This window comes from Bdellovibrio bacteriovorus (genome assembly GCF_001592735.1).
GTDB lineage: Bacteria > Bdellovibrionota > Bdellovibrionia > Bdellovibrionales > Bdellovibrionaceae > Bdellovibrio > Bdellovibrio bacteriovorus_D.
On record NZ_LUKE01000001.1, the window covers coordinates 1,496,135 to 1,553,805 of the forward strand.

The 57,671-nt window shown below is 44.2% G+C and carries 56 protein-coding genes (2 of these 56 running past the window's edge); 22 read left to right on the top strand and 34 right to left on the bottom strand.

Translation table 11 applies throughout. From position 1 onward, the window contains the following. From AZI86_RS07275 to AZI86_RS07340, 13 genes are all read right to left on the bottom strand, one after another. Window positions 1-1,413: the 5' portion of an ATPase, T2SS/T4P/T4SS family gene (locus AZI86_RS07275; RefSeq protein WP_061834407.1), read on the bottom strand. Its footprint begins 798 nt before the window's first position; 1,413 of the gene's 2,211 nt are visible here — the first part of the coding sequence; the start codon lies at window positions 1,411-1,413; its stop codon lies beyond the left edge, outside the window. A 53-nt stretch (window positions 1,414-1,466) separates the two neighbouring features. Next, the gene (locus AZI86_RS07280; RefSeq protein WP_061834408.1) at window positions 1,467-2,999 is read right to left on the bottom strand and encodes a BON domain-containing protein; all 1,533 of its coding nucleotides are present in this window, start codon (window positions 2,997-2,999) and stop codon (window positions 1,467-1,469) included. Window positions 3,000-3,032: 33 nt separating this feature from the next. Beyond that, window positions 3,033-3,929 (bottom strand): Flp pilus assembly protein CpaB, encoded by an 897-nt coding sequence (gene cpaB / locus AZI86_RS07285; RefSeq protein ID WP_061834409.1) that lies wholly within the window; start codon window positions 3,927-3,929, stop codon window positions 3,033-3,035. Between the two features lie 9 nt (window positions 3,930-3,938). After that, window positions 3,939-4,433, bottom strand: coding sequence for a hypothetical protein (locus AZI86_RS07290; RefSeq protein ID WP_061834410.1), 495 nt, complete (start codon window positions 4,431-4,433; stop codon window positions 3,939-3,941). After that, the gene (locus tag AZI86_RS07295) at window positions 4,427-5,083 is read right to left on the bottom strand and encodes a hypothetical protein (RefSeq protein ID WP_096000877.1); all 657 of its coding nucleotides are present in this window, start codon (window positions 5,081-5,083) and stop codon (window positions 4,427-4,429) included. The genes AZI86_RS07290 and AZI86_RS07295 overlap by 7 nt, the downstream gene beginning before the upstream one ends. Further along, a complete protein-coding gene (locus tag AZI86_RS07300; protein ID WP_061834411.1) occupies window positions 5,080-5,337 on the bottom strand; it encodes a hypothetical protein in 258 nt (85 codons plus the stop codon). The genes AZI86_RS07295 and AZI86_RS07300 overlap by 4 nt, the downstream gene beginning before the upstream one ends. 192 nt (window positions 5,338-5,529) lie before the next feature. Then, window positions 5,530-5,718, bottom strand: a complete 189-nt coding sequence (locus tag AZI86_RS07310; RefSeq protein WP_061834413.1) for a Flp1 family type IVb pilin — start codon at window positions 5,716-5,718, stop codon at window positions 5,530-5,532. 231 nt (window positions 5,719-5,949) lie between these two features. Beyond that, complete coding sequence (locus AZI86_RS07315) at window positions 5,950-6,255, bottom strand: hypothetical protein (protein ID WP_061834414.1); 306 nt, start codon at window positions 6,253-6,255, stop codon at window positions 5,950-5,952. A gap of 13 nt (window positions 6,256-6,268) precedes the next feature. After that, on the bottom strand, window positions 6,269-7,741 hold the full coding sequence (locus AZI86_RS07320; protein WP_061834415.1) for a HAMP domain-containing methyl-accepting chemotaxis protein: 1,473 nt from the start codon (window positions 7,739-7,741) through the stop codon (window positions 6,269-6,271). A gap of 296 nt (window positions 7,742-8,037) precedes the next feature. After that, a complete protein-coding gene (gene hpt, locus AZI86_RS07325) occupies window positions 8,038-8,556 on the bottom strand; it encodes a hypoxanthine phosphoribosyltransferase (protein ID WP_061834416.1) in 519 nt (172 codons plus the stop codon). Window positions 8,557-8,567: 11 nt separating this feature from the next. Beyond that, window positions 8,568-9,290, bottom strand: coding sequence for a tetratricopeptide repeat protein (locus tag AZI86_RS07330; RefSeq protein ID WP_061834417.1), 723 nt, complete (start codon window positions 9,288-9,290; stop codon window positions 8,568-8,570). Beyond that, the gene (locus AZI86_RS07335; protein WP_253715811.1) at window positions 9,290-10,000 is read right to left on the bottom strand and encodes an outer membrane protein assembly factor BamD; all 711 of its coding nucleotides are present in this window, start codon (window positions 9,998-10,000) and stop codon (window positions 9,290-9,292) included. The genes AZI86_RS07330 and AZI86_RS07335 overlap by 1 nt, the downstream gene beginning before the upstream one ends. Window positions 10,001-10,061: 61 nt before the next feature. Then, on the bottom strand, window positions 10,062-10,811 hold the full coding sequence (locus AZI86_RS07340) for a tetratricopeptide repeat protein (protein ID WP_253715812.1): 750 nt from the start codon (window positions 10,809-10,811) through the stop codon (window positions 10,062-10,064). Between the two features lie 142 nt (window positions 10,812-10,953). Between AZI86_RS07340 and AZI86_RS07345 the strand changes: the two genes are divergently transcribed. From AZI86_RS07345 to AZI86_RS07370, 6 genes are all read left to right on the top strand, one after another. Next, window positions 10,954-12,330 (top strand): aminotransferase class III-fold pyridoxal phosphate-dependent enzyme, encoded by a 1,377-nt coding sequence (locus AZI86_RS07345; protein WP_061834420.1) that lies wholly within the window; start codon window positions 10,954-10,956, stop codon window positions 12,328-12,330. Next, on the top strand, window positions 12,331-13,677 hold the full coding sequence (locus AZI86_RS07350) for a M20 family metallopeptidase (protein WP_061834421.1): 1,347 nt from the start codon (window positions 12,331-12,333) through the stop codon (window positions 13,675-13,677). Further along, complete coding sequence (locus tag AZI86_RS07355) at window positions 13,674-14,702, top strand: arginine N-succinyltransferase (protein WP_061834422.1); 1,029 nt, start codon at window positions 13,674-13,676, stop codon at window positions 14,700-14,702. The genes AZI86_RS07350 and AZI86_RS07355 overlap by 4 nt, the downstream gene beginning before the upstream one ends. Before the next feature lie 5 nt (window positions 14,703-14,707). After that, complete coding sequence (locus tag AZI86_RS07360; protein WP_061834423.1) at window positions 14,708-16,225, top strand: succinylglutamate-semialdehyde dehydrogenase; 1,518 nt, start codon at window positions 14,708-14,710, stop codon at window positions 16,223-16,225. Further along, a complete protein-coding gene (mltG, locus tag AZI86_RS07365) occupies window positions 16,225-17,313 on the top strand; it encodes an endolytic transglycosylase MltG (protein ID WP_061834424.1) in 1,089 nt (362 codons plus the stop codon). The genes AZI86_RS07360 and mltG overlap by 1 nt, the downstream gene beginning before the upstream one ends. A gap of 61 nt (window positions 17,314-17,374) precedes the next feature. Continuing rightward, a complete protein-coding gene (locus AZI86_RS07370; protein ID WP_061834425.1) occupies window positions 17,375-19,480 on the top strand; it encodes an ATP-binding response regulator in 2,106 nt (701 codons plus the stop codon). On the opposite strand, the gene AZI86_RS07375 is transcribed toward AZI86_RS07370, so the two are convergent. Next, on the bottom strand, window positions 19,477-19,965 hold the full coding sequence (locus AZI86_RS07375) for a hypothetical protein (protein WP_061834426.1): 489 nt from the start codon (window positions 19,963-19,965) through the stop codon (window positions 19,477-19,479). The genes AZI86_RS07370 and AZI86_RS07375 overlap by 4 nt on opposite strands. Window positions 19,966-20,053: 88 nt before the next feature. Between AZI86_RS07375 and lysC the strand changes: the two genes are divergently transcribed. After that, on the top strand, window positions 20,054-21,415 hold the full coding sequence (lysC, locus tag AZI86_RS07380) for a lysine-sensitive aspartokinase 3 (RefSeq protein WP_061834427.1): 1,362 nt from the start codon (window positions 20,054-20,056) through the stop codon (window positions 21,413-21,415). Between the two features lie 201 nt (window positions 21,416-21,616). Next, window positions 21,617-22,213, top strand: coding sequence for a nitroreductase family protein (locus AZI86_RS07385; RefSeq protein ID WP_061834428.1), 597 nt, complete (start codon window positions 21,617-21,619; stop codon window positions 22,211-22,213). Between the two features lie 9 nt (window positions 22,214-22,222). On the opposite strand, the gene AZI86_RS07390 is transcribed toward AZI86_RS07385, so the two are convergent. Then, entirely contained in the window at window positions 22,223-22,978 is a 756-nt protein-coding gene (locus tag AZI86_RS07390) for a hypothetical protein (RefSeq protein WP_061834429.1), read from the bottom strand. A 342-nt stretch (window positions 22,979-23,320) separates the two neighbouring features. On the opposite strand from AZI86_RS07390, the gene dusB reads away from it, so the two are divergent. The 4 genes from dusB to AZI86_RS07410 all read left to right on the top strand — a co-directional run bounded on the left by dusB (window position 23,321) and on the right by AZI86_RS07410 (window position 27,976). After that, on the top strand, window positions 23,321-24,334 hold the full coding sequence (dusB, locus tag AZI86_RS07395; protein ID WP_061834430.1) for a tRNA dihydrouridine synthase DusB: 1,014 nt from the start codon (window positions 23,321-23,323) through the stop codon (window positions 24,332-24,334). A gap of 80 nt (window positions 24,335-24,414) precedes the next feature. Next, window positions 24,415-26,226, top strand: a complete 1,812-nt coding sequence (gene typA, locus AZI86_RS07400) for a translational GTPase TypA (RefSeq protein ID WP_061834431.1) — start codon at window positions 24,415-24,417, stop codon at window positions 26,224-26,226. A 33-nt stretch (window positions 26,227-26,259) separates the two neighbouring features. Then, window positions 26,260-27,186, top strand: coding sequence for an ABC transporter ATP-binding protein (locus tag AZI86_RS07405; RefSeq protein WP_061834432.1), 927 nt, complete (start codon window positions 26,260-26,262; stop codon window positions 27,184-27,186). 1 nt (window position 27,187) lies between these two features. After that, window positions 27,188-27,976: an ABC transporter permease gene (locus AZI86_RS07410; protein WP_061834433.1), complete on the top strand. Its 789-nt coding sequence runs from the start codon at window positions 27,188-27,190 to the stop codon at window positions 27,974-27,976. Here the strand turns inward: AZI86_RS07410 and AZI86_RS07415 are convergent, their stop codons facing one another. Genes AZI86_RS07415 through AZI86_RS07425 form a run of 3 tightly spaced genes read right to left on the bottom strand, consistent with a single transcriptional unit; the run spans window position 27,977 to window position 30,381 of the window. Then, a complete protein-coding gene (locus AZI86_RS07415; RefSeq protein ID WP_253715813.1) occupies window positions 27,977-28,807 on the bottom strand; it encodes a biosynthetic peptidoglycan transglycosylase in 831 nt (276 codons plus the stop codon). It abuts the gene before it with no gap. A gap of 6 nt (window positions 28,808-28,813) precedes the next feature. Then, the gene (locus AZI86_RS07420) at window positions 28,814-29,800 is read right to left on the bottom strand and encodes an NAD-dependent epimerase/dehydratase family protein (RefSeq protein ID WP_061834435.1); all 987 of its coding nucleotides are present in this window, start codon (window positions 29,798-29,800) and stop codon (window positions 28,814-28,816) included. After that, on the bottom strand, window positions 29,797-30,381 hold the full coding sequence (locus tag AZI86_RS07425; RefSeq protein ID WP_253715814.1) for a phosphatase PAP2 family protein: 585 nt from the start codon (window positions 30,379-30,381) through the stop codon (window positions 29,797-29,799). The genes AZI86_RS07420 and AZI86_RS07425 overlap by 4 nt, the downstream gene beginning before the upstream one ends. A gap of 91 nt (window positions 30,382-30,472) precedes the next feature. Here AZI86_RS07425 and AZI86_RS07430 point away from each other — a divergent pair, with 91 nt between their 5' ends. Together AZI86_RS07430 and AZI86_RS07435 are read left to right on the top strand one after the other, a co-directional pair. After that, entirely contained in the window at window positions 30,473-31,225 is a 753-nt protein-coding gene (locus AZI86_RS07430; RefSeq protein ID WP_061835094.1) for a flagellar motor protein, read from the top strand. An 11-nt stretch (window positions 31,226-31,236) separates the two neighbouring features. Further along, entirely contained in the window at window positions 31,237-31,983 is a 747-nt protein-coding gene (locus AZI86_RS07435; protein WP_061834436.1) for a flagellar motor protein MotB, read from the top strand. Between the two features lie 98 nt (window positions 31,984-32,081). Here AZI86_RS07435 and AZI86_RS07440 read toward each other — a convergent pair whose 3' ends face one another. From AZI86_RS07440 to AZI86_RS07465, 6 genes are all read right to left on the bottom strand, one after another. Then, the gene (locus AZI86_RS07440; protein WP_061834437.1) at window positions 32,082-32,777 is read right to left on the bottom strand and encodes a hypothetical protein; all 696 of its coding nucleotides are present in this window, start codon (window positions 32,775-32,777) and stop codon (window positions 32,082-32,084) included. A gap of 134 nt (window positions 32,778-32,911) precedes the next feature. Continuing rightward, window positions 32,912-35,707, bottom strand: a complete 2,796-nt coding sequence (locus AZI86_RS07445) for a hypothetical protein (RefSeq protein WP_061834438.1) — start codon at window positions 35,705-35,707, stop codon at window positions 32,912-32,914. A 130-nt stretch (window positions 35,708-35,837) separates the two neighbouring features. Then, a complete protein-coding gene (locus AZI86_RS07450; protein WP_061834439.1) occupies window positions 35,838-37,079 on the bottom strand; it encodes a DUF1501 domain-containing protein in 1,242 nt (413 codons plus the stop codon). Window positions 37,080-37,090: 11 nt separating this feature from the next. Continuing rightward, entirely contained in the window at window positions 37,091-37,735 is a 645-nt protein-coding gene (locus AZI86_RS07455; RefSeq protein WP_061834440.1) for a hypothetical protein, read from the bottom strand. Further along, complete coding sequence (locus tag AZI86_RS07460) at window positions 37,732-39,270, bottom strand: DUF1588 domain-containing protein (protein ID WP_061834441.1); 1,539 nt, start codon at window positions 39,268-39,270, stop codon at window positions 37,732-37,734. The genes AZI86_RS07455 and AZI86_RS07460 overlap by 4 nt, the downstream gene beginning before the upstream one ends. Beyond that, on the bottom strand, window positions 39,267-40,145 hold the full coding sequence (locus tag AZI86_RS07465) for a hypothetical protein (protein ID WP_061834442.1): 879 nt from the start codon (window positions 40,143-40,145) through the stop codon (window positions 39,267-39,269). The genes AZI86_RS07460 and AZI86_RS07465 overlap by 4 nt, the downstream gene beginning before the upstream one ends. A 202-nt stretch (window positions 40,146-40,347) precedes the next feature. Here AZI86_RS07465 and trxA point away from each other — a divergent pair, with 202 nt between their 5' ends. After that, window positions 40,348-40,698, top strand: coding sequence for a thioredoxin (gene trxA / locus AZI86_RS07470; RefSeq protein ID WP_061834443.1), 351 nt, complete (start codon window positions 40,348-40,350; stop codon window positions 40,696-40,698). Here trxA and AZI86_RS07475 read toward each other — a convergent pair. Beyond that, entirely contained in the window at window positions 40,695-41,426 is a 732-nt protein-coding gene (locus tag AZI86_RS07475) for a helix-turn-helix domain-containing protein (RefSeq protein ID WP_061834444.1), read from the bottom strand. The genes trxA and AZI86_RS07475 overlap by 4 nt on opposite strands. 155 nt (window positions 41,427-41,581) lie before the next feature. Here AZI86_RS07475 and AZI86_RS07480 point away from each other — a divergent pair, with 155 nt between their 5' ends. Further along, window positions 41,582-42,043 carry a hypothetical protein gene (locus AZI86_RS07480; protein WP_061834445.1) on the top strand — a complete coding sequence of 154 codons (462 nt, stop codon included), beginning with the start codon at window positions 41,582-41,584 and terminating at the stop codon, window positions 42,041-42,043. A 111-nt stretch (window positions 42,044-42,154) separates the two neighbouring features. Here the strand turns inward: AZI86_RS07480 and AZI86_RS07485 are convergent, their stop codons facing one another. Genes AZI86_RS07485 through AZI86_RS07515 form a run of 7 tightly spaced genes read right to left on the bottom strand, consistent with a single transcriptional unit; the run spans window position 42,155 to window position 49,511 of the window. Then, window positions 42,155-42,871, bottom strand: coding sequence for a peptidylprolyl isomerase (locus AZI86_RS07485; RefSeq protein ID WP_253715815.1), 717 nt, complete (start codon window positions 42,869-42,871; stop codon window positions 42,155-42,157). A gap of 36 nt (window positions 42,872-42,907) precedes the next feature. Next, window positions 42,908-45,211 carry a hypothetical protein gene (locus AZI86_RS07490; RefSeq protein ID WP_061834446.1) on the bottom strand — a complete coding sequence of 768 codons (2,304 nt, stop codon included), beginning with the start codon at window positions 45,209-45,211 and terminating at the stop codon, window positions 42,908-42,910. Beyond that, entirely contained in the window at window positions 45,204-46,586 is a 1,383-nt protein-coding gene (locus tag AZI86_RS07495) for a PD40 domain-containing protein (protein WP_061834447.1), read from the bottom strand. The genes AZI86_RS07490 and AZI86_RS07495 overlap by 8 nt, the downstream gene beginning before the upstream one ends. 19 nt (window positions 46,587-46,605) lie before the next feature. Continuing rightward, window positions 46,606-47,415, bottom strand: coding sequence for a cell envelope integrity protein TolA (locus AZI86_RS07500; protein ID WP_061834448.1), 810 nt, complete (start codon window positions 47,413-47,415; stop codon window positions 46,606-46,608). A gap of 4 nt (window positions 47,416-47,419) precedes the next feature. After that, a complete protein-coding gene (locus AZI86_RS07505) occupies window positions 47,420-47,842 on the bottom strand; it encodes an ExbD/TolR family protein (protein WP_253715816.1) in 423 nt (140 codons plus the stop codon). A gap of 2 nt (window positions 47,843-47,844) precedes the next feature. Then, entirely contained in the window at window positions 47,845-48,585 is a 741-nt protein-coding gene (gene tolQ / locus AZI86_RS07510; RefSeq protein ID WP_061834449.1) for a protein TolQ, read from the bottom strand. A gap of 59 nt (window positions 48,586-48,644) precedes the next feature. Beyond that, on the bottom strand, window positions 48,645-49,511 hold the full coding sequence (locus AZI86_RS07515) for a hypothetical protein (protein ID WP_253715817.1): 867 nt from the start codon (window positions 49,509-49,511) through the stop codon (window positions 48,645-48,647). A 146-nt stretch (window positions 49,512-49,657) separates the two neighbouring features. On the opposite strand from AZI86_RS07515, the gene AZI86_RS07520 reads away from it, so the two are divergent. Genes AZI86_RS07520 through AZI86_RS07545 form a run of 6 tightly spaced genes read left to right on the top strand, consistent with a single transcriptional unit; the run spans window position 49,658 to window position 55,395 of the window. Next, the gene (locus AZI86_RS07520) at window positions 49,658-50,104 is read left to right on the top strand and encodes an RrF2 family transcriptional regulator (RefSeq protein ID WP_061834450.1); all 447 of its coding nucleotides are present in this window, start codon (window positions 49,658-49,660) and stop codon (window positions 50,102-50,104) included. Then, the gene (sufB, locus tag AZI86_RS07525) at window positions 50,097-51,554 is read left to right on the top strand and encodes a Fe-S cluster assembly protein SufB (RefSeq protein WP_061834451.1); all 1,458 of its coding nucleotides are present in this window, start codon (window positions 50,097-50,099) and stop codon (window positions 51,552-51,554) included. Before AZI86_RS07520 ends, sufB begins: the two co-directional genes overlap by 8 nt. Before the next feature lie 2 nt (window positions 51,555-51,556). Continuing rightward, the gene (sufC, locus tag AZI86_RS07530; protein WP_061834452.1) at window positions 51,557-52,309 is read left to right on the top strand and encodes a Fe-S cluster assembly ATPase SufC; all 753 of its coding nucleotides are present in this window, start codon (window positions 51,557-51,559) and stop codon (window positions 52,307-52,309) included. A gap of 15 nt (window positions 52,310-52,324) precedes the next feature. After that, window positions 52,325-53,593: a Fe-S cluster assembly protein SufD gene (gene sufD, locus AZI86_RS07535; RefSeq protein ID WP_061834453.1), complete on the top strand. Its 1,269-nt coding sequence runs from the start codon at window positions 52,325-52,327 to the stop codon at window positions 53,591-53,593. Window positions 53,594-53,608: 15 nt separating this feature from the next. Beyond that, window positions 53,609-54,838 (top strand): aminotransferase class V-fold PLP-dependent enzyme, encoded by a 1,230-nt coding sequence (locus AZI86_RS07540; RefSeq protein WP_061834454.1) that lies wholly within the window; start codon window positions 53,609-53,611, stop codon window positions 54,836-54,838. After that, the gene (locus AZI86_RS07545; protein WP_061834455.1) at window positions 54,835-55,395 is read left to right on the top strand and encodes a NifU family protein; all 561 of its coding nucleotides are present in this window, start codon (window positions 54,835-54,837) and stop codon (window positions 55,393-55,395) included. The genes AZI86_RS07540 and AZI86_RS07545 overlap by 4 nt, the downstream gene beginning before the upstream one ends. Before the next feature lie 4 nt (window positions 55,396-55,399). Here AZI86_RS07545 and AZI86_RS07550 read toward each other — a convergent pair whose 3' ends face one another. Then, window positions 55,400-55,966, bottom strand: a complete 567-nt coding sequence (locus AZI86_RS07550; RefSeq protein ID WP_061834456.1) for a hypothetical protein — start codon at window positions 55,964-55,966, stop codon at window positions 55,400-55,402. After that, a protein-coding gene (locus AZI86_RS07555; protein ID WP_061834457.1) for a hypothetical protein crosses the window boundary here: on the bottom strand, window positions 55,945-57,671 show its 3' portion. 259 nt of this gene lie beyond the right edge of the window; the window shows 1,727 of its 1,986 coding nt (coding positions 260-1,986); the start codon falls outside the window, past its right edge; its stop codon occupies window positions 55,945-55,947. The genes AZI86_RS07550 and AZI86_RS07555 overlap by 22 nt, the downstream gene beginning before the upstream one ends.

The window sequence follows — 57,671 nt, forward strand, 5'->3', positions numbered from 1 at the left end:
GATCATGTTTTTTGTGATACTGCCATAACCGATATATTTTTCGGCGGTGATACCACCTTTTTTAAATTTACGAATTGTTAAGGCGGGTCCATCAATCGCCAAAGGCTCAATCACCGCATTCACACGCGATCCATCTTTAAGACGGGCATCGACAGTGGGTGTGGATTCATTGATCTGACGCCCTAAGGGAGTCACGATACGTTCAATAATACGACGTAAGTGGTCATTTGAAGTAAAGGTGGACGGGCTTAGCTGCACCTTGCCACTTTTCTCGACAAAGATTTTTTTATGACCATTCACCATAATCTCGGTGACGTCGTTATCTGCCAAAAGATCTTCCAAGGGGCCTAGTCCCAAAGCTTCTTCCAGAATTTCTTTGATAAGCTTTGAGCGCTCATCCCGAGAAACATCAGAAGCTTCGCGGTCGACAATCAACGTGATTTCACGTTTTGTTTTTTCGCGAACTTCTTTTTCTTTGTTTTCATCTTGTTTAGTATCAAGCAAAAGCTTTTTCAAATCCACGGTGCGGATTAATTCGTTGTGAATACGAATTTTAAGCATCGTACGGGCATCAAGGCCATGTCCGGAAACAGGCGCACTTCCCGCAGCGGCTTCTGTCGGTGGGGCTGCCAGTGGTTTAGGACGGGTCAGGGTTTTAAGTCTTTGTAAAGTTCCGCCTGTAAGTTTACGAGCGACATCATAATACGCGGCTGTCACCGGAGCTTTAGGTGAAGAAATAACGAATGGCGTGTATTTCTGTAAAGCCATCATTGTTGTCGCTTCATCTTGAGGAATGATTCCCAAATACGGAAGCTGTAACTGATTTGAAATTGTTTGTGGTGAAAGACCTGTTGGTGAAGCTTTGTTGATCACCAATTGGAACATTTCTTTCGGGAACGTCGCTGATAAAAGCTCATTGATCAGACGCTGTGTTTGCGTCACAACCAAAACTTCGGGGCTTGTTACGATCATGATCGCGGTGGCTTCTTGTAAGATCGCCATTTGCGCTGGGCCTAAATCGGTTCCGACGTCGACGACGATAAATTTAAAAGCGCGACTGAAAAACTCTGTCAGTTTTCCTAAAAGATCTGGCGCAATAGAAAGCGTTTCTTCAGGTCCACGAACCGCACCTAAGTAAGCTAAACCCGATGGGTGCATTGTTACTAAAGTATTCATGGGTTGGGCATTTAAAGAACCTTGGAAGTTCGCAAGTTCCTTAAGAGTCTTTTGAGGTTTAATTCCCATGATAACGTTTTGATCGCCAACGCTCTTTGCGTCGCAATCAATAAGAAGGACTTGAGAGCGGAGTTCGGTCATGAGGGTGCAGGCAAAGTTTGCGGCAAATACGGATTTACCGACGCCACCTTTTCCGCCTACGACTGCGATAAGATTGCAATTCTGATTAATAGCCAATGCAGACCTCCAGTTCCTTTATCGGCTGGAATAAGAGGTCCCGTTACGAGATTTTAGTCTCGTAAACGGAACTTTTTCTTAATGGCTTCGGCCCCGGAACTCGCAGAAGTCTTCACAATAGGTGTGACGAACACAACGAATTGGCTTTGTTGCTTCATGAAGTCTTTAGAGGCATACAAGCTGATGATCGGGTTCTTTTGTCCAGAAGGGCGGTTGTAACCAGTTGAAGTCGAATTACGAATCAAACCACCCACCGCGGCACTTTGACGGTCACGGACAGTCACGGTGCTGGACATTTGGTTTTTACTCACAATCGGCGCACCGGTGGCGGAAGTACCAATCAAACTTGATACCTCAAAACTCATTTCCATGTGAACCGAACCAGATTTTTCACCCAATAACACGGGCGTAATACCCGTGACGATACCCACTTGGGCAAAGGCCGTTCCTTGAACGCCATCTTTACCGATGACCGAATAAGGTTGGTCCGTCACTTGTTTGATTTCACCTTTTTTACCGTCTTCCACGATCAAGCTAGTACTTTCAAGGACGCGCGCATGCCCGTGTTGTTTGGCCCAGTTCAATTTCGGTAATAAGTTAGAAACTGTTCCCGTGATCGAGCTGATCACACCACCTGGGGTATCGCCCCCAGTTTGGAAAGTCATCTGCGAGTTGTCACCCAACTCAGGAGTGAATTGAAATTTAAAGTTTTTAGAGTAGTCCTTGCTTAACTCTACATAGTGGACAACCATTTGGATCATTTTTGCTGGTGGTTTTGGTGCGGCTTCCTTGATTTGGATCAAGTTAATAACCCCATCATTCACCGGGCGACGTTTTTTAATGGGACCACCGTCTTCGGCGGCATCAATCACGATGTCTGGAAGATACGTCTTTGCAATGATCTCGGCACGTTTTGATTCTTCATCACTGTTCGCCCAACCTTGCAGAATGATTTTATCATTGACGGCACGAACTTCGATTTCGGGATTGTTAATATCACGCGCGATAAATTCGGCGATCTTCTTTTGCGCGAGGGGACTTAAAGTAACAAGCGATGAAGCTTGATCACCAAACTGGCGGATCACGTTAAAGATACGCGCTAAGTCTTTTGGCAATAGGATCTGACCGTCAACGACAACCTTATCGTTCACGATTTTGATGTTGATGCCTTCGATATCACCTAAAAGGGCCCGAATCTCTCGCACGACTTTATCAAGTTTAGATTTTTTAATATCGATGCGATACTCGGCCACGATCTTGCTATTACGTTTATCGTGAATCGTGAGTGTCGCAAAACCTTGAGCTTTAGGAATAAAACGAATGACATTGAGGTCCTTAGAGTATTCAGCCGTAACGATACGACGGAAGTCCCCTTTGAACTCGATGTTTGCCGGTAAGGGTGGAAGTTTTTCTTCCTGCTCAATACCCAAGGTAAGATTGATGAATTTTCGAGAGCGGAAAACTCCCAATCCTTCATCCGCAGTTTGGGAGGATGGTTCCGCGACAAGTTCTTCCTGCGCGTGAGCCAATTCGACTCCTAAGGAAAGACTCAAGATCAATCCCGTAAGAAGTAGTGTTTTTTTCATCGTATCCCCCTTCATTCCCCTAAATAAACCCAATTACAAAGTCTGGAACCCGTTACGTCGTGGTGTCTGCGGCCTTTGTTGTTGGACCGGTGGTGTAAATGCAGGTCTTGGTGGTAAAGCAATCTGAGGCGCCACGGGCATATCTGCCATGACCGGTTTTCCTAAAACAGAATCCGAAGTTGAACTTGGTAAACGTGCAGGTACGGCACGGTCGCTTGGATTTCTTAAAGCGAAGAACAAGTTACCCGGAGCTGTTGAAAGGATATAGAACAGATCTTGCGCTTCTTTTGGAGTCGCCTCGATCGTGATCGTCGTATACTTTGTATCCCCTGTTAAGGCGATCTGAGTCACGTTTTTACCCGTTGAATCGATTTCAAACATACGTGGAATGTTATTAACAACGCTGACACCTGTTGCAAGAACAACAACGTCCGACATCATCACGAACACTTCACGGCGTTGATTGACTCCTTTACCGTTATCCACGGCGGCATAGATATCCACGCGATCCCCAGGGCGGACCAGTTTTGCCACGGCGCGGACTTCATCAATAGGAATAGTTACGGCACGTTTACTTGGAGCAACTTGCAAGGCAATACCCGTGTCTGGACCTGGAGTTAAAAGGTTATTTTTAACAACCATTTGTCCCTTACGAATTGGAACTGCGGCGACATTACCTATGATTTCGTCGGGAATTGAAATCGCGTCTGGCTGGATAAAATCCGCCGGCATTTCTTTTACTTCCACCATCGTGTCATAGATCGTTTGCATTTCGGCGATATCTTCTTTAGCCACGACAATACGCTTTGTAGAGCCGAAGCGTTTATCGTATTCAGCCTTCTTTTCTTGAGAATAGCTATACAGTAGGAATGTCGCGAAGACTCCTGCCGCAATCGAAAGCCAAAGGTTTCTTGTTTCATTCGATCCCATGCGTGCTACCTAACTTCCACAAGAGGCATTCAAACAGATGCCGTAAGTTGTTTTAATCCAAATGGGATTCACTCCCACTGTGGTGTTTCTTCCGTCTGGCACCTCACGCGTTTTATTATGCGTGGATGAATCAGTTCCTGTAATTTCTGCGGCTCGGTTATCGGAATTGATAAAATCAATCATGCGAGTCGTGGCCAGCCAGTTCTGACTGTTATTTTCATTTTCTGTGGTTGAACCGTGAAGACGTAATCCTGCTTTAGAAAATTCCTTGCTAACAGCATTAGGATCCGTGTTCTTAAAGTAAGTTAAATTGGCGCGATTTCTAAAAGTTTCAAATGTATAGTTGCGTGCTGAAATGGAGTTTAAGATGCCGGTGTGAATGGCGCCAAAAAAACCTAATGAGAAGTTTACAAACAGCACGATAATCATCAGAAGCGGGATCATTTCAAAGACCGCCATGCCCTTTTGATTTCTAATTGAGGATTTACGTTGTTTTTTTAACATCCGTTATCCTCCATCGGTACATATTTATTAGCTCCGGAACTACCGAGCTCTTTAAAACGTTGGTCTAAATCTAAAATTGCAGAATAGCGGCGTTTAACTTGCAGCTCCCAACATTCTTTTTGAGTTGGCTCGCGAATCAAAAGACCCGAGATATTGGCGGAAAATCCTTGATCGGGATCTTCGGCGGTGGATCCTAAGAAAGCGATCTTAATATTTAATAAGGCCGGTGAAAAAGAGAAGCGCACTCCCACCTGAGGAATACGTTGGTCACCGTTACTATAAGCGGGATAGAAATCATCAAAGCTTTTTTGCGAAACTCCCCCGCCACGCACGTCAAGTGCGGAAAGCTTAAACCAGTTTGCTCCCCCTGGAGTAAAAAAGGTTTTTAGTACTTTGTGGTTGGTAAGTTCAGCAAACTTATCTTTAGCTAGTTGCTCTTGCTTTTCTTGGTCGACGTGACCCGCAGCGTGGGCACGGGCAGCTGAAAACGCAATGTATTGAGCGACTTCGGCCATAGACAAGCTAAAGTTCAAAGCAAACAATAAAACGCAAAGACCGGCACACAGTGTGATCGAAAAGATAAATTCCGCAGTCATTATGCCGCGGGAATTCTGAATAGGTTTTAAGATCGCACTATATTGTGCTTTCATAGTTGCTCCGGATCCAATGTCAGACTGCGTTTAATCTGATTTGGATGTTTTGTTCGAGCTTGGTCGGGGGATGCCCACACACCAGCTTCGATCATTCCAGAAACTTTTTCCCAAGGACCACCAATCATCTTTGACAAGATTTTTTTCTCGCGCAGAAAATTGGAAGCACCAATGAATAGACCAATCGTGAGTACCATCAATAAGACGGTCTCGATCAGAAACTGACCTCTGTTATTGCTAACTAAGCGTTTCATCGGCCCTCTTCCCATTTTAATGGGCTACCACCGGGTCTAAATCCGTCTCCTGTTGCAAGTTGCTGCTCTACTCGAGCGGCCAAACGAGGGCCGGACTCTTTAAATGCTTTCGCGGGAGCAGACACCATGGCCTTGATCCCGAAAAAGAAAACGCAGACTAGCAACAGGACGTATTCAATTGTCATTCAAATCTTATTCGCCCTGGAAATTAGTGATTTTTTCGCTCAACTCACCAATTTTTCCGTCCATTGTCGATTTGATTTTGTCTTTGAAAAGCATGACTAGCGCTACAACCACCACAAGCAATAGGATGTACTCCGTGGCACCTTGGCCGCGCTTATTCTTCAATAGATTCTTCGAAAAGTTCTTAAACTTTTTCATTGAGTTCCCCCTTTGGACTTTTATCGGCTAATTTTGGGATTCGCTTTAGAGGGTTCCCAGTAATTGTCCAGGTCTGGACGTGTTTCAGATTGAGAAAATAAAAGATTCTTGGTTTTACGGGTGTTGAATTTGTGGGCGTGAGGTTTTTAGAAGAAATTCAGTCGGGCCTTAAGGGAAAATGTCTAATATTTAAACGGAGCCTCCCTAAGCAGACTCCGTTTAAAAAATATTTTATTTACAGTCAGATTTGTCGGAAAAAGACTTACCTAAGTCTTTGCCGTCAAACTTAGCCGAAACTTTTTTCTCGGCTAAAGTACCCTTACGGATGATCTTTGAACTTTTCTCGGCCCATTTTTCACATGCGCCGACATCGTCTAGTTTTTTGGTTTCTTCAGTCGGGTTTTTGCCGTTGTAGGGTTTCAAAACTTCGGCTTCTTTACCCGCGCAAGCCTTACGATCCGTCGTGATCATGCAATCACCGGCAAAAGCCATTTGACCAATTAAAGTCATCGCCACGATAAGAGTGGTTTTTTTCATGATACGTGCTCCTTTAAGCTGCTGATGAATCTTTTGATTCTTCAGATTTGTTTTTATTTTCTTTCTTACCTACTAATTGATGCAGATCATGCATCATTTTGTAAAGTCCTTCTGACTGGGAACGCATCTCCTCACTGGAGCTTGACACATTTCCCATGGAAGAAGCGACACTTTGCAAACTTTGATCAATGGCAGTCAGAGCTTTATTGACCTGTTCAATACCTTGGGATTGTTCTTGGGAACCCTGGGCCACATTGGAAATCAGTTCGGTGACACGACTTGAATTTTCAACAATGACTTTTAAAGAGCCTTCGCTTTCGCCCGCAATTTTTACGCCCATCGCTGATTTGGAAGTGGCTGCTTCGATCAAAGAACCAATTTCTTTTGCGGATTCCGCACTTTTTTGCGCCAGCGCGCGAACCGCGTCTGCCACTACGGCAAAGCCTTTTCCTTGCTCGCCCGCGCGAGCGGCTTCCACGGCAGCATTAAGCGCCAAGAGATTCGTTTGAAAGGCAATATCATCGATGATCCCTAAGATCTCTCCGATTTTTTTAGAGCTTTGGGAAATTTCGCCCATCACTTTAAGAAGCTCCGAGATTTTTTCTTGCCCCTGATGGACCGCGGTTTGGGCATCTTGAGAAATATTTGCGGCCTCAGAAGAGTTTAACGAATTTTGACGGACTGTTGCGGTCAACTCTTCCATGGAAGCGACAATTTCTTCAAGTGAGGCTGCCGTGGACGTGGAGTTGTTAGAAATCACGTCACTTGATTCGACCAGCTCATTAGACCGGGTGCGAATCGTATGTGAACTTTGGTCTAAGCCATCAGCCACCGCGGTCAAAGATTTTTGGACTCGACGGATGTTCCACCAGCTCGCAAAAATACCTAGGCCAATCAAAGTCACACTGGTTCCTAACAAAGCATATAAAGTCATCTTAAAGTTTTTAGCGACTTTTTCACTTTCTGCCACGCCCGCCATGTAACTGTCGTCAGTAACTTTTTTAAGGGCGTTGTAGGCTTTTTCAAAAGTTTTCTGAGAGCTATCTTGAAGAATCTGCTCTGCTAATTGGGTATTTTCTTTTTCCACGGCCGCCTTAAACTTGTCGCTTTCTGCTTGATACTCATCCCAGGCAGAAATGAAATTTTCATAAGATTTTTTAAGATCATCAGTAATTAAAAGTGGCTCTAAGACTTTTGAATAAATGGTGATATTGCCAAGAAGGCTGTCCATTTCATCCACGATGAGTTTTCGTTCATCGGTGCTTTGTGTGGCCAATAAATTGAATTCTAGTTTTCTATAGTTGGCGAGATTGATATTCAAATCGGCCGCTTTGCTGACCGCGGGCAACCATACCTCACCGATTGTACTTGTCGCTTTGTTTTGATAACTAAGACGTTCTAAGGACAAGACATTGGTCGCGACCGATATCGCGATCAAAAGGCCGGTCACGAAAATAAAGCGGCCTTTTAGCGAGAGATTTTTCATGGATTTCCTCCATGAATTGTTTCGGTTACCGAAAAGGAAGCTTAAGGGTCATTATCAAGATTTAATCAAAAAACTGAGACTCACTTTAATTATATATTAACAATCTAGCGAAATAAGTTTAGACAAAGGTATTGCTGCTAGTTGACGTAAGTCCTAAGTGTGCTTAAATTTGAGCTCAGGAGATCCATACCATGCCAAAGCAAATAGTTTATCTTTACGCCTTTTGCGTTGTTGTACTTTTCTTAGTTAACGTAGCAGTTTCTTAACCCAGACTATGGTCTAGGTTAAAGAAACCCTTAGTTTTTCATGGTGTAGATATCAGGATAATTTCTTCCGATTTCCTCAGAGTCCATTCCGTACCCAACAACATAACGATCATCGATAGTGCGACCGATATAATCTGCTTTGATAGGCAGTTCACGACGAGCTGGTTTGTCTAAAAGAGTCACAATTTTCAAAGACGCTGGCGCCGAAGCAAACAAGCGACTGCGCAAGAAGCTGAGCGTGCGACCGGTATCGATAATTTCTTCCACGATCAACACGTGTTTGCCTGCGATATTTACCGAAATATCTTTAACGATTTTAATCGCGCCACCGCGTTCAACGGCTTGGACGTGAACGAAATCCACTTGCTGAGGCAATTCTAACTTGCGCATCAAATCTGCGGTGAAATGAATAGATCCCCGCAGTGGACAGATGAAGACAACTTCTTTTCCTTCGTAATCGGTTTGAATTTGTTCAGCGATTTCAGAAACTAGTTCTGCAATTTCATCAGCAGTTAAAAAAGGAACCGTTTGTTCACGAAGTTTTGTCATACGTTCTGCCTTTACAAATCAATTGAAGTGATGCCCGCGGCTTGCGCCATTTTCAGATTGCGAAGTGCTTCTGGATGGTGCGGGTCACGGATCAAGATATTCTCCCACTGTTCTGTGGCTTCAGCAATATTGTTTGAGTTGTAATATATTGCCCCAAGCTTTAGGCGAGCTGGAATCAGATGTGGATACTCACGAATCAGCGCTTTGATATCTTTTATGGCTCGGTCGCTTTGACCTAATTGCACATGTACTTCGGCAATTCTCAATGTGATTTCGGCTTTACGGCTAGAAAGCTTTTGTGCTTTTAAAAGCTGCTCAAGAGCCTCGTTGTGACGCTTGTATTGGTAATAAAGATCCGCAAGCTCTTCATGTTTAGAGGCGAGCTTTTCATCGACAAAGGGATCTTGTTTCCCTGTTTTCTTTTCAAGCTGCGATTGCGCCTCGACGAAAACCTTTTTGCCTTCATCATACTTACCAAGGTCATTTAAAATAATTGAAAGGCCCACACTAGCATCGGTGTAAGTAGGGTCGATTTCTAAAGCGCGCTTAAAGGTTTTAATCGCTTTGTTAAATTGACCTTTATCGTAAAAGATCGTCGCGAGCATTTGGTAAACTTCAGGATTGCGCGTATTTTGCAGCAACATCTGATTTAAAATCGGCTCGGCCATTTTGTAATTGCCGTTGATGAAATATCCACGGGCTTCAGAAAGCATATCGTCATGAAGAGCATTCATTATTCGATCTCCTTCTTGGCGTCGCGAAGTTCCCGGCTGTCGGCATAGTCTTTAGATAAAATATTTAAATATTTTTTGGCTTTAGAATCATCGCCGATTTTCTTAGCCGAAATAGCCGCGCGAGAAAGGGCCTTAGCATCAAAACCAAGGCTGCGATAATTATTGTAAAGACCTTCATAGCGCTTCAGCGCACTTTCATAGATCTCGCGTTTAAAATAAAAATCAGCAATGTATTCTTCTTTTTCCGCCATCATTTTAATCGCGGCACTGCGCTTTTCTTTGGCATCAGCGATGTGTTCAGAGTTTGGGTATCTTTTAATCAATTCACTGAGTTGAAAGATAGCATCGTTGGCTAAGGTTAAATCGCGATCAATGGTTGAGGGCAGCTGATTGTAATAACTCATGCCAATACGATATTGAACATAATCTGATTGCGGAGCTGTTGGATGAAGCTCTTTAAACATTTGATAAGCGACTTGGGCTTCGGCGTAAGATTCTTGTTTGTAGTAAACATCCGCAATGGCTAACTCAGCTTTGGTGGCATAGTTGCTGTACGGGAATTTATTTTTTACTTCGGTATAACGTCGAATCGACTCTTCATAGCGCTCGCTTTTGTCATACTCTTCAGCGATGGCAAAAGCTCCTTCAGGAGTATTCGAATTTTTATCGTTGGTCGAGCAACCGATGAGGTGGAAACCAACAACACACATGATTATGACTCGGAGCGTTTTTAGCATAGAGTTAAATCATATTTTGGTCTAGGTCCAGCTGTCAACGCGTCATCAACACTGAGGATTTTTTAATCCAGCCCGTCGCTGAACCAGGATAAGTCACCTGCACCCAATCGCCCTGATCGGCGCGAATTTGGACTTCGACTCCACCTGGCAATTCCATGATTGCGACTTGATTTTCACCCGGCGCGGTTTGCAAAGAAACGGTGTCCGTCACGATAGTTCCGCGCAAGATCGTGGAATCATAGAGTTTCAGAAGAACAAGGCCCGAAAAAACCACACACATTACGGCAAGGAGTGTCGGCACCAAAGGGAATGCCGGTAACGCCCTTTCCTCATCGAGCGCTTTTTTTCGACGCCCAACATAAGAAATCAAAGTCCACCCGGCGCATAAAAACGCCAAAGCCGATAAAACCAAATACGCCGGCAACGGTATGGGCTGAAGCAGTTGTCCTCGGAGTGTTTCATAAGTGTTTAAAGTGCGTGGAACTTCGCGAATGGGATGCTCAGAAAGAATAAAATGAAGGGTCGCCTGTGCGGTGGAAACTTCGGGATCCAAGTTTAAAGCTTTGCGTAAAAGGCCAATTGCCAGGGGTCTTTGGCCAAGTTGAAATTCCGTGAGGGCTAAATTTGTTAGAACTGTGGCGTTGTGAGGATCTTGGTCTAGCGACTTTTGAAATAGTTCCTGAGCTTTTTTGTAGTCTTTTGAGAGATAAGCTTGTGTCCCCTGAATGAAAAACTCCGTCGAGCTTTGAGCAAATGCGCCAAAGTAAGCAAGAATAAGAATCACAAATACACAGAGAGATTTTGATTTCGACATAGCTTTACTAGTCTACAGATAAAAGTCTTTCCGTGTCTACCACGTGTCTTGTCTTAGTCGGGGGCCAGGAGTAATCTAATAGGGCATTTCCATACTAAAATAATGGGGTTTTATGAGTATTCTTGCAGGTCACCAAGTGCAGCAATCCGACAAAGTTAAAAAAATGATTGAAGACTTGGTTGGTGAAGTCACAAAAATCAATTCGCAAATCACGGGCATTCGTCCCGCCCAAGATGAACACAAAGAGGCTGGAAAAAAGAAAATGGATCTTGCTGGCCAATTCCGTGGTCGTCCTTTGCATTATCAATACATGGGTACGGGGTCAGGTCGCGGCGTTTACGTTGAGCTTGAAGATGGCAGCGTGAAACTAGATTTGATCAACGGCATCGGCATTCACTTGATGGGTCACTCTCACCCACGTGTGATGGCGGCAGCGGTGCGTGGATCTTTAGCAGATATTTTAACTCAAGGGAACTTGCAGCCGAATAACGAATACCGTTTATTCACGGAAAAACTTGTGGGTCTTGCAAGTAAATCAAGTCGTTTGAAATATGCTTGGATTGCCACATGCGGAACCATGGCCAATGAAAATGCCTTGAAGCTTTCGCGCCAAAAAAATTCTCCGGCAAGATTTGTGATTGGATTTAAAGATGCTTTCGCAGGTCGTTCAACCATGATGGCGGAGGTTACCGATAATCCAGCTTACAAACAAGGTTTGCCGGAATATCACGAAGTATTACGTATTCCGTTTTATGATAAGCGAGATCCCAAGTCGGGCGAAAAAGCCCTCAACGCCCTGAAAGAACATGTCGCAAAACATGAAGGAAATATTTCTGTTTTTGGCTTTGAACCGATGTTGGGTGAAGGGGGTTATCAGGCGGCCCCTCGGGAATTCTTCGTGCCCCTTTTAGAATTTGCTAAATCTAAAAATATCGCTATATGGGCCGATGAGGTGCAAACTTTCACGCGCACGGGTGAATACTTTGCCTTTGAAACATTGGGCTTGGGTCAATACATCGATCTTTGTACCATCGCGAAGACAGCCCAAGTAGGCGCGACATTGTACACGGAAGAATACAATCCAAAGCCAGGTTTGATCGCGGGAACTTTTTCGGGCTCAACACCTTCATTGATGGCTGGCATGGAAATGTTAGACATGTTGGGCGAAGGTTACTTAGGGGCGGACGGACGTATTAATAAAATTCATCGTCGCTTTATCGACGGGCTCAACCGTTTGAATGAAACTTCATGCAAAGGGATCGCCCAAGATGCTGGTGGCATGGGTTTGATGATTGCTTTCACACCGCATGATGGGAAAAAAGAATCGGTAAATTCATTCTTAAATAAACTTTACGCCAACGGCGTTATCGCGTTTCCTTGCGGTAAAGACCCCGTGCGTGCGCGTTTCCTGGTGCCGGCCATTATTCAAGATGAAGATATCGATATCGCTCTTAAAGTGATCGAAAAGACTTTGCTTGAAGGAGTCTAATTGGACTTCATTGAGGCTTGCCGACAGTTGATCGCCATTGACAGCACACCCTCTAACGGCACTAAAGAGTTGTCGAAGTGGGTGGCGGCCTTTGCGCGCCAAAAAGGCTTCCATGTTGAAGAGCAGGAAGAAATTGTCGGCGACGTTTCTCAAGTCAATGTGATCGTTCGTCCAGTGAGCGAGCGCCCTGAAGTTGAATTTCTTTTGCAAACCCACTTAGACACGGTAGATCCTGGGCCTTACCCGCTTTGGACTGAAACTGATGCCAATCCCTTTGACGCGCACATCATTGATGGAAAGATTTATGGCTTGGGTGCCGCCGATGTGAAGCTTGATTTTTTGTGTAAGCTTGAAGCGATGGCGGCGGTGGGTAAAGACCGCGCGTGGCGCTTGCCTCCAGTCCTGGTCGGAACTTTTGGGGAAGAAAGCGGCATGCAGGGGGCCTTAAAACTGATCCGCAAGAATAAAATCTCTGCCCGCATGGCTTTAATCGGTGAACCTAGTGATTTGCATTTGATTAACGCCGCCAAAGGTTTTGCAAGTGTAGAAATTCGTGTGCCATTTTCTGAACAAGAAAAGGGTTATCGGGAAGAACACAACTTGCGTGAAAGTACATCCACGCAATCTAAACTTTTCCGTGGCAAGGCGGCGCATTCATCGACGCCTCATTTGGGTGAAAGTGCGATTTCAAAAATGTTTGAGTCCTTGCTTATGTTGCCAGATTCCGTGAACGTGATGGAGATGGATGGCGGCATCAATGGCAATACGGTCCCAAGTAATGCATTTTTAGAAATCGATATGGTGACCGGAATTGAAAAACCAATTTCTAAGCGTATCGCCAATATCTACAAACTTACGAAAGTTTTAGAACAGGAATTTTTAAAATATTCTGATCCCGAATTTATTCCGAGTTCACCGACTTTAAATATCGGGTTAGTAAGAACTAATGAATCTGAAATCCAAATTTCCGGAACTTGTCGTATTCCGCCTAATATCTCGCAAGAGATATACGAATCTTGGATGGAACGTCTGCGTCAGGTCTGCATTGAAAACGACGCCGAATTCCGCGTGAATGATTATAAAAAACCTTTTCGTACGGAAGTTCAATCCATCTTAGTGAAAGGCTGCTTAGACGAGTTGCGCGCGATGGGATTACCGGATCGTCCAATCACTCAGCCTTCAACCAATGAAGCCAGCATCTTTTCGCGTGTTGGTATTGATTGTGTCTGTTTTGGTCCCGGTAAGCGTGAGGGCAACGTACACACACCTCAAGAGCATGTCTCTTTAGAGGACTTAGAAAAAGCGAAAGAGTTTTATAAAAGAATTATCGAAAGGTTTTGCGTATGAGTTTCATCATTCGTCCGGTTCGACATGATGACTTAAGTCAGCTAGTGGATTTAGCAAAGCAGTTTAACTTGCTCAATCTGCCAGGGGATAAAAAAGTCATCGGGGATAAAATTGATCGCAGTGAACATTCTTTTGCTGGCAAGATGGAAAAAAACCAAGCCGAATATCTTTTTGTCGTTGAAGACATGGAAGAACGCGCGGTTGTTGGCAGCTCTCTGGTGATTGCAAAGCATGGATCTGAAGAAGTTCCGCACAGTTTTTTTAAAATTTTTAAGCGTGATCATTTTTCAGAAGACTTAGGCATTGGATTTATCCATCAAGTTTTGCGCTTTCAGTTGGACTTTGATGGCCCAACAGAAATCGGAGGACTTTTAGTCGATAAAGCGTATCGCCGTCGTCCGGAAAAATTGGGAAAACAGATCAGTCTTTCTAGATTTTTGTACATGGGTCTTTACCCCGAAAAATTTGAAAGTCGTGTTTTATGTGAACTAACTCCGCCCCTGACGGATGAGGGTCGCAGTGAATTTTGGGAAGCTTTGGGTCGTCGTTTCACCGGACTTCCCTATCAAGAAGCGGATTTGTTAAGCCAATCGCATAAAGAGTTCATTGAAAGTCTGTTTCCTCAAAATGATATCTACCTTGCCTTGCTTGATGCCAAAGCTCGTTTAGTATTGGGCCGAGTGGGTGAAGCCACCAAGCCGGCGCAACACCTGTTAGAAAGCATTGGTTTTACTTACCTTGATGAAGTGGATCCTTTTGATGGGGGTCCTCATTACGGGGCGAACACGGCAGATATTTTGCCGATTAAGCACGGTCGCAGATTAAAAGTCGCAGAATTTAAAGATCCGTCTTACAAGGAACAAGGTTTGATTGCGACCACCGGTGATGAATTCATGGTGTCGTTGGGATCGGCGGATATTCGCGGTGGCGAAGTCAGCATTGCGCCGAAAGTGCGTCAGCTTTTGGGCGTAGAAACGGGCGATGAAGTATTTATTTCTCCATTTAATTACAATAAAGGAATCTAACTAAGATGAGCTCACCACTATTTGATATCAGTTATAAAGGTGATTTTATTAACGGTCGCTTTGTCCCTGTTACCAAAGGGGATGGAGAGTTTAAAGACGTCAGTCCTGCAGACCTGAGTGACGTGATCATGAAGGTGGGATTTAAGCATGACCACATTGATGAGGCCTGTGCGGCGGCGAAAAAAGCATATCCTCAGTGGGCCATGCTTTCACTAGACGAAAGAAAAAAATATCTTTTGCGCGTGAAAGAACTTTTTGATGCCAATGTTGAACAAATGGCGCAATTGATTTCTCGTGATACGGGTAAGCCGCTTTGGGAAGGTATCAACGAGGCTAAGCTTTTAGGTTCTAAAATCGATATCACTTTAAATCAGTCTTTAAAGCTGGTCGCCGAAGAACGTATCACCAATGCCTTACCTCAAGTAGACGGAGTGATTCGTCATCGCTCGCGTGGGGTGATGGCTGTTGTGGGGCCATTTAATTTCCCGGCGCATTTACCAAATGGTCATATTATTCCAGCATTGATCGCTGGAAACACCGTGGTCTTTAAGCCGTCAGAACAGACGCCGGCCGTGGGACAGTTTATGGCGGAGCTTTATGAGCGCGCGCAACTTCCGCCAGGTGTTTTTAACCTTGTGCAAGGCGATGGCGCTGCCGGTGGACGTTTAGTAGCAAACGAAAACGTGGATGGGATTCTGTTCACGGGCTCTTATGAAGTCGGTTTAAAAATCAAGCAAGAGACTTTAAATCAGTATTGGAAAATTTTAGCCCTAGAAATGGGCGGTAAGAATGCCACCGTCGTTTGGGATGATGCGGATTTAGAAAAAGCGATCTATGAAACTTTGGTTGGCGCTTATATGAGTTCGGGTCAGCGTTGTTCGGGAACAAGTCGCGTGATCTTACATCCAAAAATTGCCGATGAATTTACGGAAAAATTTTATCAAGCGGCCAAAAAACTAAGCATCGGTCACTGGTCAGAAAATACCTTTATGGGTTCTTTGATTAATGCCGCGGCCGTGGAAAAATACATCCGCTTTCAAGAAATTGCCAATCGCGAAAACTGTGAAAGCCTGATGCGTGGTAAATCTTTAGATTTAAAACACAAAGGTTTTTACGTGACTCCATCTATTCACTTGGTGAAAAAATTTGATCCAAACAGTGTTTATCAGAAAAGCGAAATCTTTGGCCCGAACGTGGCGATTCATACGACTGACAATTTTGATGAGGCGATGCATATTGTGAACTCTTCAGGATATGGCTTAGTCATGGCGCTGTTTTCTAAGAATAAAGAACTTTATGAACAAGCCTTATTTAAAGCCCGCGTGGGTCTTTTAAATTGGAACCGTACAACCAATGGCGCAAGTTCACGTTTACCCTTTGGTGGGATGGGTAAGTCGGGTAATGATCGTCCGTCAGCACACTTTGCAATTCAGTATTGCACAGTTCCGGTAGCAAGCCTTGAAGATCCAACACCTTTTGATCCGACAAAAGTTTTGCCGGGAATGAATCTGGATACTAAATAATGAAGAAGACCTATGTTGTTCTATTATTGGCAGTGGTGGCATTAATCGCAGCTTTGGGGGGCGGGTTTGCCTTCTTAAGCTATCAGTTCTTAAGCTCTCGTCCTAGTGACGTGGCTCAGGATGTGGTTTATGAAGTCAGTCCTGGAAAAGGATTTAATTCCATTGCGGCAGAGCTGGAACAAAAAGGTCTGATTCGCAACGCGCTTTTCTTTACGGCGTATGCGCGCATTCGTGGCGATAGATCCAAAGTTAAAGTGGGTGAATATCTTTTGCGCACCAATATGGTGCCAAGTGAAGTTCTTAACACGATCACCTCAGGGAAAAGCATTGCTCGCAGCTTTACAGTCAGTGAGGGCTTAAGCATTTACGAAATTTCAGAGCTCTATCAAAAAGAAGGTTTTGGTACGGCAGAGGATTTCATGCGCTGGGTGCGCGACCCACAGTTTATTAAGTCTTTATTGGGTGAAAGTCAGATCAGCTTAGAGGGCTATCTTTTCCCTGAAACCTATATGCTGACAAAATACACGGATACCAAAACTTTGATCACCAACATGGTTCGTCGGTTTTTGTACGTTTATAATGAGGTGATTTCTCAGGCTGAAGTGCAAGGCTGGACTCGCCATCAGGTTGTGACCTTAGCAAGTATTATCGAAAAAGAAACCGGAGCGCCGGAAGAACGGCCGACAATTTCGTCGGTATTTCACAATCGACTGGCAAAAAGAATGCGTCTGCAAACAGATCCAACCGTGATTTATGGCAAAGCAGATTTGTCCGGAAAAATTGAAATCAACATCACCCGGGCAGATTTAACGACGCCAACTCGATATAATACGTATGTGATCTATGGGTTGCCGCCTGGACCGATTGCCAATCCAGGGAAAGAGGCTTTGCTTGCGGCCGTTAAGCCTGCGACCAGCAGCTACCTTTTCTTCGTCAGTCAAAATGACGGAACTCACATTTTTTCTGAGGACTATGCGGGACATAACAAGGCGGTGCAAAGATTTCAGTTGGACCGTAAAGCTCGCGAAGGCAAGTCCTGGAGAGATCTGCAAAACCGGAAGCAGGTACCGACCGTTCCGAAGAAGTAGTTCGGCAATTCTGCCAGAATGGTAATTTGCAGTATTGAGCCTACAGAGCTAATTTATCTCTATGAATCTGGGCACGAAAACCAGCCAGCTAGAGTTTGAAATCAAAAAAGTAGATCTTCTGTATCGTCAGAATGTCGCTGGGATGATTGCGATTTTCGTGAACACGGGCGCTTTTGTTTTTTATGCGTGGTCCTCGGCGCCCTTTATTTTCCTCATTACCTGGTTTTTGGCGCTCAACTTTTCAACGATTATTCGCTATTTTGCGTTTTATTTCTGGCGTTCCGCGCGGACCACTCTTCGTAACCAACAAGATCTAAAAAAATGGCGTTTGATCATCTATTCTTGCCTTTTAGTTTCGGGCTTGGGTTGGGGGTTTCTGGGATTTTTGACGGCGTTAGCGCCGGCTCGGGAACAGGTATTGGCCGGTCTTATTGTCGCTAGCATGTGTGCGGGGGCGATGATCACCTATGTCTCTTCGCCGATTGCAATGATGTGCGTAATAGTACCTTCCATGATGTTATGGGCCCTGGGCCACTTTTCTACGGAAAGCTCTTTAGATAAAATCATGGGGGGGTTGATTTTATTTTATTGTCTTATGATGGTGCTGATTGGTCGAAATCTATATTCAACGATCATGCGTTCCATGATGTTAGATGTACGACTTAAGGAAAATGAAGAGCGTTTAAGGATGGCTATGGAATCTTCAGGGTCCTTAACCTGGGATTGGAATTTGGTGGACCAAGATTTTTATTGGGAAGGAAATACCGAGCTATTCCCGCAGGGCCAAGGACAACTGCGCGCGATCATTGCACCTTTCGTGCAAACTCGCACCGACATTGACCACGAACACGTTATTAAAGACGAAAAAGGGCGTTATAGATATATCGCTATTCGGGGGCGATTTCATCAAGATGCATTCGGCGTGTATTCAAGATTTGTGGGAATATGTTGGGATGTCACGGCTAAAAAGAATGAAGAGTTTTTAAGACAAGAGCGAGATTTGCACGAGGCTGAAAACAGGGCAAAGTCGGTGTTACTGGCTAATGCCAGCCATGAAATGCGAACTCCGCTGGCGGCCATTATCGGTTTTGCGGAGGCAATTTTAAGAAGTCCCACATTAAGCGCTCAACATCGTCGGGACGTTCAAGGTATTTCTCGCCAAGGTCATTATATGACCTCCTTAATTAACGATCTTTTGGATTTGTCTAAGGTCGAAAGCAACCGTTTGTATTTGCAAAGCACGGCCATGAATCCCGCTTATGAGATCGAAGAATGTGTTTCGGCTTTAGGTGAGAAACTTAAAGAGAAAAATCTAAATATTGAAATCGAATATGAAACGCAAGTTCCTTTAGAAATCCAAGCAGACCCTGCTCGATTCAGACAAGTTATGATGAACGTCCTTAATAACGCCGTGAATTTTTCACAAGAAGGACCGATTCGCGTTTCGGTGTCCTTAGGTATAGATGCGACGAATCAGGCAACATTTAAAATCCAAATCGCTGATAAAGGTATTGGCATTGATCCCGAAACTCAGGCGCACCTATTTGAACCCTTTGCCCGAGGTGATGCCGAAGAGGTGCAGCGCACTCAAGGCTCAGGTTTAGGGCTGCCCCTTTCGTCAAGTTTGATGAAGATGATGAACGGAGAACTCAAGCTTCTGCACTCGGAATTGCACGAAGGGAGCACCTTTGAATTGATTTTCCATTTAGGCCCAGCAAATCGCCTTAATATTGGTATGGTACCGACAAAAAAATCTAAGAGCTCGAGTAAGTTAAAAATTATCAACGAGGGTGCATTTTTAAAGGGCCGCCGTGTTTTAGTTGTGGATGACTCTGTGGATTTACGTCTTTTGATGCGTCGATACCTTAATAAACAAGGTGCTTCAGTTGAAACTTCTGAAAACGGTAAAGAGGCTGTAGAAACCGCAATGAAAGATCCGTTTGATATCATTTTAATGGATATAAAAATGCCGGTGATGGACGGGTATGAGGCCACCGCGAAGTTAAGAGAAAGTGGCTATCGTAAACCCATCGTGGCCTTAACGGCCCAAGCCAGTGTGGATGGTCAAAAGAAATCCGTCGAAATGGGTTTTGATGGATATTTAAGTAAGCCCGTAGATATGGGCATGCTTAAAGAGATTCTAAAAGACAAGGCAGAGTTTGCCTAAGGTTCAAAGCCTTCAGGGGCTGAGGCGCGATCAAAGGCCTTCGATTCAGGATTAAAACGGAATATATTTAGTCGTGGCACCATTTGCTCATCATAAGTAGGGGCGACGATTTCAAGGTTTCCGTCTTTATCCACATCTGTCAGTGCGAGATTCGTGGCATTTCCTTGCAATAAAAAATGTCCATCGCGCGCTTCAAACAAAGGAAGCTTTGTCATTAAAGTTAAGCTCCCATTTTCATCTTCAGAGTAAACTTCAAGACCTAAATGACCGCCGCTTTTGATTTTTAAAACCGTCAGGTGGGGCCCGTTCGGTCCAATTTTTCCTGAAACCTTTGCTAAAACTTCTCGGGAAGAGCTTGAGAACGCCTCTTTCACCTTAAGACGCAGGTTGGGCACCACAGCAATCGTAACTAGAGTCATTGCTACTACTGCAAGGACCGCCATGAGGATGATTTCGGTTTTTTTAAAAGCAGAATCATTGGACATGCATATAAGTCTGCCACAAAAGTCGTTGAATTCAAAAGCGGAAAAATAATAAGATGGCTTCCTGGCCCGTCCTGCACAGGAGAAATTCGTGACAAAATTGATCGTTTCTAAATTCGGTGGAACTTCCATGGGAGATGCAGAATGCATGCTTCGCAGTGCGGAAGTCAGCCAACGCCAAGGTTCTGGTTTGATTGCTGTATCGGCGACTTCAGGTACGACGAACGAGTTGATCTTGTTAGGCAAGACCGCAGAATCAAAAACTTGGGAAGAAACAGAAAAGATTTTATCTAAGATCCGTGAAAAACACGTGAAGATCGCCCAAGATTTAAAGCTTTCGGCGGAATCATCTAAAAAAATCGAAACACTTTTCGAAGAAATGAATTCACTCGCAAAAGGAATTCATTATTTGCGCGACTGTTCCGTGAAAGCCATGGACACGTTGATGAGCTTGGGTGAAAGAATGTCTTCCGTTCTTTTTACCGAAGCAATGTCACAAGTCCTAAAAAAACACGGATCCACAAAATCAGCTGAGCTTTTTGATGTGCGCCAAGTTTTAAGGACGAACGACGACTTCGGTAAAGCAAAACCTAATACCGCAGAGGTCGCAGCCCTTTGCCAAAAGTATTTGGGATCTGTGCGCGATCAGAAGAAAGTTTTTGTCACTCAAGGTTATATCGGCATGACGGAAGATGGTTTCACCACCACACTTGGTCGTGGAGGTTCAGATTATTCTGCGGCGATTTTAGCAGAGGGCGTTGCGGCTGACGTTTTAGAAATTTGGACGGACGTGGCAGGGATTGCGACAACCGACCCGCGCATCTGCCCACAAGCAAAACCTATCAGCGAGATTTCCTTTAAAGAAGCTTCAGAGCTTGCAACTTTCGGCGCCAAGGTTCTGCATCCCGCAACCTTGTTACCGGCGATCCGCAAAAATATTCCGGTGTTCGTGGGTTCCAGCTTTGATTCTGAAGCTAAGGGCACATGGGTGCGTAAAGATGTCGACCAGCATCCACTGATCCGCGCCATGGCCTTACGAAAAAATCAAGTTCTGGTAACTTTATCGACGCCAGAGATGTTGCACGCGCATGGTTTCTTGTTTCAACTTTTTAAAGTCTTTAACGATCACAAAGTCAGTATCGATGCGATCACCACCTCGGAAATTTCGGTCAGCGTGACGTTAGATGATTCAACATTGTTAAATAAAAAATTGATCGCCGATCTTTCGCAATTTGCCGACGTGCAAGTGGAAGAAAAACTGACGTTGATTTCTTTGATCGGAAACAATATCAATCACACCGCCGGTTTAGCAAAAAAGATCTTTGATTCGATTTCAGATATCAACGTGCGTATGATTTGCCTAGGTGCAAGTAAGCACAATTTCTGCTTTCTAGTCGCCGAAGATCAAGCCACGGCCGCGATTCAAAAACTGCATAAAAGTTTTATTGAGTAGGTACCAGCTTCTTTTTGAGTAGGTACCAGCTTCTTTTAGTGGAGAATTGGTACACAAAAAATAACGCATTTAGCTGACTTCAGGACGCGGCAGCGCAGAGTGTTGATGCATGAGCCAGTGCTACTCGCAACTGCTCCGTAAGATTTTGGATGTTCTATTTATATTATTGTTCAAGCAGATTTGTTTCCCTAAACTATCTGTATGGAAAAATCAGAGTTTTACAAACTGATCGAATCACGAAAATCCATCCGTAAATACAAACCCGATGCAGTCCCTAAAGAAGTCATCGAAAGGGTTTTGACGGCCGGAATGCACGCGCCATCAGGAAAAAACCGCCAAAACTGGCGCTTCTTTGTGGTGACCGGACAAAAGCGCGATGAATATCTAAAATATTCTCAAAAATCTTGGGTTGGCATCAAAGATATTTTGCAGCAACGACTTAAACCTTCTTTATATCAATTCACCGAAAGATTTTTTTATACTCTGGGTGATGCCCCGGTCATTATTTTCGCATATTCACACAACGATTCAGAAGAGCGCTATCACACGAGTATCGGTTCTGTGTATATGGCTGTGGAAAACATGAATCTAGCCTGCATCGTCGAAGGACTTGGTTCGTGCACGATGGGTGCCCCACTAGAGATAAAAGAGGAAGTAGATAAGTTTTTGGGTGTGGATAAGTTAGCGGAATACCAGCGAGGAGAGTTAGAACTTCTGTGCGCGATGGTGTGTGGTTATCCTGATCATGAACCGCCCAAGGCGGCTCGGCAGCTTGAGGGCCGAGTCACCTGGCTTTGAAATTTGAAGTTAGTAGTAACGAGTTTGTTCTGAGAAAACTAGGCGAATAACTTCCTTGCTGATGCCGTGTTCATCTAAAGGAATTTCATAGTATGTCTGGCCTAAAAGCAGGTCACAGTATCCTATAGTGCTGCCGTGAAGATTTTCGAGATTCTCTAAACGATTAGTTCGGTCTTCAAGCTTATATGAAAGAGATTGCTTAGAAATTATTGGCAAGAATGATCCCTTGATGTCATCGGCTTTCAGAGCTCGGACAGGCAGATCTTTCAGTTTAGGATTTGTGTTATTCGCTGCAAAAATCTTTTTTGCCTCGAATAGCGATAAAAATTCTCCGGAGAGTTTGGGCTTTTCTAAACGAGTGTAATACAATCCAAAAATTTCGATCGGGCTAGTCCCTTGGTTAATTTCCGTCGCCACAAAACGTTTAAATGAAGCACAAGACGTCACGTCGTTCTTAGCTTTTGCAGGATTAACGTCATCAATCTGTTTCATTTGCGGATAAGAAACTCGGACTTTCACCTCCAGAATTTTTGGCGTCACAATTCCTTCGGTTTTTTTATTTGAAGAGTTTCGAATCACTAAATTATATCCCTCGGTAAGTGGATAAACACCCGAGGAAATTTCTTCCGGTTTAGGCTCGAGTTTCGGTTCTACAGTGGATTGCGGGGGCTGAGGTTTGGGATCCGAGGTTAAATTGGTTCCCGGCCCGCTATTGCACGCAGAGAGTGTTAAGAGAAAAGCGCCTACTATTACTCTATATTTCATATATTCTCCTTATTTAAACGCCCGGGTTTTCGGACGCTGGTTGATAAAGGCACTGATTCGCAAGTTCGGGACCAACTAAGGCAAGGCTCAGTTCGTTTTTACGAGATAAACACGTCCGGACCTTCCACAAACTCGGAATTTTGTAGAAAAAATAAGACCGCCTAGACGGAGTGATTTGTTAAGCAGTCACAATCATCCCGAGTGATTTCAGATAGTTACAAACCGGCAAAGTTGAAGCCTTTTTTGATCTCAGCGGATCGTCCTTAAAATCCTATAAGTCATCGATTTCTTTTAATTATTCCCTATCTATTGGCAGACTGATTTGGTATATCCGTCGGACCTATGAATCCAATCGAAGCCTTAAAGACAAATCCGTTTGTCCTCGCGCCAATGGCGGGGATTACTGATCATGCTTTTCGTACATTCATGAAGCGACTTGATACTAGTGTCGTCGTCACGGAACTCGTGAGCGCTAGTGGTATCGAGTACAAATCTGAACGCACGATGAAGTTGATGAGCTTTGATGAATCTCAACGACCCGTGGGAATCCAACTTTTTGGTGAAGAGCCAGAAATCGTAGCCCGGGCAGCGCAAGTTGCCGAAGCTGATGGCTGTGACTTTGTTGATTTGAACTTTGGTTGTCCTGTTCCAAAAGTTGTAAAAAAGGGCGCGGGCTCCGCGATCTTAAAAGATCCGATAGCTTTGCAAAAGATGGTTTCTACCGTTAAGGCTGCAATTAAAATTCCTCTGACAATTAAAATCCGCACGGGATGGGATGCGAACTCTCGCAATGCGGTTGAAGTTTGTAATATCGCTTACGATGCCGGGGTGTCATGGGTGGCCATTCATGGTCGCACGCGTGCTCAAGGTTATACGGGGTTGGCGGACTGGGATTTCATCACGGACGTCAAAGCCAAAACCAAAATTCCAATTTTGGGTAACGGAGACATCCTAACGCCTCGTCAAGCAAACTTGAGACTTGCTCAAAGTGGTTGCGATGGCGTGATGATCGGTCGTGGGTGCTTAAAAAATCCATTTATTTTCATGGATGCGCTTTCATTGTGGCGTGGGGAACCCCTTAAGGACGTTCGTCGGGATTATGTCAGCCTATTTAACGACCTTCGCAACGAAATCGTGGCGCATTGTGAGGAGCACATCACGGGGATCCAGCTCAGAAAGTTTGCAGCTTGGTTCTCAACAGGGTATCCTGGTGCAGCTCAATTCCGTAAGAATCTATTTCAGTCCAAAAGCAATGACGAAGTCATGGCTCTTGCAAACGAATTTTTTGCAAGTATCGGCAATGTTGAACAGGAAGATCAGAGCTCGGATGAGTTCTTAATGGGCGGTCACGGATAGGATCTTAACCAGATCCTGTAGTGAACAAATTAATATAAAGTTTTAAAAAAGTTTTTAAGAGAAATAACAAAGGGCAAAGAATGCAAGATCCAAAGAAAATTAGAAATATCGCGATCATCGCGCACGTCGACCACGGTAAAACAACTCTCGTCGATCACTTAATCAAACAAGCCGGAACTTTCCGTGACAATGAACACGTTGAAGAGCGTCTGATGGACTCTATGGATCTTGAAAAAGAACGTGGTATCACCATTGCGGCGAAAAATGCTTCCTTCCAATACAAAGATATCAAAGTAAACATCGTAGATACACCGGGACATAGTGACTTTGGTGGTGAAGTCGAACGTATCTTGAACATGGTTGATGGTTGTATCCTTCTTTGCGACGCTTCTGAAGGTCCACTCCCACAAACTCGTTTCGTTCTTAAAAAAGCTCTTGAGGGCGGCAAAAAAGTTATCGTTTGTATCAACAAGATTGACCGTGCCGATGCTCGTATTCAAGAAGTTCATAACGAACTTTTCGATCTTTTCATCGATCTTGATGCTACGGAAGAGCAATGTGATTTCCACACGATCTATGCGATTGCGCGTGAAGGTATGGCGACTTTGGATCCGGCGGTTAACACTGGAACATTGCAACCACTTTACGATGCTATCGTTAATTTGATTCCGCCTCCGCAAATCGAAGAAAACGCACCACTTCAAGTGATGGTTTCTAACATTTCGTACAATGATTACGTAGGTCGTTTGGCAATCGGTCGTATCAAAGCCGGCTCCATCAAAGTTGGCGACGATGTTATGTGCGTTCAAGCTAACGGACAAAAGAAAGTAAAAGTATCTGCGTTGATGCAATACAAAGTGAACTCGCAAGTTCCAGTTCAAGAAGCTGGTGCGGGTGACATCGTGGTCATCGCGGGTATGGAAGATTTCACTATCGGTGACACGATCACTTCGGCGATTGATCCTCGTCCACTTCCACGTATCGCGGTTGAAGAACCGACGGTCGGGATGGTTTTCTCGGTCAATAACGGACCGTTCGCAGGTCTTGATGGTAAGAACGTAACTTCACGTAAGATCCTTGAGCGTCTAGAGCGCGAGTTGTTATACAACGTTGCGATCCGTGTAGAAAAAACTGAAAACACCGATGCCTTCAAAGTTATCGGTCGTGGTGAGTTGCAACTAGGTGTATTGATCGAACAAATGCGCCGTGAAAACTTCGAACTTCTAGTTTCTAAACCGACTGTTGTCTTTAAAGACGAAGGCGGCAAAAAAATGGAACCAATGGAGCTTGCGGTTATCGATATCGAAGACAGCTTCGTCGGTGCGGTTACTGAGAAACTTGGTAAACGTAAAGGTGTCATGACGAACATGGTTCAAAAAGGTTCAGGTCGTACTCGTTTGGAATTCCGTATTCCTTCACGTGGTTTGATCGGTTACCGTTCTGACTTCTTAACAGACACTCGCGGTACGGGTTTACTTAATACTCAATTTGATGGCTGGGATGATTACCGTGGAGAGATTGAACATCGTTTGAATGGTGCGATGATCTCTGACCGTAAAGGCCAAGCGACGGCATACGCGATCTGGAATCTTCAAGAACGCGGTGTTATGATGGTTGAGCACGGTGATGATGTTTACGAAGGTATGATTGTCGGCGAACATGCGAAGGAAAATGATCTAGAAGTTAACATCACGCGCGAGAAAAAGTTGTCAAACGTACGTGCTTCGGGTTCTGATGAAGCTATCCGTCTAGTTCCAGTGAAAAAGTTCACTTTGGAAAGAGCCATGGAATGGATTAAGGATTCAGAGTTGATCGAGGTAACGCCGAAGAACATCCGTCTTCGTTTGCGTGAACTAGATCCTCACAAACGTGCTAAGGCTTCTAAAGAGTAGTCTTTAGCTCGAAGAGTCCAAGGAAGGGATTCGATGAGTACGAACGTTGCTATTGAAATTAAGGATTTGACCAAGAAGTACGATGATCGCGTCGCGGTGAATGGGATTAATCTAGAAATTTACAAAGGTGAATGTTTCGGCCTCTTGGGTCCCAACGGGGCGGGTAAAAGTACAACCATGAAGATGATGTACTGTTCCGCCCTGGTTACTAGCGGAGAGCTCTATGTGCTAGGGCTCAACGTTAAGAAAAACTACCGCGAAATCAAATCTCGCATTGGGGTGGTTCCTCAAGAAGACGGCTTAGATCCGGACTTCACTGTCTTAGAAAATCTTTTAGTTTACGCTAGTTTTCATAATATTCCGAAATCAGACGCCGAACTTCGCTGTCAGGCCTTGCTTCGTTTAATGAAGTTAGAAGAATATCAGGATCGTTCAGTAGAAACTTTAAGCGGCGGTATGAAACGTCGTTTGGCGATTGCGCGTGGACTTATTAATTCACCAGAATTGTTATTCCTTGATGAGCCGACCACGGGTCTTGATCCGCAAGCGCGGGTTTGGATCTGGGATTTCTTTAAGCATTTAAAATCTGAAAAAAGCACGCTTGTTTTGACGACCCATTATATGGAAGAAGCCGAGCAAATGTGTGATCGCGTAGCCATTATCGACGATGGGAAAATCCTGACTGTCGGTAAGCCCCGCGATTTAATCCGCGATCTTATTGGTAAAGAGGTTGTCGAATTTGATACCAATCCCGTCGATCTTAATTATTACCTAGGCCGTTTGCGTGCGGAAGGCTTTGCTTATCAAGTGATTCAAGAAACCGTGTCTGTATTGGTAAAAGAAAATCAAGATGGTCGCCGCGTGATGGATTTAATTGCCAGCGATAAAATCTTTATTCGTAAGCCGACATTGAATGACGTGTTCTTAAAACTAGCCGGTCACCACTTGAGGGATGAATAGCATGAAAATCAAAGACTGCTTTTCCATTCCAAAGTTTTCCGAAGACGCACTTAAAGTATGGTCGCGTAATTTCTTGTATTTCAAAAAAACCTGGATGGTTTCAGTTTTCTGGATCGTCCTTGAACCCGTGATTTATTTAGGCGCAATCGGCTTTGGATTAGGTGCTTTTGTAAATAACATGGGCGGCATGTCTTATATTGAATTCTTTTATCCTGCGTTATTGTGTACGACCGCGATGATGGTTTCTTTCTTTGAAGGCACTTACGGAAATTACACTAAACTAACCCATCAAAAAACATACGCCACCATCATGTTGACTCGAATTGGACCTGAAGAAATCGTGGCGGGTGAGTTATTGTGGGCGGCCAGCAAAGGCTTCTTTGGTGTTTGCGGTGTTACTTTGGTGGCGGGCATTTTTGGTTTGATTGATACTTACCGCATTATCTTAGCCTTGCCGATGCTGTTCTTATTATGCGCGCTGTTCTCTTGTATCGGAATGATCTTTACTTCGATTGCCAGAAACTATGACTCGTTCATTTATTCAACGTCGGGCTTAATTGTGCCAATGAGTTTACTCAGCGGAACTTACTTCCCTTTAGAGCAGCTGCCTTCCGGTCTTCGTTACGTGGCTTATTTATTTCCATTAACTCACGCAGTGTCGGCGATTCGTGAAACGATCCATTCAGGTGTCTCGCTGAATGTGGCTGGGCATTTACTGATTCTTTTGATCGCAGCATGGATCTGTATGAACGTGGCGTTTTATAGAATCAGAAGAAAACTTCTGCGATAACTATTCTTGAACTTCGACTTCTTCAGCATCCATCGGTTCACCGGCTTCCAGTTCCTCTAGCGTAGGAACTTCATCCGCAGGCACATTCATTTCCGCCGGCAAAGGCTCTGCCTGGAAGAAGTAAGACAACTGATACACCGCTTCGTTGTATTCAGCTTCGTTGATTCGGTTATAGCGATACATATTGTCGATGATTTCACTTAAACGTTTCTTGGCAAAGCCGGTCAGTTCTTTACGATAATATGATTGGGAATACTTCACCGGATTAGGCAGTACCATGGCAAAAAATGCACTTTCCACGACGTTTAATTCGGCCGGTGTTTTCTTAAAGTAATATTGAGCGGCCGCTTTGATGCCGTAAATATTTTTTCCGAATTCCACCACGTTTAAGTAGCGCTCTAAAATTTCTTTCTTAGATAATGTGTGCTCAATGCGATCGGTAATGATGGCTTCCAGGGCCTTACGAATAAACGTACGGTCTTTATTTAAGTACATGTTCTTAGCAAGTTGCTGAGTGATCGTGGAGCCCCCACGTTTAAAGACCCCAGTTTCCCAGCCGGCGCGCGCATTTTTTTCAAGCGAGGCCCAATCAAAACCTTTGTGGTCGTAAAAGCTTGAATCCTCAGTGAGAACCACCACTTTTTGCAGATAAGGAGAGATCTTTTTTAACGGCACATAGTTTTTGGAAGTTGGACACAATTCCACTTGGTACATGCGCGTAATCATGCAGCCACGGATTTCTGCCGAACTGGGCAGCCAGTTTAACAAAGTGACTAACGCCACAGTGATTAAAGTAATAAAACCTAAGATAAAGAAAATGGCGTGTTTCATCAGTCCTTAAACTAGTTTGTGATCTTTCATCCACTGAACACTGTTATGAATCGCTTCGCGCGCGGGGCGAGGTTTAAATCCTAGCTCTCGTTGAGCTTTCGCGGAGTCAAACCAGTGATACATCGTTGCGGTGTAAGCATTTTCTTTGCTGACCGGGCCTTTTAAGCCCGCTTTTTCCATCATATCGCCAGCAGCTCCCAAAACATGTAAAAGTCCGTCGGGAAGTTGGAACGATGGAGGCTTCACTCCGGCTTCTGCCGCGATCATGGCAAAAAGATCTTTGATCAAGATATTTTCGCCGCACAAAATATAGCGTTCGCCACTTTTGCCGTTCTTCCAAGCCTTTAAAATGCCGTCGACGACGTCTTCAACGGCGACAACATTGACGCCACCGGAAGTATAAAATTTCAATTTTCCTTGCGCTACTTTAAGCTGCATTTTGCGACTGCCTTTTTTGGCATCGCCGGCACCATAGATTGTTGAAGGATTTAAAATAACCGCATCGATTTCATGCTTATCACAAGCTTTCTTAACGATTTTTTCAGCCTCGTGTTTGGTTTCAAAATAGCCTAAGTTTAAATCGTGTAAATTGTAGGTGGAGTCTTCATTTAAAACTTCATCGGTGCTAAACCCACCACCGATGGCGACTACAGATGAAAGATAAACCAAGCGACGAATTTTATGTTCACGACATACCGAAACTACGTTGGCGGTTCCTTGCACATTTACTTTATCCATTAACGGACGTTGCGATCTTTTATAAGCAATAACACCAGCCAAGTGAAAAACCGAATCCATGCCCTTAAAGGTTTCAAGCAAGGAATGAACATCGGTGACATCACCGTGCACATATTTACAGTTCACACCTTCAAGTTCAGAAAGATCACTTTTGGGACGAACCAAGGCATAGACGTCGTGACCTTCTTGCACTAGCGCCCGAGTCACCCAACTGCCTAAAAATCCATTTGCTCCTGTGACTAAAACTTTTTTCATGATCCTTCTACCTTTACAAATTCCATGCGCTTTAAAATCATCCGACATATCGTGGCCATCAAAAGACCACAGAATATTCCGACAATAGCGCCCCCTAGAACGTCCGTTGGAAAATGCACACCGTTATACACACGGCTATAACCAATCAAAACAGCCATGCCGTACATCGGAACGGCCGCTGGAGGAAACATCGCTGCGGTAAAGCTTGCAAAGCCAAACATATTAGCGGCGTGGTTGGAAACAAAACTGTAACCGCCATAAGGCGCACGCGGGATAACGGCTAAGCCGGCCGTTTCACCAGGTCGAGGTCGCTGAATTGTTTTTTTAAATCCGTGATTACCAATACCATCGGCGGCTAAAAGACTGAACACGGCAAAAAAGAAAATGATCAAGCCGCGTTTGGTGCCTCTTCTCCACATGAAAAGACCAAGCACTAAAGGAATCACTATAATTTTAAAAGGTTTTGTCTTATGAAGGTCTGTGACGAACGGAAAAAACTGATCCGCCCAGGGTGCGGTCCACACAGAGTTAATAAGATGAAAGAGCTTCCAATCAAGATCTAAAATATAGTCCAACATCATAGGTAATGTACCCTAGTTTTACGCCCGCAGAAAGTCTAGGTCTTCGAGGGGTCTAAGTGATATCTCTGATCCCGTGTGGCAAGATTTGATTATGGACAAAGCAACTTGGTTAGGCCTTCTAATAGGCTTCGGTGGGATCATCGCGGGAAATCTTTTAGAAGGCGGGCACATGAGTTCTCTCATGCAGCTGACAGCTTTTATTATCGTTATCGCGGGTACAGTGGGTGCCGTCATGGTTTCAAGTTCTGAAAAAGATCTTAAAACGGGTGTCGCGTTGGCCAAAACCGCATTCAAAAATGAAGATCAGCCCATCAAAGAAAAAATTGAAGAGATTGTGGATTGCGCGCGTTTAGCCAAAAAAGAATCTTTGCTAGCATTAGAGGCAAGACTGCATCGCATTCAAGATCCCATGCTTAAAGGGATTTTACGAAACGTCGTGGATGGAGTTGAAACGGAAGCCATTCGCGATATCTATGAGACCCAAATTCAAACCGAAGAAGAAGAACTCTTGGGCGGGGCAAAGATTTGGGTCGATGCCGGGGGATATGCGCCCACTATCGGGATTATCGGGGCCGTTCTTGGATTGATTCATGTGATGGGGAATCTGACGGACACGAGTAAACTGGGAGGCGGTATCGCGGTTGCTTTCGTCGCGACAGTTTATGGCGTCGCCTCTGCCAATCTTTTATTTTTACCTTTGGGAAGTAAATTAAAACGCCGAGTGCAGAGCACCTCGAGAGAAAAGCAAATGATCCTTGAAGGCGGTCTTCTTATCGCCAGCGGTATGAATCCGGTAATCTTGGAACAGAAACTTTTTGCCTTTCTTCATAAAGATCAGAAATAGGGCTATCGACGATGTCCCGCAAACACAAAAAACATGAAGAGCACGAGAACCATGAAAGATGGCTGGTTTCTTATGCCGATTTCATTACGTTGCTATTTGCGTTTTTTGTGGTGATGTATGCGACATCTTCCGCCAACGAAGAAAAACAAAAACAATTTGAAGACTCGATAAAAATGGAACTTCGTCTATCGGGGGGCGGGGGAAACACCAACCGCACCGCGATTGAAGAGACCATGCTAGAGTTAAAAATGCCATTAGGAAGCTTTCCCGCCAAGGGTGGATCTGGTGAAGCTCAAGATTATGTAGAGCGCTCTTTAAATAAATCCATGGGGAGTGACGAAAAGAAAAACTCTATCCAAGATGTCTATTCTGACGCCGTGGGAGTGCGCATCGCTTTAGCAGCATCTACTTTTTTTCCGGCGGGATCGGCCAAACTTAAAATGTCGGCATTGGGAGCCTTAGATAAGGTCGCTGAAGTTTTAAAAAGTAATAATAAACGAGTGATCGTGGAAGGTCACACCGATGATACACCGATTGAAGGTTCGATTTACCCAAGTAATTGGGAGCTAGCAGCGGGCCGATCGTCAGCGGTGATTCGCTATTTTGTAAAGTACCATAGCATAGATGCAAAAAGATTTATTTCATTATCTTATGGGGATCAAAAGCCCATTGTTCCGAACGACACGGAAGAGCATCGCTCGATGAACCGCCGTATTGAAGTCTTCATTATCACCGACGATAAAAAAGCAGAAATCTGATTCGCCTTCACTGAAGCTTCGGTGGACCTTATCTGAAATGAAAAAAGCCGAGGTCCCTGAACCTCGGCTTTAAAATTTTTTAGCTTATAAAGTTAAAACTATACGCACTCTTTAAGTTTTTTAACGATCTCAAGAGCTTTAGTACGGTCCACTTTCTTAACGTCCATGATAGCGTCTACGAAAGACTCTTCAGCTGATTTTTTACCAGCAGAGTTAGAAACGATAGAGTCATACTTTTCTAAAACTTGAGTGTATGAATCACGCTCAGCCTTAGAGAATTGGATGATGATATCTGCAGGCATTGTCTCAGCTTTGTTTAATGCATCGCGAACCAAAGAAACTTCTTCAGCTTTCATTGTCGTCTCTGGAATTTTCAAAGCGCCAACCAATGTTGAGTTCGCGATCAATTTCAAAGAAGCTTCAGCTGCGGCGTTCATTGATTGAGCTTCAGCGGCGTCAGTTTTAGCCAAGTTTTCAGTAGAACGTTTAACGGCGATAATAGTAACCAATGATTCCATACGAGCTTTACCAGCTTCGCCGCTCATTGCTGCATTTAAATCAGCCGCACGTGAAGAGTTTAACTCTTTAGTGATGCGTGATTTTGCGTTTTGCAATTCAGCGTCTTTAAGGTTTTTAGCGCTGCCACCTTTACCTAAAAGAGTTTCTTTCATTGATTTTGTGTACTCCATCAAAACTTCGCGAGGAGCGCGTGCGCCACCAACACCAGCCGCAAATGAAACTTGAGCTGCCGTCATGCTAAGTACAACCATTCCTAATACAAATTTCTTTTTCACTGTCTTCTCCCTTTTTAATCTGTTTAAACTTTTTACAAAGCGCTCCAATTTTTGGAACTTTCCTTCTTTAAAAGCGCTTGGTTAATCCTTATTCTTCATAAATCTAAATAATCAATTATCGGGCCAGGACGTTTTTAGTGACGAGCACCTAGAACGCCGCGAAGTTGGTCCACCTTCTTCTGAATCTCATTTTGGAACTTGTTATTTTCCGAATTGATACGTTTCATATCGCGAATTTTTTCCCAGGTAACCGCATTCGCCATTGAGCCGTACATCATGATTTCAGAAGCTAAAGCTTCAAGTTGTTCAATAACCTGAACCGCAAGGTCGCGGCGAGCTTTGGGCATTTTTGCCGACTCAGCAGAATCCTCTTCGCCAACCCCTAGAGTTTTAGAAACCTCATTTAAAGCCGTTTGGATTTTTTGCACTTGCTCTTCAAGTTCATAATTTTCTAAATCGGATGAAACCGCTTCCTGCTTATTGACCGTGACAATCTTAATGCGACGAAGAAGAGTTTCTAGTTTTCTGAACTCGGCATCTACATTCTTAAGAACCTCAATCGAAGGACCTTTATTTAAAGTCTCGCTGAAGTCCAAATTGAATTCCTTGGAAGGTTTCATCAGATCCTCAAGCATCGCTAAATAGATATTCATCTCTTGATAAGAAGAGTTCAGACCGCCATTCATGATAGGTCCACCCTCCATATTGCGCTTGGCTTGTTTTTTATCCCACAGCCCGACAATACCGCTCCAAGTGATAGATCCCTTAGCGCCATTGAAAACACTTTTCCCTGGCTCAAAGATACCTTTGACCATTTGGGCAACGATAGTTTGATATTTTTCCGAATAAACCTTGAAAGCGTCCATAACTTGTTTTTCGGTTTTCTTTTTCCACCAGTCTTCAAAATTTGAAGCGTCAGCTGTTCCGATCACGGAAGGACGAGCGGCCGCTAAAAGGTATGGAATAGAACCTTGATATGTTTTTCCTTGGTATTGGATTTCGCGAGAGTAAATCTGATCTGATGGCAAGTTCGCCCCGATCGCATTACAGTTAAATAGATCTACATTGGCCGCCGCAATTTGTGGGGGAGCAAATACCGAAGGGTAACCTAAAGAATTTCTTACCAAGCGACCACCGTTTTCAGCATCCGGTCCGCAAATCATCTGCATGACTAGATAGTCTGTGATGTTAGGTGTTTGAAAGGCACCGGTAACGCGGTAATAGTTAGTTCCTTTAAGTTTATCTGCCGTCGAAGGGGATTTTTCGTAAGTGGCAAAATAACCTTGGCCCAGGCCTTTTGGCATCACCGGGTCACCCAAGATAGACCAAAGTTCTTGAACTACTTTGATCGCGTCTTCAGAGCTGTTATTTGCGTAAATGGACTCTTTCATCGAGTTTAGCTCGCGAATTCCGGCTAAAACTTTCTGTTGGTCTTCGCTGCGTAATAGATCTGCCGCCTTTTTCAAAGATTTCTTTTCTGCGGGATACAAGAAAACCTTGTCATCACCTTGTTGCAGATAAGAATCAATTTTTAATGCGACATCTTTAGCAGTTTCTAGCTGCGGACCGACCACGAATTCGGGTCTTGTTAAATAAAGATGCTGTCTGTCGTCGGCTAAATCTTTAGCTTTAACACCCGCTAGAAGTATTGGTGACATCATCGGCGTTTCCACGTTTTGGAAACGGGCCGTGCGAATTTGTTCCGTCACGTCTTGGTAGACGGAATAGCTAGTATTGTACATCGAAGTTAGTTGTTGTAATGACTCCGACCAGTTTTGATGAGCTTCGTAAACCGCTGACATATTAGTCATACGCCAGTTCGTCATTTTCTCGCGGAAGTCTTTCACTTCGTGGATCAACGCCTTTTCGTCTTTTTGCCAGTTAGAGGCTTTCATCTCGTTAAGAAGATTATTTAAACGATCGTTCTGGTCATAAAAGTCAGCGCCATCAAAGATGTTTTTCCAAATATAGGTGATCTTGCGCATGATCAGCGCATCAATTGCCACGAATGCGGTGATTTGCAGACCTTTTACTAAAAGCAAACGCATGCCTTTAAGTTGCATTGTGCCCGGGGCAAACCATAAGGCGATATCAACACCTGTGATTCTTAAAACTGTTTTTTCCACGACCTTTTGACCAACAGCTGCAAGGGCTGAAGAAACCAACATAGATACGATACCGGGTGCGAATTCCCAGATTTTTTTAGTCGTGGTGAAATATTCGTAAGCTTTTTCACAAGCTTCCATGGCTTCCTCATCAGAAGCTGACTTTTTAGCGCCAATCCAAGAGTTCGCACACATTTTTACATTTGGATCGCTGACAAAAGAAGAAAGGTAAGTTTGTAAGAACGCACCCACAGTCATTCCTAAATAAGGAATAAGGACTTGGAAGTTCTTATTTTGGATGTACATCGCCAGAACGTTAGAAGTTACACCTTGTGAATACATGAAAGTAAAGAAACCAAAGACACCAAGTGGAGACATCGAGTGATCCATGTGCTGTTTCATGCCCACGGGATTTTGCGAATAGTTCGTAACTAGTTGTCCCGCAACAACGGCACCCATAGCCATAAAGAAAATCGCTGACTCAGTGGGTAGACTGCGAACTGAATGAGACCAAGCGCCTTTAGACGCCATTTTAACGCGAGTCATTTCTTCTAACATCATTCTTTGCATTGATTTAGGTGAATATTTACGAAGGTTTGACTTGTCGGCATAAGGGACTTCCATGACGACCTTGCCTTCTTTATCTACGATCAAGACATTTTTCCCAGCTTCATCGGGTTTAAGTTTATAACCCATAGATTCAAGCACCTGCCGCATATCTTCAGGCTTCACTTCTTGTTTTTGGTCGCGCACTTGTGCGGCCACGGGGCCAACCACAAGATTGATAAGCGCGACAAGAGTCAGAAGTTTTTTGAACCATTTCATGGTTTCTCCCTTTGAGACACAAGGCCTCAAAGGTATATGAAGCAAGCCCCGGACCGGTTAGGACCGCATAAAATGCAAAAGGCCCGTCTCAAGATGAGACGAGCCGTAAGAGGTCACTGGGATGTCAGGATTATCGACGGATCAGGTGCGTAAGGCTAGGCGTTGAGCTTTTCACCGGCGCAAAGCGCTTTCTTGAAATCCCCATGAGTTCCGCCACGGTGGCGGCAATATTCTCAGGGGTCACGATAAAGGCGTTATTACGATCCTTCAAGGGACGGCCTGTTTGGATATCAATAGGGGAAGCCACATGATAAGAAGACCCTCTTGCCGAGCGTTTGCTTTCAACTAAGTGACTGCCACCGATACTTGCAGATTTGACTTTTGAACTGATAATCACTGCAGAGTTCGTCAAAGGATTATGATCTTTTCCTCCGGCCATATTTAAAGCGGCCGTTCTGCCAAACTCAGAAGTGATAAAGAAAGTGGTGTGATCATAAAGGCTGTCACCATTCTGTCCGTAAGGAGTGCCTTTGAAAGTATTGATGAGGTCTTTCACATCGTTCCACATAGCAAGCTGAACATTTTTGTGATTGTTTTCATGAGCGCTGTGAGAATCAAGACCGCCGGCAACGCCGGTTGCGCTGGCCTCATAAAGTGCCGTAAGTGCAAGGCCTGCGCTCATGGCCGCGGTCATTTGATGTTTATTATTTAAGGTAGGATTTTGAGATTTCAAAATATCTAAAATCTCCTGACGACGAGCAAACTTACCGGCTTGAGTTTGCATGTTTTGCGCGACCACGTCTAACTTACTTTGGCGTGCCGACTTGGATCCAAAGCCTGTGGGTTTAGCAAGCTGCATGTTAGCAAGATTTGAAGCGGGCGTTGTGATCGGCGTGCGACTTCCGGAAAGCACAGTGCCACTGGAAATAAGGCCCAAAAACTCTTCACCACGGCATTCGCCGTATTCAACGGCTAAAGATCCCCAAAGTGTATCGACGGAGCCGGACTGCATATAGTGCATCGCCGCTTCATGCCCATTGTCGTTGCCACTTAAGAAAATCCCGTTGATCACAGACATGTTGTTTGCAAATTCGCGCATGGGTTCAAACGAAGGTCCAAAGGCGATATCGCCCACGCGTGAGATGCTGCTGGGGTCATATTCAATGAACATTTCTTTATCGTCAGGTTTTGCCGTTAACCAAGGATCTGTTCCCAGGGTAACATCCCATCCACCAGATAAAATGACTTGCACAAAAAACTTATCGCCATCGACCATGCTCTCTGCAAAGGCATTGTTCAGGTTGATTAAGTCACTAAGAGCCATCAAAGAAAGACTTTTCGCGGTTAAATTTAAAAACTCTCTGCGTTTCATGTCGTCATTCCTTAGTAAAGAAGAAATTCATCGCGGGTTAATAAAATAGTAATCGCAAGCTCGGTGATGTTCTTAGCGTCTTGATTAGATTGCTTTAACAAAAAACCCAGCAGGTCTGCGCGGAACTGATTTACATCCGTGATAAATCCATAACTCAGAATTTCTTCGTCCGTTCCTAGGGCCCATTCCACCAGATCGGCGACGTGCGCTTTCTGGTCATTTTCAGTTAACGAAGAAAATTTTAAGATATATGAAAAAGATGTCAGTGGCAGGTCAGGGTTGTATTTGCGAATCACTTCCGTCTGTTTTGAATTTAAATAAGCTTTATAAAGTTTTTTGAAAACCTCTTCAGATTGCGGGCGAGTGTTAAAATTTACCATCGACAAATAGTCTGAAATACATTTTGTATACCAGGTTAAAAATGCCGGATTTGGCGTGCTAACCGCCACTTCGCCATTTAAGGCACTTGAATCACCCAAAGCACTGCGCAAATCATTCGGTAATGATTGGCAGCTGTCTAACTTTATCGCATCAAATTTCTGATACAGATTCCAGATAATATCTTGAGGCGAAAAATAGCCTTCTTCAAATGCCGCGTGCGCCGTCAAAGACGAAGCTTGCACGGTGATGAATAAAACTAAAACGAACTTTTTCATTTTGTCACCTCTGCTGATCTCATAAGATCGATGCCGTTTTCATCAGGGGCCCCTTGATCAATCCAGGTTTTAATCAGCTGCATTTCTTTAAAACGAGTCCTCCAGCTGGAGATTGAAGGAGGCATGCGCGGATTTTCACCATCATGAGCAAGGTCCATAGCGCGCGCGATTTTACCAGTCCATTCCTTCATCGAAGCCTTAGAACCACCGATCGGCCACTGAGTGAAATCAGGAATTTTAAAGTCTGGTGAATCTTCATAGAACTGATCTTTATGACAGTCTTGGCATTTCTTAAAATAAGCCTTCACGCGACGAGCCTGAAGCTGGCTTTCCGTCAGCGGAATGCGCATCGCAAAGAATTCAGGTTCTTGTATTAGAACTTTAATAAAATCATTAGTGCGACGACCGACCTGATCAAATTTCTTAACTAATGCACTTTCGCGCTCTTTAGTAAGCTCAACGTCACCCACAAACCATTTCCAAAAGTGACGAACCTGACAGGATTTATATTCTTCTTGTTGAGTGATGGCTTTTCCTAATCCGGCGACACCTTTTGCTTCCACATCTACTAAACTGCCGTTGGCTTTTTTATAGGTCAGGCGACCGTTTGAGGCGCGCGTTGAAAGGACAGACTGCGAAGTCAAAAGAGTCTTTCCCATTGGATCAAGCTTATAATGACAGGCCATACAGTCGGGTTGAGTGCCATGCAAGGCTTCACCGGTCGAAGCACGGATTTGATCTTCGGTCATGCCAGCACCGTGTGGGAACATAAGATCTAAGACTTGATCATCCATTCCGGCCGAAGAGGAAACCGCCGCACTCATCGAGTCACAGAGAAAAATGCGAAAGATCGCAGCGGCCCGACGACGGTTTTTGTTAACCCCGGTATTTCCGTAGCGCATGAAAAAGCGATTTGTCGTTATCACGCCAGCTATGCGTGGATCATTTTCTGCAAACTGGATGTCTTTAGAAACAACATCAGAATAATTTGCAGGAATGGCATCAATGGAGTTTACGCCATTAATGGCTTTAAGATCCGGCACAAGACCGGCAAAAAAACCCCAGTCAGAAAAAGCTGAAAAGCTATCCGGACGGTTAAAGGCGCGATAAGACTTTCGGGTCAATAGCTCGTCCCAGTTCAGGTTCTTCTTGGCCATTTCTGTAAATAGATAATTTAAGGAATTGTCTCTGTAAAAACGAGCGTCCGGTCCATAATAGGAATTTAGAGAGGAACCTCCATCTAAAATCGGGGTTCCACCGGTCCGCACTCGGAAAAGCTCATCCAAACGGACCGACATCTTGTAGGCATGCTGATCTGAATTTAAATATTCATTCATTTTATTTTCTAGTAACGCATCACCACGGCCTTCCGCGATGGCTTTTTTCATTTCTTCTCTTTCAAGAGCTGTCGGCTGATTTCCTAAAAGCACACGGCTTAGGCGGTTGAGTTTCACTTGGGCGCTGACGTCATTGCTGGCAAAGGCACCGCTTGTGATTTGCGTCGCTACTAAAAAAGGAATTAAGAATTTTTTCATCGGAATTCTCCTTTTTTGAACTGCAGCGCTTTCAGCGTACCTAAAACATGTTTTTTTCTGTACTCAGTTAAGTTAGGCGTTGGCGTTTCTTTGAACATCTGGTCAATCAATTTAGAAATAAGAATCTGTGCCTTTGAGATGTCTGGGGAAAACTGCACCTGACAAAGTTCACGAGTGGTTTTATCAGTGATTACCAAAGAAATCGGCCCTACAGAAAACAGTCCTGGAAGAGTTGGGTTTTGGGCGATGTTCTTATAACCAGAAATACGATACATACGACCTAAACTCCCTGAGAGTTCCATATCTAAGGCACCGCCGATAGTGCGATTTTCCGACATTGTGGTCTCGGTATTAGTAAAGTTGGCTTCAGATCCCCAAGAAATAATATTTTCGTGACGGTTGATCTCGCCAGCATCCTTATTTCCCGTTAACCAGCGATAATCATCACAGATCAAAAGATCTTTTTGCCCTTGCTCTTCAGATTCATGAAGAAGTTGGCCATCAAAGACTTGGTTGTATTCAAAAGATACCGGCGTGCCGACCTTTCCGGCGTCAGGATTTTTAGTCCAATTCAACATAAGAAATTGCATTTCTGCCCGTAAGATCAAACGGCAGTTGGCTTTAACCATTTCTGGATTGCACATGTTTTCCGTCATACTCATTGGCATGGGCCAAGTGTAATAGCCAGTTCTATACATGGTGGTTTGGGCTTCACGGCCATCTGCAAATTTCAGCGTGATGGCATTTTCAGGGCTGACTTCAATTTTGAAGTTTTCTTTTGGGGATTCAGTCACTTGCGCAAATGCGGACCCGGCGATCAACATCGACAGAACGCAAATACGTGCCATAGCCCTGTATTGAGCATAAGATTTCATAAAGCCTCCGGTACCGGAGCTCTTTGAGCAAGTTCGGTGCCCGAAAGGCATGGGCTTAAAAACAAAATAAAGCCATCTGAGCAGGGGTGATTACGGTTGTGGCCATTCCCTCAACAAACGGTAACCGATTTGGGCACTGTTCAGTTTGCCAGGAAAAGGCGAAAACGCTACGCTGAAGACCTAACCCTACTCGGAGGCCCGCATGTCCGTTGTTGAAGTCACTAAAGAAAACATCAAAGATCTGGTCGAAAAAAATCAAATGGTTATCTTAGATTTCTGGGCGGCGTGGTGCGGACCTTGTCGTCGCTTTGGTCCCATTTTCGAATCAGTAGCGATGAAACACAAAGATATCGTATTCGGAAAAGTCGACACCGAGGCCCAGCAAGAATTAGCCGCAAATTTCGAGATTCAATCCATCCCTTCACTTGCGGTCATCAAAGAAGGTGACATCATTTTCTTTCAACCGGGCGCTCTGCCAGAAGAAGTCTTAGAGCAAATTGTCGAAAAAACCAAAGAAGTCGACATGGCAGAGGTCCGAAAACAAAATACCTAAATAACGGGGAAGAGATCTTGAATCTTTAAGGGGACGTTTAAAAATAATGTCCCCGTATTCACAAGCTCTTTCGGATCATGGAGCTTTTTCTCTCTTTCAGAGCGCGCAGAAAATTCGTCTAATAAGGCCTGCATTTCATTGCGAAGTTCTAAAGCTGATTTTTGTGACAAGCTGAAGGTTCCTAACCCCTCAAACATCCAGGATTTCCATTCTCCATTTTTGATGCCCACAAGTGATTTTATCAGTACATCGTATTGTACCCTGAAGCGTTCATTAAATTTTTCGCTAGCTTGAAAACCTTCTTCAAGAAGAGAGTGGATATCACCATCAATTGTTTTTAGGACGTTGATTCTTTCTAGATCCTCTAAGAATTTGGTGATCTTTTCTTTAGACAGCTTGTTGTTGGCCTTTTTTAGGCGCTCGGCTTTCATTTTGTGGTGATGAAGCTGAATGAAAAAGTTAAAGTGCTTAGGATTCTTTTCAAAAAACCGCTCTTGCTCTTCAGTAAGTTTTTTGTAAGGCTTAGGAGCAATCGATACGACATCATCAATTTTTAAATCTAGCATCTCAAGGATCGCGTTGAGTTTGTTATAACTAATGTCATTTGCCGTAAGCATCTTTTTTACACCCGACTCGGACATCTCGAGTTTGGCGGCAATATCTTTGTAGGTGACGTTACGAGTTTTCAGAATGTTTCTTAATCCCTCAGATAATGGCGTGTAGTTCATTTTTTTCCTTCGTGGTTGGTGAAGAAAATATGCGCGAGGTGCTTTTATTTTTCAAAATATTTAAAGTACCGTAATTTGGTACCACATATAGGGGTGTTTTACCAAAACACAACTCTGCGGTTGAAATTAATAGCTATTCCAGCTAGAAAACCGCTATGAAAAACTTTATCGCCACCGCCATTCTTTTAGCCGCCACACCAGTTTTCGCCGTTTCGTGGAAGGTCTATGGACCTTGCAGTGAAAAGCCGGTTCATGAAGGCAAAGTGCCGATGAAAAAATTTGATACTTCAGTCGGCGCATTCAGTGTGCAGGTTTTTGAAGACAACAAGATTCCTTATATCGGTTCTGAAGAAGGATTTAATTCTATTATTGGCACACCGACTGATCGCGGCTCGATTGAGATTGTTTCTAAAGATGAACTGCGTGCTTATGGTTGGTGCTATTCCGTGAACGGGCAGTTCCCAGAACAAATGCCGAACGAAGTCTTCTTTACCGAAAACAATGCAGAGCTGGTTTGGTTTTATGCGTATTCAACTGTAAAGAATAACCAATGGCAGGAAGACTACTGCACACCGGCTTATAATATTAAAGCAACGCAGTTCTGCGGGAAGAAATAATCCGTCGTCGCCAAGTCGGGATAAAAAAACCCGCCAAGCTTTCGACTGGGCGGGTTCCTAAAATCTAAATTTCAAAAATACTTATTACGCCGAAGCCTCGGCATAGGTGAATTACTGAACGATTTTAACGTGCTTGATGATCATTGGCTCTGCCGGTCTGTCACCTGGAAGAGTTTTTGTGTTCTCGATAGCGTGAACTACGTCCATACCTTCAACAACTTCACCAAATACAGTGTGGCGGTTGTCCAACCAAGGAGTCGCTACTGTTGTAACGAAGAACTGAGAACCGTTAGTGTTTGGTCCCGCGTTCGCCATTGAAAGCATGCCTGGTTTAGAGTGCTTTGGTTGACCTGGAAGGAATTCATCATCAAAACGGAAACCCGGTCCACCAGTGCCGTTACCGATCGGGCAACCACCTTGAATCATGAAATCTTTGATCACGCGGTGGAAAGTCAAACCGTCATAGAAGGGTTTTTTAACTTGTTTACCAGTTTTAGGATCCGTCCACTCTTTCGTGCCTTCAGCCAGGCCTACGAAGTTTTCAACAGTTTTTGGAGCTGTTTCTTTAAGAAGTTTTACTTTGAAGTTACCTTTAGTGGTTTCAAATAGTGCGAACATTTCTTTATTCCCTTTTTTCTTATCTGCGGCCGCTTCTTTTTTGTCAGCTTTCGCTTTTTTAGTCTCTTTGGATTTTTCTACCGTTGTGGTCTCGGTCTTTGTTTCAGTGCTTGAGGCTTCCTTTGCATCAGCGCGGAAACTAAAAGCCGCTAACAAGAACGCGAAAAGGTAAATCCACAGTACCTTTTTAATATCGATATTCTTCGACATTTGATTACTCCTGACTTTGGTCCAACCCTTTTACTATTAGTGAGGGCGAGGACGAGGGTCAAGGTTCTTCAAGGCCCGAACGTTGTCCGCAAAGAGCGCGCGGATCTCATTTTCTAGGAATGAAGGTGTTAATTGAAGCGCCAAGGCAAGCGATTGAAAGGACTCATGATTTAACTGCAGCTCAACGATGGATTCTGACGCAACAAGCTGAAGCATCTGTTCGACTTGACGCAGACGCATATAATTTCGCATCAAAGCTTCGGCATTTGAGCCCATTACGGTTAAGAGCTCTTTGGTTGAAGAGTCTTTCGGGCGGATTTTGTGATGTAAAACGAAAGCCTGCGCCGCAAGCTCCACATCCACTAAGCCGCCCTCGCTGTACTTTAAATTCAAGCTTGAATCATCAGGGACCAATTGCAAACGGATACGTTCAAGCTCGGTTAACTCTTCGCTCGTTAATCCGCGATCAATAAAGGATTCAAATAAAGAAACGGAGTGGGTTCCGATCCAACGAGCTTTTAAGTAAGCTTGTCGTTCCCAGCCAGAAGCCTCTTTTAAAAGATATTCGCGCAAATCTTTCTCAGTAATCACCAACGGGCCGGCTTTTCCGGAAGGACGTAAGCGCATATCAATGGAATAGATATTTCCCCCGCGATGAGATTCTGTCAGACGGGTGATAAAGCGTTTAGCGACTTTAAAGTCATTTTCTTCAGGTTCATTGGGGACGACAAAAATAAAATCCAAATCTGATCTAAAACCTAACTCTTGTCCGCCCCATTTTCCTAAAGCTAAAACTTGAATGTCCGAAGGGAATTGTCGTTTTAAAGCTTCAAGCAAATTAATAACAATTGAATCCGCCGTCGAGCTTAAGTTTTTTTGTAAAGAAGGCAGATCTTTATCTTCTAAATAGGCAGAGCCATTAATGACTTCAGAAAGCAGTCTTTTTTCCGCAAGCTCCTCTAATAGAACATCTAAGTCTGTGGAGTGTTTATCTTGTGCGCGATAAACGAAGCTGTCTAAAAGCTCAGGTCTATTGCAAAGGATGCGTGATAAATAAGGTGAGTGCCCAAAAAGCCAGGCTAATTCTTCCAGTAATTCTTTTTCCCGCAAAAGCATGGAAAAGAAACTGGCCTTGGCGCGCGTCCCGTGAATGAAATCTTTTAAAAGCAAAAGTCCGCGGCGCACATCACCTTGTTGGGATTGAAGTGTTTCTAAAAACTGCGCCAAAAAAGCTTTGCGGGCGATTTCATCTCGAGCCTTGGTGCGCGATAAAACTTCTTGCCCTAAAATTTCATCCCAAAGTTCTTTAAGTTCCTGATCGGTGATGCCCACTTTTTTTAGATCTTCTTCGACTGAAACTTCTTGAGGCGCTTCACCTAAAAGACCTTTGACGATTTGATCACAGCGAGCAAGGTCTGTACGTAAAGTGGTTAGGGACTGGATAACAAAATCAGGATGAGGATCATTCGTTTTTAACAAATGAGTTTGCTCGTCATTGAGCGCCTGGACATAGTTTTCTAAACCGCGCAGATGCCAATAGTGCTGGGTTAAAAAATCCACGTCACTTGCGGGCAGCAGATTTTTGCTGGCGATCAGATCTAAAGCTTCGGTTGTGCCTTTGATCTGTAAGGTGGTATCACGCCCCCCGTGAATAACTTGTAAGGCGTGCGCGAAAAGTTCGACGTCGCGAATTCCACCCACACCCAACTTTAAATCAATCACATCATCTTGGGATCTTGCCCAGTAATGACCTTGGATTTTTGAACGCAAGGTTTTTAAGTCTTCTAAAAGTGTAAAATCTAAATGACGACGGAACGAAAACTTCTTAGAAAAAGCCAGAACTTCGTCCTGAATAAAAGAATTCCCGGTGATAAAGCGCAAGCGCACAAAAGCCAAGCGTTCCCAGGTTTCGCCATAATTGCCGTAATAGTCTTTGAATTGTTCAAGTGTCGGAATCAAAGGTCCTTGCTTACCGCCGGGGCGTAAATCAAAGTCGACGCGAAAAATATAACCTTGCGCGGTTCTTTCAGTCAGAAGTCTTTGGAATTTTCGTAAAGACGGATAAGAAATCGATTCCTCATCTTGCGCGACTAAAAGAATATCGACATCCGAACTTAGATTTAGCTCGTTAGAGCCTAATTTTCCAAGGGCAAAAAGGGCGATGGCTTGATCCGCAAAACAATAATTAAAAGCTTCAGTCAGAAGTCGGTCAGCATCCTGACTCCAGGATCGACACACGGAGGGGGCGCTAGTAAGATCGGCTTTCGCTAAAAGAGCGCAACGGGTCCAGGCCTCATTGCGCTCCAAACGAAGTTTTTCTTCTATCGCGACATTACTCAATGTTTTTAGACCACTTTGGTTTGTAGTAATTGTGGTTGTCGTTGGTCACGCGACGTTCTTCCGTGCCATCCACCGTAGAAATATAAATCTGATTTTTACCGGTACGGTCACTCGTGTACATGACGAAGCGTCCATCAGGTGAAAACGAAGGGTCTTCGTTGCTAGACATTTTACCGTTTGGTTTTTTCGCCGAAGTCAGGCGAATCATACCGGTGCCGTCAGCATTCATCACGAAAATATCGAAGTTGTTATCGCTTTGACCGGCAAATGCGATTTTCTTGCCGTCAGGGGACCAGCTGGGCGAAGAGTTAAATACACCCGCAAAAGTAATACGTTTTACGTTGTTGCCACTTGAGTCTGCGGTGTAAATCATGGGGCGACCCGCACGGTCTGAAGAAAAGGCGATACGTCCGTCAGCCGCCGTGGCGGGTTCAACGTTCATGGCCCCCGCGGGACCGTTAGTGATTTTCGCCGCCAAGTCACCATCCAAAGTCATTTTATAAATATCCGGATTTGTTCCTTGAGAAACAGTCAGATAAATATGACGACCATCCGGAGAGAAAGCGGCGCCCGAGTTAATACCTTGGCGGTAAGAAACTAAAGAACGACGACCCGAAGAAAGATCTAATAAAAGCATATCGGCATTTTTAAATTTTGCACCAACACGTCTTACATAAGAAGTATAAGCAATTTTCTTTCCATCAGGGGACCACGCTGGAGAAATAGAAATCGTACGGTGAGAAGACACTTGATCCACATTCGCGCCATCCCAATCCATGACATAAATCTCTTTGGTGTCTTTTCCGGAACGATCAGAAGAAACCACAATGCGAGAAAGGAAAGGACCTTCCGTTCCGGAAAGAGCTTTTAAAACATCATTGGCATATGTATGAGCAATGCGACGAGCCGAAGAAACCGGGCCGCGATATTTTTTACCTAAAACAAGTTGTGCGCGCGGAACGTGATAAAGGAATGTTTCAAATGTGAGTTCATTGCCGGTGATAGAATAACCCGCACGAATCAAGAAATCCGCACCCACCGCTGTCCAACTTTGAAACTTAAAACCATTAGGCTGACCCGGGGCCGGCATCATCCCGACTTTGCTGGTGTCTTCTAAGAAAGCTTTTTGATCAATCATTTGGAAGTAAGAAGAAACACTTAAGTCGTTGTTGACGGTATTAAAGATTTCTACACCTGTAGATTGATATTTAGAGGCGGTATTCGGGGCGCCAGAATATTGCAGCGGAGGAAAAGCCAAAAGACTTTTTTTCGTGCGGGCCTCACCCAGTTTAATATAAATCCCATTTTCCTGCGCGTGAGAGAAAAGAGGGCATAAGCCAACTGTCAGGAGTAAGATCAAAAGCTGCTTCATCATAAAGAATCCTCCTTAAAAACTATTCAGGGAATCCTATCAAGATTCCATCAACAGACACAATCGCAATAAATCTTTCCGGTGGCGCTGGGAACGGTGCAGAGCGATCAATCGTCGCTAATACTTCGTCATCATAACTAGGGTTGCCACTGGATTTCACAATTTTTCTTCCTAAAATATTTCCGCGTGAATCAATTTGCACACGAGCTTGGGCTTTTAAATCGCGTTTGGCGAGCCATTCGGGAAGCGCCCAATGCTGTTTGATATGCGCATCCAAATCCGCGGCATAAGTTTCATGCTGTAACTTAGCTAACCCAGTCAGTGAGGTGCCAGGCGACAAGATGTTGCCTTTGATTTTTTGGCCCCCGTCATCGGCTTTACCCTTTGCGGCTTCTTTTTTCTTTTCAGACTCGACGTCTTCTTTGATTTTTTCTAAAGCCGCCATGGCTTTTAGTTTTTCCAATGCACTTTGCTGCTTAGATTTTACTTTTTCTAAGTTAACCCCTTCATCGGCTTTGGGAACTTTGACTTCTGGTTTTGGCGCTGGGGGTGTCGGTGGCTTTTCTGCCGCTTTTTCCACAGGTTTTTCCGCAGGCTTATCTGGCAATTGTGGTTTGGCTTCAGGTTTTGGAGGTTCTATTTTTGCAGGAACTTTATCGGGTAACGCCACCATGTCTACGCGCACCGCTTGAGAAAAATCGATTTGTTCTGGTGTAAAAAAGACCGCCTTCACCGTGAACAAAAGCAAAATCATTCCGTGCACGACAAAGGAAACCCCTAAGCCGCGGGAGAGTCGTTCTTCTTCTCTGTTCGGTTCGCGTTCTAGTTCCAAGGTCCTAGTTATCCTTAGGCATGGTGATTAAACCAATGTTAAAGATCCCTGCAGCTCGAACTTCTGCCATGGCTTCCGCGACGAAGCCGTAATCCACTTTACGATCTGCCTGGATATAAACTTGTTTGTTCTTTTTATTTTCAAAGATAGCTTTGAGTTTAGTTTTAAGATCACCCATGGCGATCGAAGTTTTAGCGATCGTCATTTTTTGATCCGGGCCAATCACCAAAACAAAAGGCTCCTCGTTCATTTCTACACCCGATGCGGACGTCTTTGGCAAATCCACATCGATCCCTTGTTGCATCAGAGGAGTTGTTACCATGAACATGATAAGAAGAACCAACATCACGTCAACCAAAGGTGTGACGTTGATTTCACTCAATGTCGCTCGACTTTTCTTTCCGCCGCCGTTGGTTCCCATCGCCATGACTAGTTTCCTTGAAAGAAGTTTCTTTTTACGATGTTAAGGAAATCTGCATTGAAATTATTCAGAACGATTTCTTGTCGGCGGATACGAGCAATAAAGTTATTATAAAGAACCACCGCCGGAATTGCCGCCGCCAGACCAATCGCCGTGGCAATCAACGCCTCAGAGATACCAGGTGCTACGACCGCTAGGCTTGCTGATCCCGTTTGCCCGATCTTATGGAAAGATCCCATGATCCCCCAAACCGTTCCGAAAAGACCGATGAAGGGACCGGTGCTGCCGGTGGTGGCTAATACGGTCAAACGGGACTCTAAACGAGCAATTTCATTTTCTTGGGCTTTATTTAAAACACGCTGAAGGTTGTCGATCCCAGAAAGAATCGGTTTATCCCCATCTGTTTTGGCTAACAACGGAGACTCAGAAATCTTCTTCATTTCTAAGTAAGCCGCTTTAAATACGCGTGCGACTGAAGAATTCGCATATTGATCGATATCTTCATAAAGAGTGTCCAGGGAATTTACTTTCCAAAATTTGCTTAAGAAAAGTTCGTCAGACTCATTCATTTTTCTGAAGGTTTGGTATTTTGAATAACCAATAGCCCAACAAAAAATCGATAAAACGACTAAGATTAAAAGAGTCAGTTGCACCACCGGACTTGCATGCATAAGTGCATCCATCGAGCTGGTGTTTACCGACACGGCCGGAGCTGCTTGAGCTACGTTAATGAATTGAAAAGCGGACATTCCTTGACCTCCGTAGAGCATTCCTATCAAAGATATGCTCATTCGGAGTCGAGTTCAACCTATTGCGCAGGACCTTGGCCGAGAAGACGCAGCAATTCCGGCAAATTGTCTGTGATATACCCCGTCGCATTCAAGCTTTGTGCTTTTTGAAGTTGAGCTTCGCTTTGAATTGGCCCTAAAAAAATTCTTTTCTGACGGCGATGCATCTCTGCAATGATCTCGTCGTTAAAGGCCGGACGATTTTTTATAGTAAATGGTGCAATGAAAACATCGCCTTTAAAAATTGTTGCTGGCAATACGTACATAGAGTCCAAAGTTAACAAACGCATCAGATCCGGAACACTGGTTCCGTAAACCCATTCTGGCTTTAAATCTTTGACAGACGTCATAAGAATCAAGGCATCACTTTGAATCAACGTTCGCTCGTTAGGCTTAAAGCCCTCAACGGCTTCGACTACTTTCAAATGGGCATCAGCAACATTGTCGACCATATTCACCACGAAACGAGTTTGCGGGAATTGTTCATAGAACTCTTTTAAGGCCGGGGTGTTTTTATAAAACTCGTTGATTTGCTCCCAAGGATAGTCAGAAAGCCGGGCGCCAATAAAAATTGGAGTTTCGGGGTGCTTTTCTTGTTCAACTCGTTTCATCTCTAGGAATGCCGCATCGCGCGATTTCTCTAAGATGAAAGGCACTCTTTCCAGAGAGAAGCGCACATCCAGCCATAAAACCACGTCTGATTTCAGTTTTATGGCTTCTTTGGCCTCTTCGAGGGTTTTCACCTTGGTGATAATGATCGGGGTGGAGCTAGAAAAGAAGGCATGTTCGTAAAGACGGTGAGGCTGGGACAGTCCCCAAATACGGGTCATCGTGATTAAAACGCCAAGAACAAGAAGGGAAAATACGCTAATTAAGATAATTCTCATGATAGGCGGTATAACATTCTAAAGTATTGAAATCAGCAATTTTTTACAGAACTCGCAGAAAGATTTCTGTTATGAACTTAAATACGCTAAAATATGGCGTATTTAATCTTGTTTTTCATTTCGCTTTCGTTTAGAAACGGGTACTTATGAATAAGATCAACCGCAAATTTGAATACGCTTTGATGGCTTTAAAGTACATGAGCCAAAAGATTCCTGGCGAACTGACGTCAGCAAAAGAAGTGTCTGATTCTTTTCATACTCCTTTTGATGCGACGGCGCGTGTGATGCAGCAAATGGCGCAAAAAGAAAACGGACTTTTGCGTGCAGAATATGGCGCTAACGGCGGGTATCAAATCAGCAAAGATTTGGCGCGAGTTTCTGTTTTGGATTTGATCGAAATGATCGAGGGTCCGACGGCCTTGGTAAAATGCGTGGGCGAAAAAAAGGGCTGCGACATTCAAGGAACTTGCAACATCGCATCCCCACTTCAACAACTTAATGATCGACTCAATGGCTTTTATGAAAACCTTAGCTTGAAAGAACTGCTCTTGGAAAAATCTGCGAACTCTAAAAAGGCGGAACTGCATGGATAATAATAAGTCCAACAACAATCCGCTTGAAAGTTATGAATACAAATACGGTTTTACGACCGATATTGAAACTGATTCGGTTCAACTGGGACTGAATGAAGATATCATTCGTTTGATTTCTGCTAAAAAGAACGAACCCGACTGGATGTTGGAATACCGTCTTAAAGCTTATCGTCATTGGTTGACGATGACAGAGCCTACGTGGGCGCATGTTTCATATCCAAAAATTGATTTCCAGGCGATTCGTTATTATTCCGCACCAAAAAAACAAACGGAAGAAGATAACAAACCCAAATCCTTAGATGATCTGGATCCCGAGTTATTAAAAACTTTCGAAAAACTGGGTATTCCATTATCTGAACAAAAACGTATCAGCGGTATTGCTGTCGACGTGGTTTTTGACTCAGTTTCTGTAGGAACCACGCATACGGATGTTTTAGATAAAGCCGGCGTTATCTTTTGTTCAATTTCTGAAGCCGTTCATAAACATCCAGAGTTGGTAAAAAAATATCTAGGTACGGTTGTGCCTTACACCGACAACTATTACGCGGCTTTAAATGCAGCGGTCTTTACCGATGGATCTTTCTGTTACATCCCTAAAGGAGTTCGTTGCCCCATTGATTTATCAACGTACTTCCGTATCAATGCTAAAGATACCGGGCAATTTGAAAGAACTCTTTTGATTTGTGATGAGGGTGGTTACGTAAACTACCTTGAGGGTTGTACCGCGCCTCAACGTGATGAAAACCAGCTTCATGCGGCCGTGGTGGAACTTATCGCTTTTGATGATGCGGAAATTAAATATTCCACAGTGCAAAACTGGTATACGGGCGACAAAGAAGGTCGTGGCGGTATCTATAACTTTGTGACTAAGCGTGGAAAAGCGGCCGGGAAGCGTTCAAAAATTTCTTGGACTCAAGTGGAGTCAGGTTCCGCTATCACTTGGAAATATCCGTCTTGCATCTTGCAAGGGGACTATTCTGAGGGTGCTTTTTATTCTGTCGCGTTGACTCACGATCGCATGCAAGCCGACACGGGTACAAAGATGATCCACATCGGTAAGAATACAAAAAGTACGATCATCTCTAAAGGTATTTCGACAGATTTTTCGTCAAATGCTTACCGTGGCCAAGTGAAAATCATGCCGTCAGCTGAAAATGCACGTAATTATTCGCAGTGTGATTCAATGCTTGTGGGTGATAAGTGCAGTGCCAGCACGTTCCCTTATATTGAAGTTAAAAATAAAACCGCAACGTTAGAGCACGAAGCAACCACTTCGCGCATCAGTGAAGATCAGATCTTCTATTTACAATCGCGCGGTTTGGATATGGAAAAAACAATCTCGATGCTGGTGAACGGATTCTGTAAAGAAGTTTTCAAAGAATTGCCTTTGGAATTTGCCGTGGAAGCCGTGAAGTTAATCGAAATGAAGCTAGAAAATAGTGTGGGATAATTATGTTAGAGATTAAAAACCTTCAAGCACGTGTTGAAGAAAAAGAAATTTTAAAAGGCTTGAACCTGACAGTAAAAGCCGGTGAAGTGCATGCGATCATGGGGCCCAATGGCTCTGGCAAATCGACTTTGTCTAAAGTTCTGGCAGGCCATCCGGCTTATGAAGTGACCGGTGGCGAAGTAAAATACGAAATCAATTTCATGATGCAAAGTCTTTTAGATCTTGCTCCGGATGAGCGTGCGAAAGAAGGCATCTTTTTAGCATTCCAATATCCGGTGGAAGTCCCAGGAGTTTCTAACTTCACCTTCTTGCACACCGCCTTTAATTCGGTTTTGGCCCATCAAGGTTCTGAACCCATGCCCGAAGGCGAATTCCGTGAATTCTTGGTTCAAAAATTAAAACTCGTTAGCATGAAGCCAGAATATCTGGATCGTCCCGTAAACACCGGCTTTTCAGGTGGTGAAAAAAAGAAAAACGAAATCTTGCAGATGGCAGTTTTATCGCCGCGTCTGGCGTTGCTGGATGAAACAGATTCAGGCCTTGATATCGATGCTTTGCGTGTGGTTTCGGACGGTGTGAATAAGCTTCGTCGTAAAGACAACGCCATCATCTTGGTGACGCATTACCAAAGACTATTAGATTATATTAAACCTGACTTCGTACATGTTCTTTTGAACGGAAAAATCGTTGAGACCGGTGACTCTTCTTTGGCTTTGAAGCTTGAAGAAAAGGGTTACGACTGGTTGATCAATTAATTTGAGGATGAATAAATGAGTTTATTTTCATCGTACGAAAAATTTAGCAAATCTTCACCAGCGGACGGGGCGCTTTTAGCATTCCGTCAGGCAGGTTTTGATTATGCTAAAGACAAAGGGCTTCCGACCCGTCAGAACGAAGACTGGCACTACACCAGTGTGAAGCTTCTGTCTGAAGCGGAATACACGGCAAGTACGCCTGAAGGATTTTTGCCGGCGCATGAGCTTTTTGTCGAAGTTAAGAAGTTCTTAAATCCTGATTTTACCAATTTTGTATTCTTTAACGGCGTATTTAATCGCACTCTTTCTGATGAAACTCCGAAGACCGTAAAATTTGAGCAGACAAAAAATTGGGCGACGACTTTTGCGGATGCGTTTGATGCGCTTAATGGTGCTTACTTGACGCAAAGTTGGGATTTGGAAGTTCCGGCGGAAACCTCTGTGGAAAAGCCTGTGAATTTCGTCTTTTTCTCTGCAAACAATGATGGTGTATCCACAATGATGCATCCACGTTTGAATATCAAAGTCGGCAAGCGCTCTTCGGTGCGTGTCCTAGAGAGCTATTATGGTTCTTCTTCGGGGGCTTACTTTGTGAATACTGTGACTCACTTACAAGTGGGTGAAAGTGCCAAAGCGACTTACATCCGTTTGCAAAATGAGCCGACCAATGTAGTTAACATTGGTCGCACCAATATTTCCGTTGATGCTAATGCGAATGTGGAAAGCCTGTCTTACGCAACGGGGGCTCGCTTGGGCCGCCATTCTTTGGATGTCGTTCTTAAGGGGGCGGGATCTCACAGTGAAGTCTTAGGGCTTTATTCAGTTTCGGGGAATCAACATGTGGATAACACCACGACGATTGATCATGCTATCGGGGCCTGTGATACCAATCAGCTTTATAAAGGTATCTTAGATGGCGAATCGCGCGCGGTCTTTAACGGTAAAGTTTTGATCCGTAAAGATGCGCAAAAAGCCAACTCGGCTCAGTTAAATAATAATCTGCTTTTAAGCCAAAAGGCAGAAGCGGACAGCAAGCCTAATCTAGAGATCTATGCCGATGACGTTAAAGCATCACATGGATCGACGGTGGGGCAATTAAATGCAGAAGAGATTTTTTATCTGCAATCCCGCGCAATTCCGAAAGAAAAAGCCATTCCGATGTTAAGTTATGGCTATCTTTCAGAAGTGATTTATAAAATTTCAGACGAGTCTATTCAGCACTGGCTGACTCGTCATTTGGATGAAGCCTTTAAGCGTTTGTCGATTCCTTCGGTGACGAAATAGGTTTTTAAGGTAGTTATGAGTGAATTAGATCCAATTTTTGCCTCTGTAAGAAATGAATTCCCAGCACTAAAGCAAAAGGTGCATGGGAAGGCATTGTCGTACCTAGACAGTGGCGCCACGACTTTAAAGCCGCAATCGGTGATTGATCGTATTACTCATTTTTATTCTTTTGAAACTTCAAATGTGCATCGTGGGGCGCATTATTTAGGGGATGTGGCGACGCAAGCTTTTGAGTCGGCGCGCACGCGTGTAGCAAAATTCTTAAACTCTTCACAAACTGAAGAAATCATTTTTGTTCGCGGAACCACTGAGGGTGTTAACTTAGTGGCCCATTCCTGGGGTTTAACCAACCTTAAAGCGGGCGATGAAATTCTGATCACCGAAATGGAACATCACGGAAACATCGTTCCTTGGCAAATTGTTGCTGAAAAAGTGGGGGCGAAGGTTTTAGCGGCTCGTGTTTTAGATAACGGCGAACTCGACATGGATGACTTTAAAAAGAAATTGTCGGGAAAAACCAAAATGGTCGCGTTTACGGCGTGTTCAAATGTTTTAGGTACGAACACGGACATGAAGCTTATGACTAAGCTTGCTCACGAAGTGGGTGCTAAGGTTTTGATCGACGGGGCCCAGATCGTTTCGCAAGTTCGTGTGGATGTTCAAGATATCGATTGTGACTTCTTTGTGTTTTCCGCACATAAAATTTTTGGTCCCTTTGGCTTTGGGGTGGTTTTCGGTAAAAGAGACATCTTAGATACCATGCCTCCGTACCAAGGCGGCGGCAGCATGATTTCTAAAGTCACCATTGATAAAACCACTTTCAATGATGTTCCTTTCCGTTTTGAGGCGGGAACTCCGCACGTAGAAGGTGCCGTGGGATTGCATGCTGCTTTGGATTTTGTAGATCGTATTGGTTTTGATAAAATCCATGCCTATGAAATGGAACTTTTAAAAGAAGCGACGACTAAGTTGTCAGCGATTCCGGATGTCGTGATTGTCGGAACAGCTCATAACAAAGGGCCGATTCTTTCATTTAATATTAAAGGTGTGCATCACTCCGATGTAGGCCAAATCTTAGATCAAGAGGGGGTTGCGGTTCGCGCCGGCCACCATTGTACTCAGCCGTTGATGGCAAGATTTGGCGTACCCGGGACTGTGCGCGCTTCGTTCTCAGTTTACAATAATCACGAAGATATCAACGCACTAGTAAAGGCCGTGGCCAAAGCACGGGAGATGTTATTATGAGCACCCAAGATGTCCTAATTCGTATTCAAGCAACCCCGAATCCAAACGCATGGAAGTTCGTTTTAGACCGTCCGGTTTTAACTGAAGGCAAAATGACTTACACGGATCCCAAAGAAGCCGATCAAAGCATTTTGGCTTCATCACTTTTTTTGGTTGAAGGTGTCCGCCAAGTTCACTTTTTCCAAAATGTGATCACGGTGACGCATAATTTTGATGCCGATCCTGAAGAACTGCAAAAAGAAGTTTGTTCTGTTATCCAGACACGCATGCCCGCGCACAATCCCAATGTCACGGTGATGGATGAAAAGAAAATGCGTCGGGCAGGACTGTCCCCTGAACTTCAGCAGATTGAAGAGATCTTAGACCACACGGTGCGCCCAGGTTTGCAGGGCGATGGTGGGGATATTGAAGTAGTTAAATACGAAGAGAATAAACTGTACGTGTTTTATCAAGGGGCTTGCGGCACATGCCCAAGTGCGACTTCAGGCACATTGATGGCGATCGAAGGCATTCTTCGTGATCAATTCAATCCGACAGTCGAAGTTATTCCGGTATAGAAAATTATCTGCGATGATTTTTAGAGGTGCCGAGTTGTTCTTCGGCATCTCTTTTCATATCTGGGGCAACGGCTTCCCAAGTGTCTTCAGGACGGCTTGGAAGGATCGCCGAACCACCTAAAACAAGTTCACCACGAGTGGCTGAAGCTTGCAAAGAGATCAGTTTCTGGGACTCTTTGGTGAAGCCTCTCACAGTCAGGCTAAGGTCTACGATCTGGCCTGTTTTTACGTTCGCGAGGGAATCTTTTACTGAACCTGATACGACTTGAACGCCTTCAGGCATGTGCCATGTGTAGTTCAAATCTCCTTGCAGGTCTTGGTTTACCAAGATTCTTCCGCGCAATACAGTTTCGCCGTCACCATCTTCAGGAATGCTTTCTGGTTTTGCGATTTCAACTTTTAAGAGGGCTAGATGTTTTCCGACCGGAGCAGGAATCCACGGAATTCTTTTTCCTTCTACAGACGCGGGGCCACGATGGGCGGCGCGCGCTTTATCTTTAAAGTAAGCGGCACCTGAAATCCCGAAGAGCAAGCCTAGAAGTAATACTGTTAAGGTCTTTCTGTTCCGCATAGCTGCTGGCTCCCGTTTTTGGTGATCGTGTAAGTCGCGTTGCCGTTAAGTTCATATTGAAGTTTGTTGTAAGCATTGATTTTTACATTCAACATGTAAATACCTGCAGGTAGACCCGAAAGATTGATGGTTTCGGCTCCGGAAGCATTGCGACTTGTTCTTGCGACAAAGTTTGAAGACTTTCCGGCATAAGCGTAGTCATCCTCAAAATACACGTAAGATCCATAATAAAGAATCAGATCCAAATTCAAAGTGGCACTGCCACTGGTGGTGTAGTTCATAGTGAGCGTCGCCGCTTGGCCGTCATGATAATACAGATAGAAGTCATTATTCATTTGTTGGTCAGAGCGCTTCACGGTGTCCCGGCTAGTCATCAATTTTTCAGTTGTTCCGTTGGTGAACGTATAACTGCAACCCGTTCCAGCTTGCAGATAGTAGGCATAGTTTTCTGTGGTCTTAGTCTGTTTTTCCTCATTTAGGATAGAATTCCACGCTGAGGATGAAACGCCATTTTTTGAAAGCATCCAGTTCATCAAACCCATATTGGAAATTGGGAATACGGTTGTATTTGCAAAGCTGTAATAAGCAGGGCTTGCGTGGGTAGAAACATTTTTTTCTTCACCAGAAAACACTTTCCAGACGTCCTTAAACAGAACGCCGCCGCCAGTTTTTGAGCCTGTGTAAATAGAGGCCGTATTGCGAGTCGACTTATAAAGGGAACGTGAAACGGAGACTTCACGGAACATACCAGTGCCGGCGGGGTCGGATGCTACACTGTCATATTGAGAGACGTCCGTGCCGTCTGCCGCAAGATTAAAGGCGATGGCAACACCCGCGTTGTTTCCCGAACCTTTATAACCATAGGTATCCACGTAATAGTGATAGCGTTTGGTCGCGGGGATGTCCGTTTCTAAGTAAGCGCCGTTAGAACCATTCGCGTCTGCGCCTGTGAGGACAGCTCCTTGGAAATAGTTCGCCCAACCCTCACTCCATGCTAAGCGCGCATCGATCACAAAGTTACCAGTGTGCGATCCGCCTGGGGATTGTGAGCTGCCGTAAACGTCTTCTAAAAAATGGCCGTATTCATGCAAGATCACCGAATCATCAAAGTGATCCGTGTCGGCAGACTTCACGTTGCCGCTGACTCCACCCAAGATGTAGAGTTTGCGATCACCCGGGGAATAAAACGACAGCGGTGTAGTGTTATTAAAGTAAGTGTAAGGATTAAAGCCGGCCTTCCAATAGACCGTGACCTTTTCGGCCACGAACCATTTATTGGTGTCGGCAACGGGTGTTCCGGCGACGTCACCGTTTTTATTGATGTTACGGCGCAGGTATTCGTTGGCTAAAAGAATATTGAACATGATGTTGAAAGCGCCGCCCTCAATTTTTGCGGAAAGACTTTCGTTAGCTTCGGCATATAAGGGAGAAGTGGAAATGTTCTTTGTGCCGGCAGCGATATCTGTCGCATCTATCGTGAAACTGCGAGAGATGTTGTACGGAGTATTAGAATAGATGTCTTCTAAGACACTAACCTTGATGTAATCATTTAAAGCGCGAGAGAAGACTTTTAATGTATAAGTGCCAGCGGTTTTTGGAATTTTAAATTCTGCAATACCCGCTGTTGTCGTTTCGCCTTGTTGGATACGATTTCCGGCAGCATCGTAAATATGAAACTCTGCAAATGGAATGGGGGCTGCATTCG

Excerpts from the sequence above, each read along its gene's own strand:
- AZI86_RS07390 (WP_061834429.1), bottom strand. The coding sequence starts at position 22,978 with ATGAAATATAGAGTAATAGTAGGCGCTTTTCTCTTAACACTCTCTGCG.
- AZI86_RS07430 (WP_061835094.1), top strand. The coding sequence starts at position 30,473 with ATGGACAAAGCAACTTGGTTAGGCCTTCTAATAGGCTTCGGTGGGATC.
- AZI86_RS07435 (WP_061834436.1), top strand. The coding sequence starts at position 31,237 with ATGTCCCGCAAACACAAAAAACATGAAGAGCACGAGAACCATGAAAGA.
- AZI86_RS07485 (WP_253715815.1), bottom strand. The coding sequence starts at position 42,871 with ATGTCGAAGAATATCGATATTAAAAAGGTACTGTGGATTTACCTTTTC.
- AZI86_RS07360 (WP_061834423.1), top strand. The coding sequence starts at position 14,708 with ATGAGCTCACCACTATTTGATATCAGTTATAAAGGTGATTTTATTAAC.
- AZI86_RS07415 (WP_253715813.1), bottom strand. The coding sequence starts at position 28,807 with ATGAAACACGCCATTTTCTTTATCTTAGGTTTTATTACTTTAATCACT.
- AZI86_RS07505 (WP_253715816.1), bottom strand. The coding sequence starts at position 47,842 with ATGGCGATGGGAACCAACGGCGGCGGAAAGAAAAGTCGAGCGACATTG.
- AZI86_RS07495 (WP_061834447.1), bottom strand. The coding sequence starts at position 46,586 with ATGATGAAGCAGCTTTTGATCTTACTCCTGACAGTTGGCTTATGCCCT.
- AZI86_RS07455 (WP_061834440.1), bottom strand. The coding sequence starts at position 37,735 with ATGAAAAAGTTCGTTTTAGTTTTATTCATCACCGTGCAAGCTTCGTCT.
- AZI86_RS07335 (WP_253715811.1), bottom strand. The coding sequence starts at position 10,000 with ATGTGTGTTGTTGGTTTCCACCTCATCGGTTGCTCGACCAACGATAAA.
- AZI86_RS07310 (WP_061834413.1), bottom strand. The coding sequence starts at position 5,718 with ATGAAAAAGTTTAAGAACTTTTCGAAGAATCTATTGAAGAATAAGCGC.
- AZI86_RS07320 (WP_061834415.1), bottom strand. The coding sequence starts at position 7,741 with ATGAAAAATCTCTCGCTAAAAGGCCGCTTTATTTTCGTGACCGGCCTT.
- AZI86_RS07295 (WP_096000877.1), bottom strand. The coding sequence starts at position 5,083 with ATGAAAGCACAATATAGTGCGATCTTAAAACCTATTCAGAATTCCCGC.
- AZI86_RS07425 (WP_253715814.1), bottom strand. The coding sequence starts at position 30,381 with ATGATGTTGGACTATATTTTAGATCTTGATTGGAAGCTCTTTCATCTT.
- AZI86_RS07280 (WP_061834408.1), bottom strand. The coding sequence starts at position 2,999 with ATGAAAAAAACACTACTTCTTACGGGATTGATCTTGAGTCTTTCCTTA.
- AZI86_RS07405 (WP_061834432.1), top strand. The coding sequence starts at position 26,260 with ATGAGTACGAACGTTGCTATTGAAATTAAGGATTTGACCAAGAAGTAC.
- tolQ (WP_061834449.1), bottom strand. The coding sequence starts at position 48,585 with ATGTCCGCTTTTCAATTCATTAACGTAGCTCAAGCAGCTCCGGCCGTG.
- AZI86_RS07330 (WP_061834417.1), bottom strand. The coding sequence starts at position 9,290 with ATGAATGCTCTTCATGACGATATGCTTTCTGAAGCCCGTGGATATTTC.
- AZI86_RS07355 (WP_061834422.1), top strand. The coding sequence starts at position 13,674 with ATGAGTTTCATCATTCGTCCGGTTCGACATGATGACTTAAGTCAGCTA.
- cpaB (WP_061834409.1), bottom strand. The coding sequence starts at position 3,929 with ATGGGATCGAATGAAACAAGAAACCTTTGGCTTTCGATTGCGGCAGGA.
- sufC (WP_061834452.1), top strand. The coding sequence starts at position 51,557 with ATGTTAGAGATTAAAAACCTTCAAGCACGTGTTGAAGAAAAAGAAATT.
- AZI86_RS07345 (WP_061834420.1), top strand. The coding sequence starts at position 10,954 with ATGAGTATTCTTGCAGGTCACCAAGTGCAGCAATCCGACAAAGTTAAA.
- AZI86_RS07540 (WP_061834454.1), top strand. The coding sequence starts at position 53,609 with ATGAGTGAATTAGATCCAATTTTTGCCTCTGTAAGAAATGAATTCCCA.
- AZI86_RS07300 (WP_061834411.1), bottom strand. The coding sequence starts at position 5,337 with ATGAAACGCTTAGTTAGCAATAACAGAGGTCAGTTTCTGATCGAGACC.
- AZI86_RS07445 (WP_061834438.1), bottom strand. The coding sequence starts at position 35,707 with ATGAAATGGTTCAAAAAACTTCTGACTCTTGTCGCGCTTATCAATCTT.
- AZI86_RS07385 (WP_061834428.1), top strand. The coding sequence starts at position 21,617 with ATGGAAAAATCAGAGTTTTACAAACTGATCGAATCACGAAAATCCATC.
- dusB (WP_061834430.1), top strand. The coding sequence starts at position 23,321 with ATGAATCCAATCGAAGCCTTAAAGACAAATCCGTTTGTCCTCGCGCCA.
- AZI86_RS07465 (WP_061834442.1), bottom strand. The coding sequence starts at position 40,145 with ATGAAATCTTATGCTCAATACAGGGCTATGGCACGTATTTGCGTTCTG.
- AZI86_RS07460 (WP_061834441.1), bottom strand. The coding sequence starts at position 39,270 with ATGAAAAAATTCTTAATTCCTTTTTTAGTAGCGACGCAAATCACAAGC.
- typA (WP_061834431.1), top strand. The coding sequence starts at position 24,415 with ATGCAAGATCCAAAGAAAATTAGAAATATCGCGATCATCGCGCACGTC.
- hpt (WP_061834416.1), bottom strand. The coding sequence starts at position 8,556 with ATGACAAAACTTCGTGAACAAACGGTTCCTTTTTTAACTGCTGATGAA.
- AZI86_RS07410 (WP_061834433.1), top strand. The coding sequence starts at position 27,188 with ATGAAAATCAAAGACTGCTTTTCCATTCCAAAGTTTTCCGAAGACGCA.
- AZI86_RS07315 (WP_061834414.1), bottom strand. The coding sequence starts at position 6,255 with ATGAAAAAAACCACTCTTATCGTGGCGATGACTTTAATTGGTCAAATG.
- mltG (WP_061834424.1), top strand. The coding sequence starts at position 16,225 with ATGAAGAAGACCTATGTTGTTCTATTATTGGCAGTGGTGGCATTAATC.
- AZI86_RS07290 (WP_061834410.1), bottom strand. The coding sequence starts at position 4,433 with ATGTTAAAAAAACAACGTAAATCCTCAATTAGAAATCAAAAGGGCATG.
- AZI86_RS07545 (WP_061834455.1), top strand. The coding sequence starts at position 54,835 with ATGAGCACCCAAGATGTCCTAATTCGTATTCAAGCAACCCCGAATCCA.
- sufB (WP_061834451.1), top strand. The coding sequence starts at position 50,097 with ATGGATAATAATAAGTCCAACAACAATCCGCTTGAAAGTTATGAATAC.
- trxA (WP_061834443.1), top strand. The coding sequence starts at position 40,348 with ATGTCCGTTGTTGAAGTCACTAAAGAAAACATCAAAGATCTGGTCGAA.
- AZI86_RS07515 (WP_253715817.1), bottom strand. The coding sequence starts at position 49,511 with ATGAGAATTATCTTAATTAGCGTATTTTCCCTTCTTGTTCTTGGCGTT.
- AZI86_RS07375 (WP_061834426.1), bottom strand. The coding sequence starts at position 19,965 with ATGTCCAATGATTCTGCTTTTAAAAAAACCGAAATCATCCTCATGGCG.
- sufD (WP_061834453.1), top strand. The coding sequence starts at position 52,325 with ATGAGTTTATTTTCATCGTACGAAAAATTTAGCAAATCTTCACCAGCG.
- AZI86_RS07550 (WP_061834456.1), bottom strand. The coding sequence starts at position 55,966 with ATGCGGAACAGAAAGACCTTAACAGTATTACTTCTAGGCTTGCTCTTC.
- AZI86_RS07370 (WP_061834425.1), top strand. The coding sequence starts at position 17,375 with ATGAATCTGGGCACGAAAACCAGCCAGCTAGAGTTTGAAATCAAAAAA.
- AZI86_RS07450 (WP_061834439.1), bottom strand. The coding sequence starts at position 37,079 with ATGAAACGCAGAGAGTTTTTAAATTTAACCGCGAAAAGTCTTTCTTTG.
- AZI86_RS07420 (WP_061834435.1), bottom strand. The coding sequence starts at position 29,800 with ATGAAAAAAGTTTTAGTCACAGGAGCAAATGGATTTTTAGGCAGTTGG.
- AZI86_RS07480 (WP_061834445.1), top strand. The coding sequence starts at position 41,582 with ATGAAAAACTTTATCGCCACCGCCATTCTTTTAGCCGCCACACCAGTT.
- AZI86_RS07475 (WP_061834444.1), bottom strand. The coding sequence starts at position 41,426 with ATGAACTACACGCCATTATCTGAGGGATTAAGAAACATTCTGAAAACT.
- AZI86_RS07520 (WP_061834450.1), top strand. The coding sequence starts at position 49,658 with ATGAATAAGATCAACCGCAAATTTGAATACGCTTTGATGGCTTTAAAG.